Below are 57,671 nucleotides of genomic sequence, written 5' to 3' on the forward strand. Positions count from 1 at the left end.
TCTGTCTTCCATCCCCATTGACCGATTCGGCAAGTGCAGTGACCTCGTCGATGAAGTTACCGCTCACAGCGCCAGAGGCTTCGAGGACCTCCCTATCAACGGGCTCGCCACGACCAACCTTCCAAGCGTCGACGAACTCGCTCAGCGCCGCAGCGTTCTCCTCTACTATCGTTATCTGGTCGGAACCAACGGAGGAGAGGTCTCCGTTGCCCCACTGGAGAAGGTTATTCAGCTGCCCCCAGTGCTCGATTCCGAGCTCCAGGAGTTGATGGAGGGTTTCGACATCGTCGACCACGTACCACATGTGCGCTGTCCCGGTGCCTCGGTGCGGATTGAACGAGTCCACCTCGAGCTCATCCCCATACGAGGCGTGGTCGTGACCGTCCCGACTGGGAACCTTCGGAGTGAACGATTCGATAGAGGCCAGCTCAGGGATATGGACAGAGTCGTCGACGTCACGAACGGTTGCGAGGTCAATGATTTCGTGGTTGACGCCGTTCGTGCTCTCCAGTGCAGCAGTCCACTTCGCCACTTCGTCGCCCTGTGCGGTGAAATAGAAGATCTGCCGACCGTTCCGGGCCAGTTCGATCGTCGACTCGATGATGGTCCTCGCCCTGCGGTCGTCCGTGTTGGCGAGTGTCTCGTCGAGGAGAAGTGGAATCCGAACGCCCTGTTCCTGCTGTTCGACGAAAGCAATTCGGACGGCGAGCAGGACCTGAACCCGAGTACCGCTCGAAAGTTCGTCGAGCGCGAGTCCCTTCTGTTTGGATTCGTCGAACGCACGGAACTCGGCATCATTCTCGTCGAAGTCCAACCGATACCGGCCACGAGTGATCGTCGCCAGGATTTCACGAGCACGCTCGAAGACGTCCGGGCGACTAGTCTCCATGGTCGCCTCCTGAACGTGATCCACCAGAACGTCGCCGACCATCGCAGCACAGTCGTCCTCGAGTTGGTCTTGCAAGTCATCGAGCGCTCGGTCACGCTCTGCGAGCGCCGTTTCAACTTGATCGTCGGACTTCGCCTGCCTGATCTCCGCCTTGATATCGGCAATCCGTGACTGAAGGTCGTCGAAATCTTCGGCAGTTCGTTCCGCCTCACGGAGGTCCTCTCTGAGGTCAGCAATCTCCTGCTCCTTGAGGTCCGGTTCGAATTCTGGGTAGCTTTCGAGTTCTTCGGCCTCCGTTTTCGCCCTGATTTCGGCCTCTCGTACAGCCTCCGCAGCCGAGTCGTATGCTTCGACCTGCTCACAGAGTTCCTCCAACTGATCGTGGTCATCGGGGTCGAGATTCAGGTCCACAAAGATTTCGTCGCGGTCAGCCTCCAGCGCATCTATTTTCTCGGTCGCTTCCTGAATCGTCTCGGTAGCTTGGTCAAGGTCCCTCTGTGCAGCTTCGCGTTGCTGTTCGCGGTTCTCGAGGTCCCGGATAGTCTCGGTCACCTCACCAGAACTCTGGACGGCGTCGTAGCCGTAGGGATCGAGTTTCGATTGGAGCTCTTCGCGGGCCGTCTCGATCTGCTCGTCGACGGTTTCGATGCTCTCTCGAATCCCTTCAACCTCGTCGTGGGCTTCCTGCCAGTCGAGCACTCGCTTGGAGATCACGGCGAGTTCGACATCAGACGCATCTGGCGCGGCGCCCAACTGGTCTTGGAGTTTGGCACGCGTTTCCTCCAGATTCTGCTCTTTCTGTTCGAGCGTGTCTGAGTCCGTCGCCAGGCTATCGCGCCATTCGGACCGTCGCTCGGCCAGTTTGTGGGCTGCGATTGCGTCGTACAGTCCGATCAGACGGGACCGGACCTCGTCTTCGGTCCACGCAGCCGGCGGATTCAGACCGGTTTTCTCGAACGACTCGCGATGCGGTTCTCGTGAATCCCCTCCGTCTTTGGACTGTGAGCGAGCGCGCAGCCCATACCAGAAGATACCAGCGGCGACGACCAGGATGGAGAACAGCAGTGGATGCACCAGCAGACCGAGCGCGATGCCCGTCGAGGCGAGAGAAACGGCCGAGAACACAGCGATTCGGAATGCCTCTGAACCGTCGTTTGACTCCGTAGCAACGGACGCGGCCAGCCACTCCTCCAGCGACTGACTCGCGCGCTGGAGCGTGGGTAGATTGGGGTCAGGGTGCTCCCCGTCCTCCAGTAGTCGCTGGACGGCCTCCCTGGTTTCACGCTCGGACTGGAGTTCTTCGGCCTCTCGGGCGAACTTAGAGACGGTCTTCCACGTGACGGGCTCTAGGTCAACGAGGTCCTCGGTATCGACCTCCAGAGGAATGTCCTCTCGTGCAGTTTCTCGCTGCCGTTTAGCGTCAGCCAATTCTCCCTGGAGATCGCGTTTCCGGTCCTCCGCAGAATCGAGGTCATCGCGAAGCTCTTTCAGATGGTCGATACGGCCTGTCGGCAGGCCCTCTTCAGGAAGGTCGGCCTCATCGAGCCGTTCCTGAGCATCCGTTTTCGTTTCCTCGGCCTCGTCTTTTTTGTCGGTCCACTCGTCGATATCATCTTCGAGGGATCGAACACGCTCGATTTCGTCTCCGTCGATCTGGTCTACGATATCGGGGAACTCGTCGAGTCTCGATTCAGCCTGCTCCAGCTCGTTTCTCGCCTGTGCGTAGTCGATTGCCTGCTCAAGCAGCTCGGATCGCTGTTGCGCTTGACGGGCTGCCTCCAGTTCACTACGTAAGCGGGAGAGTTCGATCTGCTCTTGGCGTAGTTCGGAAACGTCGTTCCGCGCCTCACGTAACTCCTGAATCGCTCCCTTGGCGTTCTGGACGACGTTCCTGTTGGCCCGACTCGGGGAATCCGAATACCCGAGCTCGTCGTATGCTGCAGAGAGATCGTACCCACCAGCTGATTCTCGCTCGATTATCTCGGCGAACGACTCGTTGTTGTTGTCTCGCTGGAGGAGGTCGTGGAGGGAGAGACGGTAGCGGTCGCGTTGATCGGCCGGAGGCAGGCTCGGACCGTTCGCCTCCTGGCCGTCACGCTGGTAGCTCGTACGCCCCTTATCGACTTCGACTCGCCAATCCTCACCATTCAGTGAGAGCTGCCCCACGAGTGATGCACGTTCGTCGGCGGTCTCGGGCCAACAAAGCCATTCGAGCGACTCAGCGAGCGTCGTTTTTCCTGCCGCGTTCGGTCCATGAACGACATTGATTCCGGAACACAGGTCGTCGACCGAGAAGCCACCGGTCTCGAACCCAGGAGCCTGGACGATCTGGATTTCCTCGAAGCAGATCGGGTCCCTGGTCACGCCTTACCCTCCTTTTGGCTGAGTAGGGTATCGAGCAGCACCCGTGCTTGCTGTTCGAGATGGTCGATTGCGTCATCGTCGTCAGGATCCTCGAGTTCAGTCTCGCGTCTAAGCGGGTTGTACGCATTTGCACTATGAGCCTGCCGGACAGTGCCTAGCGAGTCATCGACCACGTCACCGTAGGCTTCGCGAGGATCACCGTCCTCGATTTCGAGCAGGAGACCCGCGAGGTATGCAGCTGCATTGTCTCCTTCCGCAAGGTCTTCGAGATCGATTGCGGGCCGTGTATCGACGTCAATCGATTCGATCCGGACGGAAACCGATCCCTCCCTAAATCCGAGGTCACGCTCCATCGACCGATGCTGATCGACGAGCGCCGAGTGCGCATCCGTCCGTCCAGTTAGATGAACACGAACGAGGCTGAGTTCCAGCGACCCCGTATCGAGTTCGGAGCGAACGTGTTCCTTGATTTCGTCCGAAATGACGGCAGTCGCCTCCTGTGGGTCGTCTACCCCGGAGACGTCGACCGAAACCCGGTCGTAGCGAACGGATGCCAGGGGAATCTGGTCAGCTTGTACGTCTCCGTTTTCGAGCATCGTAATCGTCCACGGGCCGTGGGCCCGCTGTTCTCCTGGGTCAAGGGGTTGTGGCGACCCCGAGTACAACGCCAGTGGACGCGAGTCGATCTGGATGCCTGGACTGTGAATATGACCGAGTAACCAGGCATCTGCCGCGGTGTCGCGGAGTTCGCTCGACAGAACCGGTGCGTACTGGCTGCCTCGCGAGTCGAGGTCGGCGTGAAGTACTCCGATCTGAGGAGCGTCATCGGTCGCCGGGAGGTCGTACTCATCGAGCGGGGACTCGTAGACGTGTTCGGCCGAAAACGACCAGCCATCGAAGTGGGCGATGGGCTCGCCGTCCCGGTCAAGCGTCCAGCGTTCCCACTGCCCGCCTCTCCCGAGGAATTGGAGCGTGTCAGCGTCGAGGTTATCGACCATATCAGGGAGCGCATCGAAGTCGTGGTTCCCGGCTACCACGACGACTGGAATCCCCGCTTCGTCGAGTTGTGCAACCCCGTCTTCGAACGCGCCATACGCCTCGAAGTAGCGATTCTCCTGATCGACGACGTCACCAGCAATCACGACCACGTCGACGTCACGGTCGATTGCTTCCTGGACCGTCGACAGCCAGACAGCTTTCGGCGACAGCTCCGGACCATCCAAATCATCCGGAATTCGACTCGGGTGACGGCCGAGGTGGAGATCTCCCGTGTACAGTAGTTCCAGGGCATCCTTCATGAGTGCGACTAGACAGTGAGATAGAAGCACAAGTCACTGATAAATAAAATCTACCCATTCTTGTACTGTAAGAGGGTGGGATGTATCCAATATGTAGGTACTGTCCGGGATCTCATTTTTGCCAAGACTCAAGAATCGGCTACATGGGGAGTGTCCACCATAGCGTCAATCTAAAAGAAAAATTTGTAAGACAAGGCATCCAACCGAGTCCATATGTCCGAAGCCTTCGTCGGTCAGGGAGAATACCTTTCTATTGAACTAGTAGGAGCAGAACACATAGACGAGACCGTCTCTGACTATGGAGAGACTCTTCATTATGATGGCTTGCTACTCAGCCTTGTGATTGAGAACATCAGCAATTCCACTTGTTACTGGGATCGTGATGAGTTTGAAATCGTTGATGCCAATGGGTTTGCATATTCGATAAAGGATAGTGAAGAGTACTACCATCTAGAACAACTGATACCCGGAGGATGGTACGTAGATCTTGATAAGCTACAGCCAAATCGGAAATATAGATATGTTGTATACATTGATGATTTCCACGGAGAGTTAGGACTCATATCTTACGAAGCTAAGCATACGTCATTATTGCATTCCTCAGACCCAGATGCGTTACAGAAGTCGGAACAAGTGGAGATTGACATTTCAAGTGCTCCTAGTCAAGATGTCAGTGGTGTACCTGAGCTACGCGATATCTTTATCGAATAATGACTGATCCGAAAGAGCATATTAAGCAGCTTCGTACTCGGCAGGAAAATACGGATCCAAGTCTGTTGAAAGCGCTTGCAGGTGCGATCAATCGGCTGGAGAAAGCATTTCCAGAGCAATGGCACTTTTTGATGGAGTTCCTGCAGAACGCCGATGACTGCCAAAGTTCTTCATTTTCCTTAGAATTGACAGAGGACCGCATCCAGATATATAATGACGGTCGTCCGTTCGATTATGACGATATCGAGAGCCTCTGTAATGTCGGACACTCTTCCAAAGCTCATTCTGAGAAAGGTGAAGAGTATATCGGGTATCTTGGAGTGGGATTCAAGTCAGTCTTTTTAATATCGGATAATCCCCGTGTCAATTCGGGTGGCTATCAGTTTAAATTCGACAAGGAGCACTGGGACGATCCGAGCCAAATTCCGTGGCAGATTACACCATTGTGGATGAACAACAGTATTCCGCAAATTCCCAAACAGTATTCCACCGCTTTCGACATCCCCATCTCCGATGCGATTACAAGCGAGACCTTCGACAAGCTTGTTCAAGAACTGAGTGCAGAGCACATATCAGATACCACTGTTCTCTTCCTAAAGAACTTAGAGACGGTCAATATACACGATCGAATCAATAACGTCTCAAAAACAATCGAAAAGGAACTCCTCGAATCGAATTCAGAATATGAGATAATTCGAATAACTGTAGAACAAGACGGGGAAAAGAAGACCAACAAATGGCTTGTCTTTGACAATATTGTTTCAGTCCCTGAGCAGGTCAAAGACGACCCTATGACACAGCGGTGGGAACGTGATAATCTAGACACTAGAGAAGTCCGAGTCGCATTCAAACTGGATGATAATGGCTTGTTGCAGAAACACGAGGGTACCGCCCATATGGGAGTGTTTAGTTTCTTGCCGTTGAAAGAAGTTCCCAGTGGTTTGAATTTCTTAGTACAAGCCGACTTCCTTACAGCACCTGGACGCGAAACAATACATCGAGACGCTCCATGGAACCGCTGGCTAGCACGAGAAGTTTCTCAGCTAATCCAAGACCATGTTGTCCCTACGTTCAAGCATGATGAGAAGTGGAAGCAGAATTTCACCAAAGTTCTCTATCCCAAGGAAGGCGGTCATAGTTTGTTTAACGAGGAGATACAGCAGCCCCTTCAAGAATACCTGAAAAATTCTCCAGTTATCCTTACTACGGATGGTGATTTTGTTAAGCCGTCAGACTGCGTGACGATACAGGACTCATTAGACGACCTGATTTCAGCCTCCGACTTTTCTGAGCTCTTCCCAGACAAAGCAAACATCCATTCAGACTGCGAGACTGTATTCCAGTTGAAAAATGAGATGAGTGACGGTCCTTCATTCTCCTCATCTAAAGGGCTCTCAAACAGCATGGAGGCTCTCTTAGAGTTGAAATCGTCAAATGAAAATATCTCCTTTTTCAAGAGTCTCTACCAGCTATTTGGAGAGTGGGCAGACAGTACCCTTGCTGGAACAAGAATCAGACGAGAGCCTGTTGTTCTCACCGAAGAGTGTGAATTAAAGCAGCCAAAAGAGGTCTCATGTCCTGCAAATGGCGTTACAATCCCAGAACAACTTCGGGGAAGTATATCTATACTTCATCCTGACCTCCGCACATCAGGCATTCTGAACACTCTAACGACCTTAGGAGTGGATGAGATAACACAGGAAGATATAGAACACAAACTGCAAGCTTCAAACTCGCTCAATTTAGGGCGCCAATGGCCCAAGCTGGATGAGCAATCGAAGATTGACAAAACGCGGGAGTGCTTCGAACTATATCTTCAACAGGAGATTGATGCTACAGATCTGGACGCCATAGAAGTCCTTACAAAAAATGGGGAATGGCTTTCACCTTCATCCGCTATCTTCTCACACGAATACAATCCAGAGCACCGAATTGAACAACTCCACGAAAGCGGATTGGTCCCTGGAAACCCAGATTTCCTCTCCTCAGAGTATCTTCGTTCATCTGACCAAGTTAGCCAATGGCGACGCTTCTTCGAAGATCTCGGAGTGGACTCAAATCTTGACAAGACTACCTTTGTAGAACAAATAGCAGTCGAAACAGCATTAAGGTTTGAAGAAACCCAAGGTCGAGAGGCAAAAGCACTACCTCGTCATGAGGAAGTAGAAGGCTACGATCTGGAGTCAGAGGGGCGAGTTATCGAAGTGAAAGGCAGTGATTCAAGCTCCCCATCAGTTCGACTAACAACTAAGCAATTCTCCCGTCTGAAATCGGATCGTGATAATTACTATCTATACATCGTACGCAATACATTGAGCAGACCACGTTTAGTCGAGATTAAAGGAGAGAACGTATTGGACGTGGACAGATCTATTCAAATCAACTTCGATGAGATACAAACAATCTCCGAAAACGAGTACGAAGTCATATAATCCGGAGTGATTCCCTTAGAAACCAGAGACAGAAATTTTCTTGTCCAAAAGTACATTCAGGACTTAATTACCTCGCACCAGGGTTGTTTTCGCCCCTGATGGCGACCGTTTAACAGATTCAGCAGTGCAGTGACTACGACATCTCAAGACAGTCGCCGCCGAAGGCGATCGAGTAATCCACTCGAGGATGGCTTCTCCTCATCTGATGTCCCACTGAGTTCTTCATGAGAGGGGAGTACATCATCAGTAGCCGTGTCCTCGCGATCGGGCTGGCCCTGTCCATTCGACTGTAGTTCGGCACCGTCTTGGGAGTCACTGTCGCCGTGTCGTCTAGTCCAGGACTGGCGGCTAGGGTGGCTTCGACTCCCGCTGCTGGTGACAGTGTCTGTGTCCCTCAGTTCTCTGAGGAGAGTCCTCTCGCTGGCAGGGTCAATCCCGAGAACTGTCCGATACTGACGAAGCCGACTCTCTAATTCTGCAATCCGCTCACGCTTCTCGTCAAGGTCACGCTGCTGACGTTGTACCTTTGCGGCTAAACGACGAGCGTCGTCAACGGCGTCAGTATCCACAGGATCAGAACCAGTGTTATGACCTGGCTCCTCCGAGAGTGCCGTCTCACCTAGGTTTTCGTCTCGGTCATCAGGTGTTGAACGCTCTCGGCCCGTTGGCGGTGTGTAGTAGTCGTCGATAGTCAGGAGAGTCCGAGCGATACACACGTCTCCATACGTCGCGCCGTTCGCGAAGTGGACCCGATCCCACTTTCCCCGGTAGAGGCCGGAATCCCGGAACAAGCGATCCATCCGTTCGGGATCGCCGCCGGTCCAAAACCCCAGGTAGAAACACAGCCCCATGTCTGCCTCCGACTGCGAGGGATATCGGCTCTCGGGTGACGCCCAGAGTTCCTTGTCTCCATCGTAGAGAGCCGCGATGGTGTCGCCACTTTTCGAGGCCATCGCCTGCTCTAGGAGTGCGTCATCGTTGAGGTCGACCCCGGGACCGGCGATTTCGTCGAGTGTAGTGGGGGGATCATCGGGAAGGACATCTACGCTGCAACTGTGCAGTGCGACCTCGAGCGCCGGATCTTCTATGTCCGGGAAATCGAGTCCGTATCGAGCATACAGACTCGACTTCGAACCGAGAGCTTGTGGTTTCCCGTCACCCTGCTCTCCATTGGGTCCATCGCCAGTAGATTCGTCATCCTGTGCCTCGTTTCCAGTCTCCGCTGCCGCGTCGACTGCCTGGTCGAGGTCAACTGCCTCAGTATCCGAATCGGGTGATGTCTGAACGTATTCGTAGTGAACACCGAGCAGTGCGTCTTGCCGGCGCGCAATCGTCTCAGGCGTCCCGTCGACATGGTTGGTCGTGACGGTGAAGAACCGAGCCTCGTCGTACATCTCGACGTCACCACGCCGATTCCGACCCGGCGGAAGTTCTCCTTCGAGGAGGACGTGAACACCGCGTCCAGATGGAGAGACCTCGGTGTATGAATCGAGGCGCTCGACGATGTCACGGGCCCAGTCAGTGAGGTCGCCAGTAGCAGGATCACGGCAGTCATCCAGGTCAACGCCGACGATAGATGTCTCGGGGGCGAAGACGAATCCAATCCCATCGGTATCGACACGGTCGCTCTGATGGAACTCGAGGGCATTCTGGAGATCACGCCACGTTGCGGGGTCTGTCGCACTGGCGTTCGATGTCCCGCTGGTGTGGTAGGGCTTGATCGGAACCTTTGTCGGCTTCCCATCACGTTCGACCTCCTGCCAACAGATCCATTGCTCACACTCGGCCAATCTGTCTGGAATCAGACGCTCGTCGATTTCACTGCTGGACATGGATAGAACGGGGAACTGCTTCTGTCGTATTCACGGCCGATTCGGTATCGCGATAAACCTCAGTGCAGCGCCGTGCGCTCCGTGCCCCCTCCGAAACGAACCCGTGCGCCCAAAACCGTATGACTGCGCGCTGCTCGTGCGGACCTGCGTTCCCTCCCCTTCCAAGACCTATTCTAGGTGTTTCGTCGATAGACGCAGGAAAGCAGGAGGTCGCTTTAGAGACTCTATAGAGCGCCCGGTGCGCCCAACTAGTGACGCAGATCATGGCCCTCTGAGTCCTCCTCAGCTTGGTCGACTGATTCGATGATATTGCGACCGCCGACGAATCGCCATTCGCGGGGATTGTCGAACGCCTCCTCGGAGAGACGTGCATAGTTCTTGGTAGTTTTGTGGGGTACGTTCTCAAGACGTCCAGCATCGGCCAGTGCTCTGATGATTTCGTGGGCGACGTCCGTATGCGGGACTACCCACATCTTCCTGACCCCCTCGAACGACGCGAGGTCGTCGTAGTGTTTAACCATCAATTCCGGACGGATATTCGTCACCACCTCAGCGATCACCGCAAGCGTTCGGCTTCCGTCGTCACGTGGAAGGAATGCGGCGACGTCGAAGACCATCCCGCCGGCCATCGGCTCGTAGTAAGTTTCGACGAGAAGTCCCCGATTTCGCAGGTGGCGAGCGATGTACTCAACGTAGACCTTGTGAGCCGTTTTCTCGAAGAGGTCACCGTTGTTGCGGCCCGCGTAGATCTTCCTGCTGACTGCGGTCTGCCCCGCTGGAGGCACGTAGTAGTACTTCCGACCGTACACACGCTGGATTTCAAGGAATCCGTCTTCCACCAACTGCTCTTCATCGACCTCCCCCTCTATCGCATCCCGTATGGCCGTCATCGACTGCGTCAGATCGTACCCATCCAGTTCGCCGTTGATCCCTGCGATCACGTCTCGAAGGAACTGCCGTTCTGTGTCTGTCAGACCACTCTCCTTGTCGGGGTTCTTAGCAGTCTCAGGTGTCGCTGGAATATCAGAGACGTGGTTTGTGGTATCAGCGGGAGGATTCTCCGTTCCCGAGGTTTCTCTCTCCTTCGGATCATCCAAGTGAGCCTGTGATGGCGAGCCGGTTCCGAGAACGGTTCCGAACTCGTTGGAAGCCCCACCAATAGCAGAGTCGGGATGGAGCTCCACCTGAGAGTCGTGTTCATCCGAGTTCCGAGGCTCGTCTATTTCTTCGGAGGCCGGCCTGTCGGGATTCTGGTCTCCGTCCGGAGGCCTCGGAGGTCGTTCAGTCGTCGCGCTGTTCATCGGCCCGGTTCCATAGCGGGCTGCACGCTGGGCGGCATCCGGCGGACTGTTGACGCCTGGGACGAGACAATACGTGAATCGAGTACGTGAACACTGGAGTTCGTCTGCCTCCTGGAAAGTCATCTCTGCCGTCGGGCTATACGTGCCCGCGTCGACCGACTCCTCTCCGTCGCTGTGTCCGTCCGGGACCGGTAGCGGCTTGAGTGTCACCAGTTCCGGCGTGTCAGTCATAAAGCCGGTGTCGGGTAGCTGTGCGAGCCACTCACCGCGAGGGAGTGACGCGATCCGATTCGAGAGGGCGACGGCGTCGAGTTCTTCGTGAAACAGCGTCGTCGCCAGCTCATCGTCGATTGCGAGCTTGCCGATGAGCTTGGTGTTGATGTTGCGGAGGATCTCCTTGTAGGCCCGCGTATCTAGTGCGTCACGTTTGACCTGCTCCGGGAAGTGAACGATCAGTTCGAACGCGAGAGCGAACTCACGAGCGTCAGGAATCATCTCGTCACGGACGAGACTGGACTGCATAATCGGTGCGGCCTCGTCGATGATCAGGTTCACACAGTAACCGTCGGCAGGGTCAAGGACAGTCCGGTTCCATCGCTTTCGGAGTCGCACCCACGACCAGAGGTAATCCAGCATCAGCACCGTGAAGACGTTACTCGACGCGGGTCGGAACTCGCCGGTATCGATCAGCACGACCGACTTCGAGTCGAGGAGCCCATCGAGATCGAGCAACATCTGCTCGTCAGCATACCGCTGTGCTTCGCCGTCCCATTCGGGAACGAAGTTTAGCATCCGCCAGATGAAGTCCCGCTCTTTCAGCTTCGTGATGCGGTTGAGAACGGCGTCGATCGACGTGGCGAACCGTCGTTCCTCGGCACTGAAGTGGCGCGTGAGCGTCGCGTGAAGCTCCGGATCGCTGACCTCTGGAATCGTCTGCTCGGTCTGCATCTTCGTGGCCGCATCGAGGAGATCGCTGATGGCGTACGCGTCTTGGCCGTACACCGGGTCGAACAACGCACCAATGAGGTTGCTGAGGATCTCCTGTGCGACGAACGCCTGGTTGTGCTGTTCGTCACCGAGGACGTACTCCAGTAGTTCGTTGTAGCGGTCGATCTTCTCCTGCACAGCTGCCTCACGGCTCATGCCAGCCGCGATTTGAGGTCGGATGTCGAAGAACGGGAACGCGGGAAGTTCGCCGTTCGGCCCAGGAACCGGGAGATGGACGATGTCGTCGAGGTCGCCGAACTGCAGGAAGTGCGCTCGTTTGTACTCTGTCGCCATACTGCCGCCCTTCTTGTCGAAGATGAAGATCGGCCCGTCGAGTTCGTCGTACGCGCTGAGACCGTCGTTGATCATCGCAGTCGTCTTCCCGCCACCCGTCGTCGACGCCCTGAGGACGTGATGGGTGAGTTGCTCCGCAGTGAGACTGATGGGGATGTTGTCGCGGTCGGGAGATGCAGTTTCAGCCTCGCCGATGCACATCCCAGAGTCGAATTCCGCGAGCAACTCTTCGTCGGTCGCGGTGAGCGGCGAGCGAGCGTCTGGAGCGCCACCAGACGCACCACGGCTCGCCTTCGGAAGCGCGCCCGTGCTGGGTACAGTTACGAAGTTCGCGAGCTCGTCTGGACTAGCGACGATGATCGGGTTCTTGCTCTGGAAACGCTCTCGAATACTCGTCGGGCTCAGTCGCGACCGGCAGAGCGCATCGAACTCATGGCCCACCCGACTGACGCTTGCCCCCTCGACGCCGTAGTACGGCCCGCTGAGAGCGGTGAATGCGCCAGTGACGCCGTTCACAACGCTCGCTTCGCCGGCTGCTCGGAGGGACACGTCGAATGTCACGGTCGGCTGCTTCAGGTCAATCTGCCCCATTCGGCTGTGTCGCGTCGATTGGCCGTCACCCCCGCCAGAGATGGTGCCCCCGATCTGTTCGGGTGTATCTGGCCGGTGACGCTGCCGACGCTCCTCTTCGGACGTGCCGAGAATCATCGCGGCAGCCTCCTGCTTGAACGAACTGAAGACGCCAGTCGTCCCCATTTTGAGGTTCCGTTTCTGGACCTCTGCTTCCTTCGTCCAGTCTCGACGAGGCGTGAAGACGACCTGGAAGACGAACGGTTCGTCCGTCTCGGTTGCCTGTTCGAGGAGGACGCTCAGGGGGGACCGGAACGAATCCTCGATGTCGACCGAGATCTCGCTGAACTGCGAGAGCAACGTCATCCAGTCGTTGTTCTTCGTCTCAACGCCCTCCCATCGAACCATCGCCGGCGGCGTCGGGTCGGCATTCGAGCCACGTCGAGATTCGTCGCCAGTATCGTCAGCTGTGTCGAGAAGGTCTGGTTCGAAGCCGTCCAGTTCAACGAGTTCGTCGATACCTTCGAACGCGGCCAGGTCCGCGAGCGTCGCACCAGCGGGCTCGACGTCGTCGACGAAGATATCGGTCGTGGCGAACGGGACGATTTCGAAGTGGAAGCTCTCGGGATACATCGCCCGGACGTTCGCTGCGAGGTGTTCGAGAGCCTCGACCTCGTAAGGCCGAACGCCGAGGTAGAAGTCGAATCGGCGGGTATCTGCTGGCTTGTGAATCAGGAACTCGAACGTCCGCTGCGTGCTCACGAACGAAAGCCGGCGTTCGAGATGGAACGGCATCTCTCGGCCACTCCCAGCCCGGTAGAGGCCATAGAGTCCCTTGACGACGTGGTCCGGCGTTACTTGCTCACGAGCCGGCGTGATTTTGATATACGGGCGGAATCCATCGTCGTCGTCGTCAGTAGAGTCGTCTGAAAGTCTATCAGAATCGTCTCCCCTCAAATCGTGGTCCGACTGGGATGGTGCATCACTCGGAGAGGAATCTGGGTGATCCCCTTCGGCTCTGTCAGCAGGTGTTGCGTCCTCCGAACTTGGGCCCGAGTCGTCACTCGTCCGACCGTGGATCCGTGTCGAAACCGCATTCTGGATTTCGGAGTCATCAATGTTCGGAAGTCGTGGCTCGCGTCCTCCAGAACCGGACCTACGAGACGGTCCCGACCCGTTCGTCATGGGGACCACCCCTTTAGAGTCCTCAGCGACCACTGATGTGAGCGGTCTCTTGCACGGAGTCGCTGTCCGAGGTGGCTATACAGTGGATTGTGGGTTAGCGTGTGCATGTTCGGAAAGAAGGTCACGTCGTAGGAGCGGTGACCGATGCCACGAGCGACCAGTCAGGACTACCGTCCACGAACCAAGTGGAGCGTCCACCCCGACGGGAAGGTGCCTCGCAATGGCGGTATGAAATCCGGTCACGAGTCAGTTCCAAAGGGGTCAATGGGCGGGGTACTCGTCGGGCTCACCCTGCGATGAACTCGAGCAGGGAGACGAGTGCGCCGAGCCCAAAGTACGCGATGACCATTGCACCGCCACCGAGCGTCAGTTTCATTCCCGTCTCGGACCGCTGGGAGTTCGTCCGGGCGGTGAGCCAGACGATCAGACCCAGAACCAGCACAGTGAGGCCGGCGTACTGGAGCGTCGTGTAGACGACGTCGTAGAGATTGGTGAGGATCGTCTCCCAGCCGGCGACAGAGCCACCGGACCCACCCGTAGGTCCGCTGGATTGTGCAGCTACTGGGTTGACGAAGAGCATCAGCGAGAAGAACGCGGTGACGAGGAGGCTCTCGAAGTTGAGGACTCGCCGGAAGCGGCGGAGGCTGTTCGTGTCGGGGTCGGTGTCTGTGGTGTGCTGGTTCGTCATTGCACACCAGCCGTAAGCTGGAAGGTATAATGTTTGTTTCAGGAATGCGGATTTCGCAATCTTACGGTGGCCGCAAGGTTGCGTCGGACGCACAGATGCGCGAATCTCGGCAATAAATGTGCTCTATGAGGGGATTGTGGGGAAACAGTTATGCTCGATACCAACCCACATAGAGCGAGCAAGTAGTTGCGGTCCCGATCTGTAGTCGAACCATAGTGACCACCATGTCGTATACTACCAGAAGGGGTAGGCTGAACAGCCAGAGGGGACGTCAGCGATGAGCCGATATTCGATTCCCGTGAAAGAGGGAACCCGTGACCGCCTTCGGGCGTACAGCAATCGGAATCTCCTCGACCGACAGTCCTACGACCAGGCAGTGAACGAACTTCTCGATCAAGTGGAGTTCGCCTCTGCCGAAGAACTCAACGCGCAGTACGGATCCATCGAACGAGGTCGCGTCTAGCTCCTATTCCGCTATCAACAGAATGGGGGACGGCCAACATCGGCCGAAGCGCGACTTACCTTTCAGTTTTTGGGGTTTCTCGGATACTCAGAGCCCATAGATACCCGCGATGGCAGAGAACAGGATTCCACCCATCGAGACACCGATCATCACGAGTCCCCATGTGACTCCGCGGTAGCCGCGAGTTGAGGTTCGACCGTATCTTGAGCCTCCCGCCCACAGCGCAGCCCCTAGCGAAAAACAAGCCAGACCCAGATAGGAGAGCATTCCAGACGCTGCTTGCGCTATGGGGAGAAGTCCCGAAGTCCCGCTCGCTCCGTACGGCCAGCCCGATGGGAGGAATCCTGTCCCGCCCATGATGAATGCGACGAGGTCGTAGAACGCATTCATACCGAGGATTGCAACGAGAGCGGCAGCAGCTCCAACCATCATCCCTCGGTAGCGAATCGATCGTCGCGAATTCGTCTTCGTTGTGAAGAAGCCGAGGATGCCGACGACGAGGAAAATCAGCGCGAGATATCTGGCTGTCACCTCCGCAACGGTGAACAGTCGAAATGCTGGATCGACGAGATCAGAAACAGACGGCATGGCTCTTACCTCACAGGGGTTGAGAAAGAAGAAATAGCCTTAGAAGGTGCGGAGTGCGCACAGTTGCGGCCAGCGAGTCTGAACAGTAGAAATGGCTTCGGCCAGTGCGGCGGTTTAGCAGTCAATAGGGATCGTACTGATCGCAAACTTCGTCAATGTTCTCTTCGACCAGGTGCAACGCGTAAACTCCCACAAAGGGGAGGATAGAAAAGCCTGGTGTCAGCCCTTGAGAGATTAAGAGGAGTGCAAAAGTTCTCGCGACGTTCTTTTGCTCTCTGGTTTTTTGGGTAACCGCCTGAACACTATTCTCCCCACAGATGATGGGGTAGTACTGTCTCACCAAAACCTCAAAGAAATCATCGCCGGGATACATGAGAAACTCATGGTCTAATTCTTCATTTGTGACATCAATCACATCCACATCTCCATTAGAAGCCCGGCGAGCGAATCCGCTTGGAAGATCAGTTTCCTGCAGCAGATCTAAAACCCATTCCGGTTGATTATCTAATACCTCAGAAACTGCCGAATCAAGCTGTGGGTAGTCACTTTGGAGGTCCACATTGGGGTCGTTTCTCAGGTCAAGTGCCATGACAAACAATGCTTCAGAAAGCCACCCTTGTTCGTAATCCTGACTCAGCAAATCCTCAAGCACTTCATCCAACATTCGCTCTATCTCAGGGTCTGTATTTGCCATACTCCACAGAGAAGAACAGTAATTGGATAATAGTATTCATATATCCAAGGGAAGAACGGAAACTACGGTCTCTTTATCAGCCAACGGGAGTGGCTACTCACCGTCATCTGTCACCTCGATCGAGACCTCGATATCGTCGAGAGTGAGATCGGGGTCATCGCTTGCAAAGAGAACACTTGCTTCTAACACACTCTCCAGCTTATCCACGTCACTCGACTCTGCACGTTCATAAACTCCCTTCAGAATGGAGAAAGAGGTGGTCGATTTCTTCCATCAGTCCGTCGAGGTCACGATCTGGCTGGTCGCGCACCCACGAGAACATGTTGTAGATCGTCTCTTTGAGGCCGTGTTCGAGCTGTGCTCGGAGCGACGAGGCTTTCGAGACGAGTCGCTCCGAGACGCTCGATTCGGGACCAAGACGAAGGAGACTGTAGGTAAGCATCTGAAGGTGCCAGTGGCGACTGGCACCGTCAGAATCACGCACCTCGCAGTCTCCAAGGCCGAGATCCTGCTTCGAGTCCTCGAAGAACGTCTCTATTCGCCACCGATAGGAGTAGCTCCGAATGATGTGAGCAGAAGGCGCGTCAATCTTGTTCGTTGCAAGGTACTTGACCGGATTCTCTTCGTCCTCGTCAGTGACCTTCTCGGCGATCACCAGCCGAACCTCGCCTAACTTCGACACAGACAGCGTCTTCGTCCAGATCTTGTACGTTTCCTCGTCAATCTCCCGTTCCTCCTTGTCGATGCGCTCTTCCAGCGCATCGACGCGCATCTCCTGGTTTGCGTAGGTCACTTTCCGGTTGCTCCGAAGCGGCCCGATCCAGTCCTTTCCGTATGATTCGACGTGTTCGATCAGCTCCGAGTCGTGGGCAAACCACGAATCGAAGAGGTAGGTGTCCGCAGGCACACCTACCTCTTCTTCGAGTTCCGTGATCATCTCCCGGGAGAGATCGTACTTCGTCTCGTCTTCGGTGTCTTGGTCTTCGTCGTCGGCTTTCTCGTACTGGCGAAACACGAGCGGATAGGATGTTTTGTCGTCGGTGTAGAACGAGTAAACGAGGTCTTGTCCCCAGACAGGTTCGCCTTCGGTGTGATCGTAGAACTCTCCAGCACCGGGAAGTTCCTTCCCGGTTCGCTGGAACACCGAATCGTCGATAACGATGTAGCCGTCCTGTGACCACCGCGTCTCGCCGTGTTTTTGCAGTTCTTCCAACCGCTCGTGGTTGAGTTGGTCTTCGTCCCAGTCGTACTCGGTGAGGAACTTGTTGAGTGCTCGCTCACCTTGGGCAGGAAGAACCTCTCGGGCGATTCCAGTCACGGTCTTGCTGCGGCCCGCAGCAAGACCTGTCACGTACGTTTTGGCGTGATGGGTCTGGTGATACGACAGCGAGTTGAACTCGTCCAGCGGATCGGTACACGACAGGAAGTTCGTTATCGGCAGCATCTGCCGTCGCTGCCCTCTACATCGCCTCCCGACTTAAACGTGCAGAGCCGAGCACGTCAGTTGCATTGATCATAAACTGAAACGGGCAGGTCAATCGAACCAGCTTTTCCAGCTCACCAATGTCGTCAGTCGTAATCTCTTCATCTTGAATGTCTCCATAGAGAGCTTCGTGGTTGTCGAATTCCTCCCATCGGTCCAGAAGACAGAAATCCGCCAGTGCATGCCGAACAGTTTCATGTAGTCGAGTATGGTAACCGTCGGGCAGTGTCTCGTTCCCGTCAATCGCCTCCTGAATATGTCCTCGATCGACGAGGGAGAGAAATCCATCTGACCAGTCTTTCCGCGTTGGGTTGAGTTCTGACCCACACTCCGGGCAGTAGTTTGCTGTGGGCATCACGGAATTATTGCAGCTGTCACAGATGACCATACTCCTAGCTTCGCCACGGACACTATTCAACTCCCTCTGGAGCGGGACAGATCACTGCAATATTTCTGCGGAATATATGGGTTTCAGGCTATCTTACGCCAGAATTGATTAGATACACCTCTACGTATTCGATTCTATCAGCACACATTCCGGATCTGGTGGCTGAGTCGATAACCCATGTACAAGGACGGACACCGAGGCGTTGCATTACTGCTGATGGTTCCACTAACAGGTCTGTTCGGGATTGTCGGGTTTGGGATGACGATTCTCGCGGTGGCCGTCTGTCGGTTTCCCGATCTCGACCACGATTACGGGTGGCTCCCACACAGAGGTCTGACCCACACGTTTTGGTTCGCAGCGGGTGCCGGAGCGGTAACGACAGCTGGACTCTATGTCGGCCTCATCGGACTCCCTGTCGAGATTCCAGCCTGGCCGCTCGCTCTACTCGCAGGAACTACCGTCTTCTTGGGAATCGTCTCACACCTAATCGCAGATGCACTAACGGTCGGTCGCGGAGATCGCGCAATTCGCCCGTTCCAACCACTGTCTCCTGAACAACTCAGGTTCGGTCTCATTCGGTCGAATTCCCGCATCTGGAATGGAGCGTTACTAATTGGTGGTATCGGGGCACAGATACTCGCCCTGGGACTGTTCTATCGACCCTTCTGACGAAGGTGAATCTCCCGATTCTATAGAATGGATCTTAGGATAGATTCTCGATTTTCTCCTTGTCGGCGTCGGTGAGCAACTGAACGTCGTGTTCCTCCTCAAGCTCAGATATACTCTGTAAAAGCTGGAGCGCTGTCTCTTCATCTCCTTCTTTCAAATGGTACTTCGCCTGTTTGCGCTCCACTTTGGCGACCCCTTTCTTGCCGTCGTACCAGGGTACGATTTCGTAGTAGTACTGTTTCGCCTGGTTGAGGTGAGCCCACCATGCGTCGGTGTCTCCCTCCTCTTTGTGGATTTCCTTCGATAGCTTCCAATGAGCGTCTGCTAATTTATTTGCGATCGATTTCTTCCTGTTCTCGTCGTCGGTGAGTTCGTACGCCTCTTCGAGAAGTTCGATAGACTCCTGCATATCAGCTCGCTCGCTGCTGTCCAGAAGTTCGTCGATACGGTCTTGACTCTCGAGTTTCTGGCTCTTCCAGACTGTATTACCGTCGAGGTCGATAGCCCGATACCGTTCGTCACCATCGAAGAGGTACAGAACGAGTTCGCCATCGATCTCTCCGAATTCTTGTGGAGGACCGTTGAGGTTCGACGTCTCGAACTCCGTGATGAGTTCTTGAGACTCGACATCAAAGATGTACACCGAACGGTCGGGATTGTGGGTTGCTGTGGAAGCGTACCGACCGTCCTCAGTGATTGAACACTCCCAGATGTTCGCATCGAACTCGTGCTCAATGCTTGGCTGGCCGTCAGGAGCCACAACATGGAGTGTCCCAGCGAGATCTTGATTATCAGCTTCGCCGATGTCGGTAACAACGACGTGCCCGGTGTTTGCGACGGCAACGTTTTCTGCACGAGTTACAGCGAATGCGTGTTGAACTTCCCCGTCCCCTCTGACTAAGACGATTGGAGTGCCGCAGTTCATTCCAGTTCGTCCGTACAAGCACCGCCACTCCCCATTTGGCGATGGCACTGACGAGAAGGTGACCCGCTCGCCACGAAACTCTCCCTGGATGAACTCCTTGTCTAATGGGCTGTCAATCACGATATCTGGTTCCGGCCCAGAGACGTCCTTCGATCCCGAATCGGTGTCGTTGCCCGAACCGAATAACCGACTAAGCAATCCCATAACACTAGTCAGTGACGAATATGTGATAAAGACCCACAATGGTTCTGACAACAACAAACGCCCCCTGCTTTTCGATTAAGACAGCACGATTAAGCGCCTCTATGGCGCGGAGGAGGTCGTGTTTCCGAAAAATAATGAAAGGGAGGTTGTATTGGTGAAGTAAATGGATCCCGTTGAAGAGGCCCTCGATAATGCTAATACATCCGCTAGCGATGATTTCGGTTTCCAGTCAGCCTTGCATACATTAAAGCGACAAATCGATGGGGAAGTCCGGAACGAACTTCTCTACAATATTGCTCTTCTCGAATCCACCGACGCCGAACATCCGCTACTGGAAGCACTTCGAGGCTACCAACGTTGGGAGAACGAGCAAGACTACGAGAACGGAGCAGAGCACGCCCTGAAGAACTACGAAGAGGGAATCGACCAAGCCCTTGATGACTGCTGGTTTCACGTAGCGAGCTGGTCCCTCGCCGCGTACATCGATCTCGCCGACTCATTGAACCACGAAGACCGGTTACAGCAGGCCGTCGACGACGCTATCGAGTTGCTCGAAGAGCAGTATTCAGAGTTCGATACAGACGAGGGGAGTGCGGGACGCATCTTGGATGCGATCTCGGAAGCGGACCTTCGATCGATTGATTCAGCAACGCTTGATCGACTTGTCGAGTTCTCTTGGACTCGTGCGGAGTACACCAACAAGCAACACAACTACCATGCGCAGCGGAATTACCTCCATCGTATCCGTCAAATCCAGGAGCAGAGGGACGGATCCATCGAAGATGTCCAAGAGGGACTGATTGAGTCCTATGAGGACGAGATTGAGTTCCAGAAGACGAGAGGTCACTTAGTGACTGCAACGACGATAGAGGAAGCACTGAAAGAGTGTGAGTCGTTTGCCGATGAGGAGACGCTCAATCGATGGCGGCTTGAAAAACGCAGGGAGAACCGAAAGGGAATCGAGCAGGAGATGAAGCCTGTTGGTGGTGAGGTCCCTGATGAAGTTACCGAGAACTTCACTTCTATTGCGAACACTCTAGTTGAAAATTTCGAGAATGCTGCCAACGAGTTCTCACCCGAACAAGCGTTCTTGGGTCTCGTGAAGGTCCCTGTCTTTCTTCCACACATTGATGACGAACCCTCCGACTCTGGGCCGCAGCCCGGAGAGGAGGAAGAAGGGGAGAATTGGTTTCCGACAGCTTCGCTCACCGATATCTTCCCACGACGGCATACGACTCATGAGGGAGACTCAGTCTCCAGCGAAACGTCAGAAATTGATGTTCCTGAGTGGTATTCCGCTGAGGCACGATTATCTGTCGGGCTGACTGCCCGGGTTGTGTATAAACTCATCAATCAAAGGTTGATCAAGGAGCATCACTTCTTCACGTTGCTTGAATCGATCGACGGGGCGACTGTCGATGACAAAGCCTTCCTGACGGACTTCATCATCGCTTTCTTCGAGGACCGACATGCAGAGGCGATCCATCTCGGGATGCCCCGTCTCGAGGGAGTAATAAAACACCAGTTGGAGGCCTCGGGCACTGCGATTACTGCGTCCATTCGCGGTGAGGATCTCCCGAAGACGTTTGGTGGATTGATGAATCGGTTGGACGGGTTGCTGGACGAGGACTATGTGACTTTTCTACGGTTCAGATACCACGACGCTACTGGGGCAGCGCTGCGGAATCGTACTGCGCACGGCGAGCTCCGGTACAAAGAGGCTCACTACGATTTCTCGGCGTCCCTGCTTGTTGAAATCTTCCGGAGTGCGGTGTATATCAGCGAATTAGATCAAGAGTAGTCGGTGTAGGGGAATACGGCTCTCTTGAACCCTCCGACCATGACAGAAGTCGCGTTCTGAATAGTGAAGACAAGTCGGGCGTATGTGTCAGAGGTAATTCGTGAGACCCTTATCTAGCAGCATTCATTATCACGCGGGCTTCTCGCGCATGAATCGCATCCAGAACAGCGCGAAGATTCCGAGCGCGAGCCATTCAATGAAGATGATTGTATTCGATATTGCGACGTTGAGGTAGCCGAAGAGGTCGGTAGCCCCCGAAAGGAACGAGGTGGGCGAGACGCCATAGGAGTGGGTCTCCAGGTAGTACTGGGACCGAGACTCGCGCCAATCATCGCCGGCGAAGTGAGCACGGACGAGCGTCCCTGAGAGAGGAACTGTCGCTCGTCCGTTCGCATCTGTCGTCACGTTTTGTACGCTGGCTCCATCGAGACTGACCAGTCGGTTCGGGATCGGATTCCCGGCAGTATCAGAGAGGAACACTTCGGCTGTCCCAGCGCTGTGGTTCATCGTCACCGTGAGTCGTGACTCCTGATAGCGGACGACGCTCACAGAGGTATCGACGGGAAGTCCCCAGACATCGCCTGCCTGAACACTCACCGTCTCGCCCATCGTGCGATCCAGGCTTTTCAGGATGCCCGCGTACTGATCGTAGAGATAGGTCGGCTTCGCGTTCTCCGGAGCGACGATGGTACTCGGCAGCGACGCCGCTGGAACAGATCTGTTCTGATCGACGTACGTCGTCTCCCACCAGATACGTTGGTCTGCGGTTTGTTCCGCGAGGACACTCACGTTCCCGGGACTCATCCGATACCGGAGCATCGCTGGATAGGCCCCGTTGTACGAGTGGGAGGCTTCTACCTGAGTCGTTCCACCCTGGGTCCGCTCTTCAACGTGCGTATTCCGAGAGACAGAGTAGAATCGCCACGGCGCCGTGACGTACATCGTCTTTTCGCCGATCTGTATTTCGACGTCTTCCCATGCAGCTGCGCCGGCTGCGAGTCCCTGCTCGCCACTCCAATTGACGGCGACGATGTCTCGACCCGGTCGGTCGTACACCTGGACGTCGATGGAGAGATCGTCGCTGCTGACCGTCTCGATGGGAACCGAATACTGGAGTTCGACCGTCCGATTGACCGTTCGTCGGTTGTTCCACTCCGAACACTGTGCGCTAGAGACGCCGTAGTGAGTCTCCATCTCGACCTCTATTCGAAGTGTCGCGGAGAGGTCGTAGTTCCCCGGTGGGAGCCGACGTGGTCGAGAGGTCGTGTAGTTCATCGTCGTCCACATTCCCGGTCGCGTTCGGTCGAGGCTGATGTTCCCCGCTGTGACGTTCACAATCGAGGCGTTCGAATCGATGAGTTGGTAGTTGGCCCAGCGGGTCAGGGGATAGGTGTGGTTGTGAGTGACCGTCGTGTTGCCCTGCTTGTGGTGGTGGGTGATGGTGCAGGTTCCGCTCTCGCTGTAATCGGCTGGCTCCTCAATCCGGTAATCCCACGGGACGTAGGTGGTGAGCTGCCAGCTCGGGGTGACGTACCGACCGTCGTGCCAGACACCGGGAATGACGTCGATGTTTCCAACGTACGCATCGCGGACGAGCGCATGAGTGCCCGGTTGCCACTGGAGGTTGACGTTCGCGCCGTCAGTGGTTGGGAATACCTCAATGCCGTTCTCTGTGGGGACGACGGACGTGCTTCGCGCTGCGGACTCACTGGGGGCCATCTCGGAGTGCTGAAGGAGCGATTCGATGATCTGGATCTTCCGCTCGATCACAGTGCTATAGTACGAGGAGAGGACGAGCGCCTCATCTGGATTCGTGACGGTGAGGTTTCCGTCGACGCGCTCGACGTCTGCATTGTAGACCGGGTTCCACCAGCCATTGGGGTGTCGGACTTCAACGGTGTACTGGCCGTCGTTGCTCGTGGCTCGACTCGGGTCGCCGGTATAGATCGGAAGAATGCGGAACTCGCCGTCCCACCAGTCCCGGAGGGTCGTCCACTGGTCACGGTACGGGACCTGAACGAACCCGTGGAGTCCGGATTGGTACATATCGGACTCGTTCGCGATGAGCAGTGCGTCGCGTGATTGGATGTTCGAGTCCCAGAGCTGGACCGGCTGGGTAACGACGGTCCGGTTCACTTCGGTGATCGTTCCGTTCTCGCCGTACTCGTAGACCTGAACGACACTGGATCCCCGCCCTGGGTCGGGATCGTTACTCGCCAACACCCGAAAGGTGTCGTCGTAGTCCTTCTCGACACCCGGCTCTGGACTGGGGATGATTAGATCGCCTGCCGCTGCCCCGATGACCGCACTGGAGACGAGAAGGAAGACGACGCCGGCGACGACGAGCCGTGTCTTCACGAGTGTCACAGGGAGACGAACGGGAGTTCGAGGTAGTCGTTTCGTGAATCGAGCTACTCGGCGTGGTTTTGAGAGGGACGAGCGGCCCTCACGAGACTTATCCGAGGACATACTGCAGGAGGTCCACGAACGTCCCGAAAGCGGTCCCAACAACGAACAGCCCGCCGCCTGACATCGCGAGTCTTCGACCCCAGGCACGGCGATAGAGGCTGTGGCTCCCGAGCCAGGCCATCACGCCCAGGACCAACAGGACGAGACCAGCGTAGACGAATACTGTCGCCGTCCACGGTGGGAAGTCAAGCATCGAACTGAAATCCACGACTGCGAGGATTGTCTCCGGACGCAACCGCTGGAATACGAAGAGAGACAGCCATCCGAGGTCGGTGAACGAGCCCAAGACATCACCAGCGACGTGGAATCGTTCGATTGGAATCGTCAGTGGCCCTGTAACGGGGAGCAGCAGGTCAGGCAGGCGCTCAAGGAAGCCACCAGCGAACGGCAGCAAGAGGTGGAACTGGTGAGGTGTCAGCATGGTCGTCGCTATCGAGGAGGCTGTACCGCGAGAAAAGTCCTCTAAGAATGCGGAAGCCGCACGCTTGCGCCTGCCGCAACAGTGCGCTGTACGCAGGAATGATTAGCTCCGTAGATAGGATCTCCACCCTGCCCTGAGATTGATTTCACCACAGAACATTTTCTCTCGGACCTCCGCATCAAGCTCCTCGAACAGTTCCTCGAAAGCGTCCGGGGCCAGGTCGGGACAACTTGCCCCTTTTCGATACAATCGGAGATTCGGATGCTCATGATAATACTCTCCATCATCGTCCCTAGTCCATCGAAACTGTAGGTGACGAGTACTCTCACCCGGCAGGTTCTTGAAGATATCCGCTCCCCGTTCAGGAACGTACACGTGCTGAGCTTCCTTCGCTTCTAATTCAGGATACTCCTCATACACCCACTCGATTAGTGGTTCATAATTGACTTCTTCTCCTGAAAACGTCATCTCTCGAATGCTCTCCGGGATGGCTCCGAGTAGTGACGAAAAATACTCAGCACTTATCCAGCCAAAATTTGAGGTCTTATTACTATTTTCGTCAGTCCATCGAATTCGAAGTCCCAATTTCCCGTCCTCAAATACGCTGGAGTCACCGTTCAGTCTTTTGAGTTGCAGTAGTTTACGGTGCCCAGAGTCGGGATTGTAGTCAGAGATATCCATCTCTAGCTGCTCATATTCCAGATACCGTGCATATTCAGCTAGAAGATATCGATCTAATTTGGATAACGAGGCATCAGTAAAGAGTGAGAGACAGAAATCGTAGATACGTCTCCACTTGATTTCCAATCTTTCTGTGTCGTCCGTATCAAGGGAATGGGCATATCGATTCAGCTCGTCCTCAGTGAGTTTATCGGCTCCTGTTTTCACCTCCAGAACAATGATTGAAGAGCCATTACGGTGTGGGACATCAATGATTCCGTCAGGAATGTTGAAGTCCTTAACCTTATCCTCGTTATCTATCGTTCCCCCCATTCGAGAGATGCCAAGAACGTACCCCTTTTCTGAAGCTGTATCAACCGAATCGATACCCCGCTGTGTATGAAATGTAACAGGGTCTCCTGCGGGTTGAGTCCTAAGTGTCCTCTCATCAGGGACTTGTTCTGCATCCTCATATACATCAAATACTGAAGGAGACATCTGAAAATCGCCAACGAATAGAGACAGAAAGTCAGCCAACACTCTTGGGTTGGTATCTTGCAGCAGTTTCAGAAGACCTTTTGTCGTGTTGTTTTCAAGTTGCTCCGCCTTGGTCTGTCCACTGTGTTGAAAAGTAAATATAGGGTCCCACTTTTCTCGCATAGGTTTCAAGATTGATTGCGTGATTATCAATCCACCAGGTTCTCTGTCATCTATACTAGAGCAGTATTGGAGATACCCTTCTTACCCCATCATGATTAGAGCCCATCAGGGCAATCGGATTATTGCAGAAACCGAACGCTTGCGCCTGCCGCAACAGTGCGCTGTACGCAGTATTACGTCATACGCATTCCTGAAATAAACAAATGGGTTCCTCGCCGAGGAGTGGTGTGATGCACTACCAAACAGTACCCACAACTGGGGCAGTCCTGTCGCTCCCCACCGGCACGATGCTACCAGTCGTGACTGCATTCGAACTCTCGTTCCTGAGTGACGGCTCGCTCGCCGAGTGTGCCAGCTGAGGGTGGTGAGTTGAGAATGCCTGAAATCGAGATCCGGTTCAGAAACGAGACAGAGTACCACCGACTCAGAACGATCCGAGACAAGTACGGCGTGCAGTGGCGGGGCATGCTGATTCAAGGAGCCAAGCGACTCGAAGGTCGGGAGATCTGGTTCACCGATCAGAAGAGGGGTGAAGCTTCGACAGAACCCTTCCAGGGCCACGGGTCGGTACGGTCACACGGGCGTGAGAAGCGAAGGCGAGAGGAACTCACGGAGTCCAGCAGGCATGATGGTCCAGGTAGCTCTGCTGAGGACCACAACCCGGTTTCTTCGCTGTTCGATTCTCGAGGGTCACTGCGAACGCTCGACACCGGAGCACGTCACGAACGCCCATCGGTCGACGAGTTCAGTCCAGTTGAGGTCGAGCGATGAAGTCGACACGGATCATCATCAAGGACGACGAGCAGTTCGAACAGTTAGACGCGGTTCGTGAGCGCCACGGGGTCAACTGGCGCGGGATGCTGATCAAAGGAGCTGAACGGCTGGAAGCGGGCGGTGTGCTTCCGACCGAAGCAGAACTCTGTGACGGCGAGGAGGTCGAGTAGATGCCCGATCCTGTGCCCGTCGCGAGCAACCTCCTGGAGTCGAAGTTCCTCGGCTTCTCGGTGAAGCGACTCGCCGAATCCTTGGCAATCCCGTTAGCGCCGTGTGCCGTTCTCTATACGGTTGGCTTCCCACTGCTGTTCACGTTCCCGCTGTTCGTCGTCGGCATCGGAATCGGCGGGTTGATCTTCATGAAGACACCGCCCGGACAGCGTCCCCTACGATACGCTCATGCGGTGTTTCACTTCAAGACGGGGTCGAACGTCTACGTCTGGCGTCATCCCGACCCGGAACACGGCGATCTCGGTATCGGCGTGACGCAAGACGAGTGGCTCACCCAACCGCGACCTCCAGGTTGGGGAGAGTACCCTGCGAAGACTAGCGGAGCGGACCTCGCCTATCAGGGCGTCCTCGACGCAACGCGACCCAATCTGGATGGTTCGTCGACGGAGGAGGAGCAATGAATCTCCAGAGTAGCGTGGGCAGTGGCGAGCAGTCGACGCTTGACCTACTGAACTTCGAGAACGTCCGAGATGGCGGCGTTATCGAGACGCCCACGGCGTACACGATGCTCATCGAGATCGAGCCCCGCGAGTGGCTGACGCTCTCCGAAGAGCGACGGACCAGCCTGTACATCTCGTACATGACGTTCCTCCGTGGGCTGCAGTTTCCGACACAGTTCCTGACGCTGACGACCCGGTTCGACGGCGACCGCTACCTCGAACGCTTCATCGGCCCGAATGCACTGGGCGCGCCAACCGGACAACCGACAGCCATCCCAGCAGAGGATGATGATGAGGCCCCGGACGAGGTCGTCGAGGGCCCCGCCACTGACGGTGGCGTCGCTACGGCGGACGTGGCTCCGCAGACACACATTGATCACGTCGCTGACTCTGCGCTCCTCGAGTACGGACGCGTTGCTCACGCGGAGTGGCTCGACCGAACGATTGCGCTCGCGAACGTCAGAGATCGTCGATTCTTCGTTGCCGTCGCGGTTATGAAGGGAGAAGACGACGAGGGCGGTCGCTTCGACGCGATTGCGGATGCCCTCCCGTTCGGAGGCGGTGCGAAGAACGTCGATGACGAAGAGCCGTATCTCGACGAGGTCTGGGCTCGCGTTCAGCGAGTCGCCTCACAGCTCCCCCGGACTCGCGTCGAAACCACGATCCTCGATGACAGAGCGAAGGTTCTAGACGTCCTCTACCAGGTCTATCGAGGACAGGAGGCACCAATCTCCTTCGAGCATAGCGTCTTCACCCAACCCGATGAGAAGACGCTGACCGATCCAGCGACTGGTGAGCGGTTAGATCTGGAAGCGGCGTTTGACAGCGCCGATCAAGAAGAGGCACTGCTCGAACCAGACGAGGACGCCGATCCGCGTCCGGAGACGACGGGCGACCTCCCGTATGGTGGTCGGGTCCAAGAGGAGTACGTCGAACAGGTCGACAACTCACGGATACTCGCGTGGTACGCCAGAGCCGTCGGTCCCATCGGTCAAGGGAAAAACTACCGCTCCCCGCTGTCGGTGTACGCTGGCGTAGGGTTGTTCGCTGCGAGCCTCCTGTTCGCAGTGATCGCGCTCGGGACGTTCCTCGGGAGCGGTCAACCTGGAAGTGAGTCCTACTGGTTCGTCCGCGAGGCCTCGTTCGGCCTTGCAGCGGGAAGCCTCCCGACCTTCCTTCTGAGTCTTGCCGTCCTGCTTCCATCGAGCCAGCGTGCGACCATCGTGGGCTTCGCTGGCGTCGGCGTGACCGCTGTGGCAGTCTACCTGTTCAGCCAGGCGTATCCCTTCCAGTGGGATAGTACGCCGACGGCGTCGACGGCGTTCGTCGTCGAGGTGTATGCAGTCGGGTTGCTGCTCCTCGTCGTCGGTGTCGGCCTCGCCGTTCGCGGTCGCAGAAACGTTCTCGAACACTTCGAGGAGATGAGTGAGCCGACGGACGAGAGTCGAGGCAACGATTCTCCGACGGAAGGGGCAGATGTCTGAGCGACCCGGGCTTCACCGGGCGGCGGTTACTCTGGCTCGACCGGGGCTGGAGGTCCAGAGATGATCAATCGAATCACGCAAGCGTTCAGTAACGATTCACCGGAAGACGGCGACGAACGGCTCCCGATAGATGGGCTGTCGGGCGAAGAAACACAGCACGCTCTCGACTACCTGAATCTCCTCGGTAAGGAGACGACGACCGAGAACATCGAGTGGGCGGCCTACCAGCTCCAGGCGGACGACGTCGACCTCGCGACGCCGATGGAGACGATGAAAGAGCGCGGGGAACTCGACAAGCGACTCATCGCACCGAGAGTCGTCCATGACTATCCGGAGTTCCAAATCCGCGACGACCGGATCTCACAGATTCTGACGGTCACCTCGTTCCCGCGGAAGGTGGGGCTGGGCTGGCTCGTTCCCCTCACGCTCGCTGATGTCGACCTCCGACTCTCGTTGCACGTTCGACCACGAGCCGCGAAGGATGTTCGTCGACAGCTCCAGAAGCGGTACACGCAGGCCGTCACTTCGGTCGCGGTGAAGCAGAAGCGCGGTCGGACGGACACCTATCAGGACGAACTCGAACGGCAAGACCTCGAACGCCTTCTCCAGAACACCATTCGAGGAACGACCAAGCTCTACGACGTCTCAATCTATCTCGAACTCGTCGCGGACACCCAGGACGAACTGGACGAGATGCTCGACCGCGTCGAAGCCATCCTCGCCGAGCAGGACGTCGACCTCAGTCCAGTCAAGCACCAACAACTGGACGCGATGGGCTCCGTCGCGCCGCTCGCGACCGACACGATCAACAACACCCATCCGATCCAGCTCGAAGCGCTGGGGACGTTCTTCAACCTGGTCGAGCCGTCCATCTACGACCCGGAGGGCGTCCTGTTCGGGTTCGACGATACGAAGCGCCCGGTCATCCTCGACCGCTACGCGCTATCGGGACACTCCATGGCGATCTCGGGGAAGACGGGGTCCGGGAAGTCCTACTTCAGGAAGATGGAGATCTACCGTCGCTTGCTCGGCGACCCGAACGTCCAGTGTATCCTGTTCGACCCTGCTGGCGACGACTATCCACGCTTCGCTCAGTCGCTGGGCGGCGAGGTAATCCGTTTCGGTGGGAACTACACGGTGAACCCGCTGGACATTTCGCCGCCTGCTGAGGCCGAATACGAGGGCGGAGAAGATACGTACGCGCTCACGATTCGGTCTGTCATCGAGATGCTGAACACGCACCTCGAACAGCGTGACGGGATGTCCGCCGGCGAGGAGGGCATCCTCATTCAGGCAGCCCACTACGCGTATCTCTCGAAGGGGATCATCCTCGGAGAGTTCGACACCTACGGCAACGAGTCGCCAGTCATCGACGACCTGATCCGAGGGGTGAACGTCATCGCAGCCGGCGGTATCGAAGCCGCGACCGACGCCGGCGTTATCGACGACGAAGAGGTGGAACACTTCCGAGCGCTCGGTGTGTTCGGTGACGAACTTGATGATGAATCCGACAGCAGTGCAGCTGCGAAGGGTGTCCCGTTCTCGGACACAATCGTCTCCCCGACCGAGCATCACGTCGCGCTTGCGACCTCGCTCCAACCGAAGTTCGAGTCGTTCAAGCCCGGCGGTATCAACCACAATTTGAACGGTCAGACGAACCTCGACCTCTCCTCTCGACTGGTCGTGATGGACATGAGTTCGTTCGCAGACACGGGCGAGATGCCGCTCATCCTCCACGCGATGCTCTCATGGGCGTACCTCGAGGCCAAGCGCTCGCCGTACAAGGTGGACGTGACCTTCGACGAGGCGCACTACCTTCTGGGACGGCCCGCTGCACGCGACCTGATCAACCTCTACATCCGGCACGCCCGCCACTACGAGGCGGGTCTAACGCTGATGAGCCAGACAGCCCACGAGTTCGTTCGGACGCCTGAACGCCGTGAGGTGTACGAGAACTGTGACGTGAAGTGCCTGTTCTACGCCGAGTCCGTCTCCGAGGAGACCGCCGAGTACTACGGGCTGTCCGCCGACGAAATCCGATTCATCCAGACGGCGGCGCGTGGACAGGACTCCGACTACTCGGAGTGTCTGCTCGCGACGAGTGTCCACGGTCGACGCCGTCTCGAAATTCGGAGCGGGCCGTTCGAACACACGGTTCTCGACGACGCGCTAGACCCGTGGGACTGGCTCGCCGGCGTCGAAGGCGTCGATCTCGTCGAAGGAGAGGGCCACGCTCGAAACGTCGAACTCCACGAGGACCTCGACATGACCGACCTGCCCCACGTGATGAATCGAGACATGGACCTCCAGATGGCGATGGAAGCTGATTTCGACGACGGTCTCTCTGTCGAGATCGACGAACCATCGATAGACGCCAGCGACGTAGACCCGGACGCTCCAGCCGGGTCGAGCGAGAACGGAAACACCCCGGAGGAGGCATGAACTCGTCACTCCATACACTGGCGACCGCTTACGGGATTCAGACGAGCGGACGCGTCGACGACATCGAGGATCTGGCCGATGGGTGACCTCCTAGACCTCGGCTGGATTCCCGACGCTATTGCTCGGGCACTCTTCGAGTTCATCCGCTCGATGCTCGTGAGCGCGATCAACTTCATGTTCAACTTCGGGCTGAAGCCACTGCTGAACATCGATCCAGCAATCATGACCAGTACCCAGGTCACGACCGCCTGGGACGACGTCTTCCGTCTCTCGATCGCACTTCTCCCGATTCTGATCGCCGCCGGACTGATCGCGATGCCGTTCAGTCAGGACCGCGAAGCCTCGCTCTGGAACATGGTGGCCCGCGTGGTCGCCGTCATCTTCTTCATCGCTATCTCGCAGCCGCTGTTCGGGTTCCTCATCGAAGCCTCGAACGCGGTCACGAATGCGCTTGCACCAGCGACGTTCGTCCTCACGTTCAACGCCGACCTCGGCGGGAGCTGGGGATCCACGCTCGGACTTGGCGTCGAGGTGGTCGCGCTTCTCGTGGCAGTGCCGCTGATGCTCATCGCGACGATCCTTGCGTCTGTTCTGCTGGTCCTCCGGCAGTTCATCGTCGTTACGGTCGCCGTGGGTGCGCCTTTCTTCGCCGTCCTGTGGTACGCGAACTGGGGGCCGATGAAGGCGATCAGCAACTTCGCTGCGACGTGGCTCCGAATGGGCGTCTACGCCCTGCTCGTCGGTCCGATCATCGCCCTGGTGATGCGTGTTTTCAACGTCATCGCGACCGGTGGTATCTCCGCGACCGGCGACGTCGCCGACTTCTACGTTTCGGCAGCATTGGCGTTGATCTTCCCGATCATCCTGTTCGTCGTGATCTGGAAGACCATCGGTTGGGCAGGCCAGCCGCTCGGCGTCGACGCCGCATTCACCATGACTGTGGCCGCCGCAATCGCAGCCACCGGCGTCGGTGCAGTCGCTGTCGGCGCGGGAGCCGGGTCGGCGGCTGTCAGCAGTGCCTCCAGCTCTGGATCTGGAGCAGCGAGTGGTGGGAGTGCCGGCGGGGCAAGTAGTGGCGGAGCCGGTGCCGCTGGAAGCGGAGGGACCGCGTCGGATCCATCTGCTTCCACCGGGAACTCGACCGTCGGCGGCACGATGCGGAGTAGTATCTCAGATGCGCTGGGTGCTCGAGAATCGGCCGTTGAGGACAGTGTCGATTCAGCACCAGGGTTGTTCTCAAGAGGAAAAGACTCTGCAGCTGGATTTGTTGCTGGTGCCCCAGGAGTAAACACCGCGCGTTCACACGCAAATCGGGCTAGCTCTGCCGCAAAGAGACTGGGTTCAAAAGCGAAGAGCGGTGGATTAGGTAGCGCTCGTAAGGCAATTGGGTCGGAGAGCATCGACAGTCATCGAAGAGCGATCAGTCAGAATCTTGCTGCCGCCGATGAGGCCGATGCGAACCGCGACTTCCTGACTGAGGCCTACCAAAATGGCGAATTCGATGTCACAGAGGCTTCCAGTCGGGGGATTCTGACTGGTGCTGAAGAGCCAGCGACTGGAGTCTCCACTGTGACTCCCGATGCTGAGGGCAAGGTGACCTACGAGACCACATCTGGCGGGAGTACAACCATCGACATTAACGATAGAGCCCAAAACTTCGGTCAGCAGGCTGCGGCGCTCAGAGATGACGCCTCCAAGTCGGCTAGGAGTGTGAAACGACTTCGGACTGCACAGAGCGCGGCGAAAGCTCCAGGACGAGCTGCGATCACGACCGGTCGAGCCAGCAAGCAAGTTGGGAAGACAGGAGTTAAGGCCGGAAAGGCAAGCGGAATCGTCTTCGCAGGGGCAATGACGCGAAGCCCATACGCAGCGTACAATATGGGAAATCGGGGTGGAAAACACCTCATCGGCCCTGGAAACGACGAGTTGGCTGATTCAGCAAGTGAGGCAGACATCGACTGGGCAGCCCAAAGAGAGGGGCCGAATCAAGCCTCCGACCCTCCGTGGGAGAATGATAGTGGAGGTGAGCAATCAGAGACGCTGTGAAATTGCGCCTGGGACTACGACCCGACCACCTCCCTACGGAGCGAGATGTTATAGCGTAGTAACGGCATAGAGTGTGTGTAGAAGCCTATGAGTACGTCTTCGGTGACGTACTCAGTTTACAGAGGGACCCCTCGTGAGCCGATGAAACTCCTCAACACCGTACTCTCCGTAATCATCTTCCTCGGTATATTCGCCACTATCGAGTACGTGACCTACCGAGTCATGGAGCGAGATCACAAGAAGCGGAGCATATACAGGCTATTCTTTATTTTCGCCTGGTCTGCGTTGGCGCTTATCCACATGTGGATAGTGGCCCCTTGGCTCGATCTGCCACCGAATGCTATAGTGGCTCTCGGGCTCGGGATCCTGATTGTCTATGTCGCAGGTGGATTCGGCCTTCCCCTATTCAAATCAGTAGGTGTCATCGGACTCTTCCCATTCGCACTCGTGTATGAGATATTCGTCGTCCTGTTGCTTTCTGCAGAGGCTGTGTCGTTGGCTGCTTCTTCTCTTCCAGTTCCCCAGTTTGGATTCTTCTCGGCAGTCGTTCCAGCTGACGTTCGGATACAGGCGGCTCTCGTATTGGTTGTTTCTGCCTCTATCGTCTCGGCGATGTACTACAATCCCCGAGGAGAAAACGGGTACCACTACGCTACTGGCCGTCATGTAACGCCGAACGTCGATTACGACAAGTTCAGACAGATCCAGCGAGAGGGTGAGACAGCTCGGGATGGGCCGGACTCGTCGAATGTTACCAGCTCAGACAAGACTCAACGTCACTCCCAGACCTCCAGGGCACCAGCGAAAGCAGCTACCGACGAATTCGAGTACGACTGGATGAACTCAGAGATTGGCTTCAACGACGTTGGGGGCTACTACGAAGTCAAGCAGCGGCTCACAGACGAGGTTCTACAACCAATTCATGCAGCGACCCAGGGTGACGAACGCTTCGACCGTTTCGGAATCGAGCCATCACGAGGGATTCTCCTCCACGGACCACCAGGAACTGGGAAGACTCTGTTTGCTCGAGCGCTAGCAGGAGAACTCGCTGTCCCGTTCGTCGAGTTAGGTCCTGCTGACATCACGAGTAAATGGATCAACGAGGGTCCGCAACGAGTTCGCCAGTTGTTCGAAGAAGCTGAGTCGCTTGGCCCATGTGTGATCTTCCTCGACGAGGCTGAACATCTCCTCGGTGGTCGCGATGTCGGCGCCGGCGGAGCTCACGCTGAAGACCGGAAGATTACGAGCGAACTTCTGGTCCACCTCACTGCAGACGATCGGACAGCCATCGTTGTCGGAGCAACGAATCGCCCCGAAGACATCGACCCAGCGATTCTTCGACCAGGACGATTAGCCACGCATATCGAGATTGATCTTCCCGAAGAGGAGAGTCGTCACGCGATTTTCCAGTCGAAACTACAGGGGGTTCCGCACGACCTCTCGGGCGATGATTTTGCAGATCTCGCAAGGCGGAGTCGCGGTCTCAGTGGTGCAGATATCGAAGAAATCGTCACGAAAGCGAAGCGGAGTGCGGCGACGCGAGATGCCGACGGGGTTTCTCTAGAAGACTTCCCGAGCGTCGAGGACCTCGATGTGACCAGTAGGTCATCCTCCACTAACCGAACTCCACAAGTCGGTTCTGGCGATGTCGACTGGACCGATTCTGCATCAGACGACGATTCTGCCGTCGGGTTCCAGTGAGATTTAGTCGAGGAAAACAGAGATTCCATTGCGGTTAGTTACCCCACAAAACCAAACAAGTTCTGATTCGTGGGGTAACTCTTGTGAGAGCGAATATGCCCTCATTCCCTGAAGAGATATTCTAGCCAACGAGACCCTGTTCGGGAGATTATGAGTAGCGAAACTGATATTTGAGTAGGGTATCATCTCATCCGTAGATGTCGAGCTTTCTCAAAATTCAGGGGTTCGTGTTCGATACGCAGGCACTGAAGGATGCGTATCTAGCGGTTCCACCTGCGGCGCGTTCGTCCAACAAGGGGTACGATGAGACAGCGCTCGAAGCGCTGATCCGGTATTTTGCTGACTGGTGGCCTGCCCGTGAAGAGTCATTAATGGCACAACCAGAAGAGACGTTGGAGTCCTTGTCCGGCGATGAAAAGAGAGAGCTCTACAACGAATTTACCAAGCGGTTAGCCAGAAATCTCGAAGAGCAGTACAGCAGAGATATTGATCAAGAGAAATTTGAGGGGTTTCTCCACCGAATCACACAACAACCTGTACCGAAGCCACTTGGAACGTTCTTCTTACGCTGGTTGTGGCGGTTTTCGAAGCAGTTGCATGAGTACGACCAGACGCTGTTTTCTGGCTCAGAGCAGCTCGAAAGCTCTGCTGATTCAGATATCGACAATCCTGACGAGGTCGGACTAATACCAGCAATCCATCGCCTTCCTGGAGAATACCTGGAGACGAAGCACGCTCAGTACGAGGGTGATATCAAAGTCAATCAGATCCGGTTCAGCGCACTGGAAAGGATCCGGCAACAGGGTTCGTTGTCAGAAGAAGATCTGCAGACGTTCGTGGATGAAGAGAATACAAAGTATGACACTGACATCATGCGGGCGTTCGATTCATTCAGCGTTCTCGGTCAACTGTACTTCGACTATTTCCGCCCGCGTGTCAGTGCATATTTAGACGATATTACGAGCGCTCTGATTGAGGAGGTGGGAATTGACGAAAGTATGGCTCACGTCGTCGATTTCCTCGCCCCTCGAAATATCCTTAGTGACGACGCCTGGTTTGCGATCTATCCCGAAAGCCGTGGGAGCAAGGGCAACGCGTACCAGTTGTTCATGGGGATTCAGTGGGACGGTGTGCGGTACGGGTTGTACGTTGGAGACGAACTACGTGAAGATGGATGGCAAGACCGAGTCGATATTGAGACCATCACCGAAACCGACGCGCTGACGCTGGATCTCTTGATCGACAAATTCGACGAAGTGCTGCCGGAGTACTATCGGTTGAATGAGATTCAGAGTGTTGACCCACCAGAACGGCCGCCAGAAGACGTGGTTGAGACGGTAACGCGACAGTTGGAGTCTGCAAAGCAGGTCGTGTTCTATGGACCACCGGGAACGGGTAAGACGTTCGAGGCGAAGCGTTTTGCCGATTGGTGGGTGTTCAACCAGAGCGACGGGAAGCCGCGCGATGAGCAGGTTGCGTCCGTAACGTTCCATCCCTCGTTCTCGTATGAAGACTTCATTGAGGGGCTGACTGCTGAGGCCACAGAAGGAGGCGACGTCCAGTACCAGATCGAAGACGGGGTGTTGAAGCGTGTCGCGGAACGGGCTCAAAAAGCGTACGACCAAGCACAGGAGTCCGCCTCGGCCTCGGACGGATTTAGTGAGTCTGGATCCGCACCCCCGTATGTTCTCATCATCGACGAGATCAATCGCGGGAATCTCGCCCAAGTGTTCGGAGAGGTCATCACGTTACTTGAGGCAGACAAACGCGGGAGCTTTGAGGTTTCATTGGCTCACTCTGGTAAACAGTTCTCGCTGCCGCCTAATCTATACGTGATTGGAACCATGAACACAGCCGATCAGTCGATTGCGCTGGTAGATACAGCACTTCGCCGGCGCTTCCGGTTCGTGGATTTCCCTCCGGATCTCAATGTGGTCTGGCAGGAATACAACATGGAGACGAACTCACCGACCGTTGCAGTGACGCAGCCAGGCGCTGCAGGCTCTCGCAGAGAACAATTGTTGGGCGCAAGTGTAGAGGCGATATCGGAGCTGAATAAGCGGATTCTGCATGCACCTGAGCTTGGGAAAGGCAAGCAGCTCGGTCACACCTACTTGCTTGGACATGATTCAGCAATAGACGTCGTCGACGCATGGCGGTACGATATCCTTCCGCAACTGGAGGAGTACTATTTCGGCCAATTCGACCGGCTTCAGAACGACCTTCTCACCGAAACCGGCGAACGCCTCATCGATTGGGAGACAGAACAGATTCGGTCATTCGATGCCGAGTCGTTGTATATCGCGCTATGCCAGATTGCGCGAATCAGCGACCCGATCCCGCTTATTGATACATCAGAGGTAGTCGTTTCCGACGGAGACGGTACATCGGTCGAGGCTCAGGATTCCTGGGCTGCCGGCGAGAAGACACAGGAAGCATTTCGAGAGCGTATACGAAGCAATTTGAATTCGGAAGCCGCAGAACGGGTCGAACGGCTGTTGGCCATCGGTGAGGACCTTGGATGGGTTGATACTGGCCGGGGAGATCAATTCCCAACAGCCCAGCTCAAAACCGACGACATTGATCCTGGTGTCGGCGTGATTCAACTCAATCAGGACGGGGAAATCGATTTCCGATGGGATTGGCTTTCGGGTCGCGAAGAGAATTCGCTCACTCCAGAATTCATAGATGATGCTGCATCCGTATTTGATGAAATCGACGGATATGCACACTCATGGAATCCTGATGAGGAAGAGTTCGAATCACCGACGCTCGATGTCACCACGTTAACCGACGAAGAGATGGACGCATTGGTTGAGGGGCTCCAGTCCTTCGCTCAACAGGCGGCAAACCAAGATGAGTGAGTTTGCTGTCAGCCACTTCGGACCCGTAGTTGACTCTACATCGAAGGATGAAACGGTTCCACCGTCAGACCCGATCTCGCTAGAGGAACACGACCAAACAATTCCATTTGAGATTGGTGAAGAAGATATTGCCTTTCTAGAACAACTTGAGGAGGAGTGTACGCCAGCACCGCTCTCCATATCATATACAAGCGAGGGACAAGCGGTACTTTCTACGGGCTCGCATGTTGGTGTGTTGACCCTCCCAAGCGGAACGCAGGTGGAGGTAACACCGAAACGGTCCGTCACTAACCTACTCTGGGCACTGCAATATGCCTTCGATACCCCTGTCGAGTCAATTGATGTCGAGACAGAGTTTAGTGCTGCATCGACCTTTTTCGATGCAATCGCTGTATTGTTCCTCAGTGAGCTACGGACTGTTCTCGACCGAGGACTGCATCGGGAATACGTTAGGACGAGCTCGGTTCGAGAGCACGTCACCGGTCGAATTGACGTCCAACGACAGCTCCGGCGATCGATAAGTGCACCAACGGACTTTGCGATCGAGCACGATGAGTTCACGGCGGATTCTGAATTGAATCGTGCTGTACTCACAGCGACTCGAGTCCTCACACGGTTGGTTCGAGATACAGACCTCGGCAGCAGTCTCCGTGTTCAGGAGCAGCGGCTCCGGCAGTTTGTAACCCCTTCGTCAGTCTCAGTGGAGGCAGTAGAACGAATCGAGCTGTCGCGACTGAATGACCATTACGAGACTCTGGTAGACCTGACTCGGACTGTTTTGACACGTGATTTCTTCGAGGATGTTAGTGCTGGATCACAGCGGTCACTCGCTCTCTTCGTGAATATGAATTATATTTTTGAACGGATCGTAGAACGGGCATTTCGGGCGGCAGCGAAGGAACACGGTGATTTGGTCGTGGAAGGGCAAGCGTCAATTCAAAACATCGTAGATGGACCACATGCCGTCTCGATGCGTCCTGATGTCGTCGTCAGAGATCGCGAAGGAGCCCCGATTACGGTTATAGACGCGAAATGGAAGACAGGTTCTGTTTCATCTGGAGACGTGTACCAGTTGACCTCCTATATTCTTGCGATGGAGACTGACGGAGCGCTGGTTTTCCCAGGACATCGAGATCGAGGATCAGAACAATCGAGGGTGTTAGACGAATTCAGACTCCGCTCGAGAACCATCTCCACAAATGCGCCTGTTTTTTCGTACGACGATTATGTCGACGCGCTCGAATCAAGTGCATCTGATTATCTCGTCGAAGTACTGTAGTTACAGGTCCTGCGTCACCGGGGAGAGCTTCTTCGTTTGGACCTGAGAGAGCGACTTTGAGTTACCCCACAGATTGATATCTATCGCCCACTGTGGGGTAACTATGGGAGAAGATGAGTCAACGAAACCACCAGCGCCCGATCTTCCGAAGTATCTTCGCGAGCCACTGGAGAAGCAATCGTCGGAGCGACTCGAAGAGGTTGCGTCGTACGCGACCGAGTTGGGGAAATGGAAACGGCAGCAACGCCAAGATGAACTCGAACGTCGACGGGCTGAAGAAGAAGTCGACGAGGAGGACCTCGAGGACCTGGAAGAACGTGAAATCTCGACAAATCCGAAGGACTACGATGATGTTCCTGCTAGCGGGGCCTACATCACGGTGAAGACAACGAAGCAGACCGGAGAGAGAAGTTACCGGTACTACTACTGGCAGTGGCGAGTGGGCGATTCGTGGAAGAACGAGTACATTGCACCGGTTAACCCAAGGTGAGAACGAGCTCGACGAGGCCAGAAACCGGGACCCTCTCCCCCCGTCATCGATGTGTAAAACCGTGAGAAGGGGGCGGGGGGAGAAGACGAGATTATGCGAAAATGGACGGAACAGCCGCAGACACGGACGAGAGGTCGTGAGACTCCTAAAGTAACTTCTCTAGAAGTTATGACTCTAGTCTGACGAAGTTTTATGTAACCTCCGGATTAACCAGAACCGCAATGGACCTAGAGTGAGTGTCAGGTGGAGTGATGCTCCAGCTGACCGAGCGAGGTCAATCGTTCTGAATGATCGGTATTCTACACCCCCTTCCCTTGCTATCACTAGCGTTAGGCCTTCTTACCCTGAATGAGACCGTTCGCTCTATCGCTTCTACCCGCCCTTCATCGGTGATTTACACATCGATGACGGGGGGAAGGGGTTGCGTTATGGACTCGAGGCCATTCGTGGGGGACTTCCTCCCTGTCGTTTGCCGGACGAGATCTTCCAATACCGATAGAGTCTGACAAGAGTGATCTGCACTATTCGCGACCTGGACTCTGCGTTCACTAATATCGAACGCCCTTGATCGGTTTCGTGGAACTAGTCACTGCATCGAAATCAGTTACACTTCGATGACGGGGGGAGGGGTTAGGAACTTACACATCGACGACGGGGGGTGTGTCTACACTCCATCCATCTTCGGTTAAGCGGTCAAACCGCCAGATAGCGCGTTACTCACTTCCCCGATCAGTGTCTGGCGTGATGCCGGTTGATTGAGTGCTTCCTGAGTGAGAAACGCCTCTAGGTCAGGCGGTGGATAGCTGTAGACCGCAGCCAGTTCGTGGAGGATGAGCTGGGCGGCCGACCGAAAGGTCGCCGCCCAGCGTTCCTTCGGTACACCTGCCACGGGGTGATCGGCGTGGTCACAGATCGTTCGAAGGATGGCTCTGCTGACCACCAGCGTCAGCAGAGCCGCAAGGATCTGAATCCGTACGATGTGAGCCTTCCCTGTCTCAAAACTCGTCAACTCGTACTGTGACTTGAGTTCCCTGAACAGCAGCTCAACTTCCCACCGAGCACGGTACAGGAAGCCAATTTCGTCAGGACGGAACTGCTCTCGCGGGAGGTTCGTGATGTAGAGATGGTAGTCGTCGGCGTCCTCGTTGCGGACGCCGACGACGCGGAACGCCTTCGTATCCAGTGACCGCGTTCCGTTGTACGGCCCGCGTTTGAACTCTGCTTCCACCTCAACGTCGATATACTGCCGAGAGAGGTCACCAACCACATCGTGGATCTGCTTGCCTTCCAAGGGAATGGCGCGGCCGCGCCATTCCCGTAGTTCCGCCGTTATGACCGGGTTTGCGTCAGGCTTGAGCCGACTCACGAAGAAGCCGTCGTTCTCGTCGATCAGGGCGAAGCGTCGATACTTGAAGAAGCCCTGATCAAACAGAAACAGCCGTCCTCGGAGCCACGACCCGGTCTTGAACAACGTGCTTTCGTGGACACGCTCGTCGGTGATCTCTGTCGAGATCACCGACTGATCCGTGATGTTGTGAACGAGGTATAGCATCGCGCCGGACTGGTCGTCGTGAGTGGCTTCGAACTCCGAGAGAAGCCGATGCAACCGGAAGACGGTTGCATCGGCGACCATCACGTCTCGAAACCGCTGGAAGGCAGGGGCGACGTGATGGGGAACAGCGACCTCCTCGACGGCGTGGTCGAGGAGGTCGCGGAGGAGATCAGCCAACTGGTCGCTGAAGCGGTCGTAGAAGCTCGATGGAGCGACCGACTGATTCGTCGCTAACTCGTAGGATCGACGATATCCGGCGATAGAGCGAGCTTCGCCGTTGGCGGCGAAGCCCAAGACGAGCGTCCAGACGAGCATCCGAACGTCGATCTTCCGGTCACGTTGGACGACCTCGCGCTCGTGCGCGAGGTCTTCGATCAGTCCCGATGGAAACAGCGAAGTCAGCAGAGATCGTACTGCATCTGAGGAGGGTTCCATTCCACTTCCTCCTCATCGCTGCATGTTCAGATAGCCGTCGGCTTGCGGTTCCACTCCTTAACCGAAGATGGATGGTCTACACTCATACTCCGCGAAAAGCGCCCGCTTCAGTCCTGGTGGAAGTCCTTCAGCTGTGCGTTGACCACCGTTCGGAGGAGTTCCTCTTGTTCGGCAATACTCTCTAATCGGGTGTCTTCCGTAATCCGTTTCATGATTCCCGTGGGGTCACCCGTGAAGGTGAACTCCATGTACATCCCACCACCGCGACCGCGGCTTTTCCTCGACGTCGAAATCAAGCCGTACGTGGAAAGCTCTTTGACGTACTTGACGTACGTCTCCCGAGTCATCTGGTCCGCGTCGAGCTCATCCGTCACCCACTGATACACTTTGAATCCGACGGGGCTCGGAACAGAACTTCCAGAGCGCTTCGAGTAATGCGCGACGGCAGCAGTGGCGTACAGCGAGATCTTTTTCTGCGTCGTGAGTCCCTCGACGAGCTTCAGCGAACGGTCCTTGTCGATCTCTTCCTGTGATTCGCGGACGTGATGTTCCTCGACGCTGTCGTCACTACGCTCGTCGGCGAGGTCGCCGGCGCCACGGAACAGGTCGATTGCCTTCCGAGCATCCCCGTGACTTTGTGCTGCGAAGGCAGCGACGAGTGGAATCACGTCATCGGAGAGCGCATCCGGTCGGAAGGCGTCGCGACGATTCTGGAGTATCTCACGCAACTGGTTGGCATCGTAGTCCGGGAAGTACACGTCCCGTGGGTTGAACGAACTCTCGGCTCGCCCGTCGATGTCCTCCATGAACTTCGGATCGTTCGTCAGCGCCGCGACGGAGACTCTACCCTCGATCTCATTCGTGTTGCTGGCTCGTGAGAGCTGGTAGAGCAGCTTCGAGTAGGCGGGTTCGTCGTTAGCGCGGCGTCCGACCAGGAGGTCGATCTCGTCGAGGATGAAGATGACCGAGTCGTAGTGGGTGTTGATGAGTTCGTAGAGGCGTCGGTACTTGCGTTTAGTCGAGACGCCAGTTTCGGGCACGCCCACTTCTGCACCGACGTCTTTCGCGACTGTCTGGACGAGTTCGTAGACCGCCTGATCGAGGGTATTGATCGGCTGGCAGTTGATGTCGACGACACCGAAGCTCTCACCCTTCGATTTGCAAAGCTCGACGATTTGCTGCGTCACGGCACCGATGATGAGTGACTTCCCAGTACCGGCAGGACCGTAGAGCAGCATATTCGGCGGACGATTCCCTTGCAGTGTCGGCTTCAGGAACGATACGACGGACTCGAGTTGGTCGTCGCGACCGACGATCCGCTCTTCGTCGATGATGGTGTCGGGCTCGACGAGGTCGCGGTTGACGAAGACTGACCCGCCACCGTCCTCGTTGAGCATATCCCGGATCGACTGCTGTGTACTTCCGTCAGCGTCGTCTTCGGAAAGATCGAGAGACGCGTTGTCGGCAGCAGTATTGTCCTGAGTGGCGTCGGACGTGTCCTCTGTCTGTGATTGCGTTGCTTCATCTTCCAACGTAGATTGATCAGTGCCACCCTGATTGCTGCCGGCCATACTTCTGCTGTGTGACGGAGGTATTAAAAAGATTACCTCCGTCGATGTATATCTCTCCGCGTCATTTGGGCTACTCCTCATATTCGGCATTCTGGGCTATCTCGGCTCAATACCGGTGACGAAGTACATTGCTGTGGTTCTCCCCCCGTGTTCGAAGTGTAACAGCGAGCGGTTCGGCTGGATTTGGATACTGCTGTGATATTGTCGTCCAAATAATCTGTCAGCCACACCCCCCCCGTCATCGATGTGTAACTCGCACATCCTCCGCAGTCCTCGACTGAAATCTTCCCCACACGTGCCGCACCCCCCGTCATCGAAGTGTAAAAGTCGACTCCTGCATATAGATCTACGGCTCAACCGGTGCTGGAAGATAGTACGTTGCGACCGATTGCGGGTGATACCATCGCGGCGCATGTCGCAGAAACTGTCTTTACGTCTGCCAAGTAACCTATTCCCTAAAACGAGTCTGATGCCCTACTTAGCCCTCCTCGACGACACTCGAGTCATTCCTCCACAAGTAGACGATGGAGAGACCGTCTCCTGCCCTGTCTGCGAACAACCGATGGCCGTAGTGAAATCACACGAACGGGGGAACGCCTTCATTTCTCGGCATTTTCGTCACCACGAACAGGAACAGAGGTCTGAGATCTCTACAAAATCAGGGCAGGTCACGTTCGATGATCTCGCCACGACCGGCGAGTGCCCTGGTGAGTCAGATGAGCATCTGAAGATGAAGTCAATCGCCTATGCTCGTCTCGAACACGATTTCCCCGACGCCACAGTAGAATTGGAATCGGGCGTCGGTGACCGAATTGCTGACGTATTGGTGACCTTCGACGAGCCCTGTCATCCGTATGGGAAGGGAATTGCTGTGGAGGCTCAGTATCGAAATCACGGAAAGGATATCGAGGCGGTCACGGAGCATTATCTCGACCGGGAGTACAGTGTCGCATGGCTCGATGAAGCCGACTTCACCGAGTATGACGTGGATCTCTCCGGTATGCTGACCGTCTGGCCCTACGTGCTTCCGAGTAGGACTGGAACCGAAGGCTATCCCGACGTGACGAGATGGCTCTGGCAGGAGAAGTCAGTCTCTGTGTCCATGGAAGTCCCGATCCCTGGTGAGTTCTGGGCTTCATTCGACAAGTCCGGAGAGTGGGTAACCGTCGCACAGCGCCGGATTCGTCAGAAGGGACGGGCGTGGGTGACGATTTCTCGCTCACCAACAGAGAATCTCACTTTCCAACTCGGAAAGAAGGACTGGGGATGGAACGCAGATACGCATCGAGTCACGGTCCAGCTCGAACAGAGCGATTGTGCGGAATTACGGTCCTTTGTAGAGACACTCCAGCCGAAAGCGTTCGGTCAAGAACGTCCATCGGAGGCGGAGCGCGAACACCCCTGGCACGACCTCACCACCGCCTGGCTAGCGGGCTCCCCCAGAGTAACGGCGTGGCTTTCAGCATCCCTCTCTCCAGATGGGGACGTCGTCCTCTCTCTGGGGAAGAAACATCCCAAGGAAACCGATCGGGTCACGGTTCAAGTCGATGAATCCGTCGTCCCTGCGCTCCGAGAATTAACCGACCTGCTCGAAACAGCCTTCGAAATAGAATCGGGATGACCTCCAGATTTCACCACAGCGTTCCATACGACAACTTCCATATGTATATCCGGCTCACAAGGACTCTCGCACGATGTTGTCGAACTCGATCAGGATGGACTCGGGAACGAATTGCTCGAAAGTCACGCTTCCTTCGCTGAACCTGACCGTCACTCGAGGATGTAATGGCTCGCCATCTTCTGGGGACTGGACTACAGTCGGTACCGATACGAGTCCCGTCGCTGCGGCGAGTTCTGTGTCACCACGGCGGACCAGATCCTCGACGATCGGGTCGTGACGGACGTCGGAGATGCGTTTTCCATCCGGCTCCTTCGAGCGAATTTCGATTTCTCTTGTGTTATCCTGTGAATTGAGGTTCCGGAGTTGGAGCGTCGAGTATCCATCTACGCACGCGTCTTCGAATCGGCCTCGGGTTCCGGCATCGAGAAACGAAATTCGTTCTGTTCCATCCATCTCGTAGTACTTCGACACAGCGCTGGCTGTGGCATCTGCAGTCTCTGTATCGCTGGCGCGTACTGCGAGAAGTTGCGACCTGGGTTTGAACGTCGCGACGGTCGTCTCCCGGTCGTCAGGGGCGAGTGTGAGCTGTGTTTGTGATCCAGTTTCCGGCACCTGGCAGATGACGTAGATACGGTCGTGGTCCCTGATTGCTGTCTCGACATCAGGGCCGTACGCTCCAGAGGAACTCTCGTTATTGCTTCGTCCGAGGGCGTCATCGGAGGAGAGTCGGTGCAGGCCGTCGACCCGATAGTAATAGACGGTGGGTTCGCCGGCGAATCTGAGCTCGGAAGCGGCTCGCCGGAGTTCGACCTCGGATAGCTCGTCGAGGAAACTCTCGAAATTCTTGTCGTCGACGTCGATGGAGATCTCGGCTGCCTGGAGGACACGCCGGCGGGCCGCTCGTGTCGGAAGAGCCTGTATGAGTTCCTGCGGTGAGGCTTCGTTCTGAGTAGGGTCAACAGGGAGGTCCATATCTGAATCAGACACGTTACTACCAGTCGTAGTGTGGCCGTTGGAAGTTATATGTTAAGAACATCTGATTTACCAGCAATAGATGGATGCCAGCAATCCAGACGAATTAGTCCGGAACATACGAGAACAATATTTGGCTGATTCACCTGATCTGGTGAGGACGAGTCTTCACGGTCACTCGAATGTCGTCCAGATGAACTTCGCCTCGACTTATTTCCCGCTCGAATTCATCCAGAACGCAGACGATGAGGGTGCCAGTGCTGTTCGTTTCCAAATCCGCAAGATCGACGGAGACTGGTGCTTAGAAATTCTCAACAACGGGCGTGAGTTCACCGATAGTGCACTCGTGGGCCAGAATGGAGATGCCGATGACGTCAAGGACGACGTAACTGGACTGTGTGCCGCTGGCGTCTCACCGAAGCATCCCCGTGATCACATCGGTTTCATCGGTGTGGGATTCAAATCGATCTTCGAGATCAGTCAGTGTGTCGAGGTTCATTCCGGTCAATTCCATTTCTCGTTCGATAGAGAACGTGCGGAAGAGCACGGTGATGAGATTCCTTGGAGAGTCGTCCCCTGGAGTTGTAAGCCTACGGAGGAGACAGAGGTTCCTACGAAGATCGACGGAACCGAGTATACTACACGGTTTGTCGTCAGGCTGGATGAACGGGGCCAGCAACTGCTTTCCGACGACGAACTCTTTGAACCACTCCGGAGCGAAAACATCGACCGACGTGTGTTTCTCTTCTTGAAGGACGTACGTGAGCTATCCATCGATGATGACTACTCGGACAGCTCACGGCGTATTAGTCGGACAGATGAAATCCGTGATGATGGATTAGCCTCCTCCGTTGAGGAAGCAAGACAGTGGTTTCCCAGTTCAAAGCAGGAAACAATTAGAGACGAGGCAGACGCGCAGTTCGATCCTATCGAAGTTGTAGAACTCGAGGAGTCGTTATCGGATGGAACGACGGAGGCGGATACGTGGGTACTGTTCAAACATCTCTGGGAGGTGCCGGAGAGGTACGTGTTTACCCCGAGGACTCAACGGCCGGCACAGCCTGATCTCGTGAAATCATCTCGTTGTTCCGGGAGACTCGCTTGAGCTCGTCGTATGGATTGCGTCCCTGCTGGCGCCATGTCGCCAGCAGGGACAGCACCGTCTCATGAACGAACATCCCGCGGTCATTGCGGAGCGTTCCGATCAGTTTCCGGAGAACCACCGGCTCACGAAGCGCGTTTTCGGCGGCATTGTTCGTCGGAGAGACCGCTGGCTCACCGACGAAGGTGAGCCAGTGGTCGAGGCCACCTTCGATCTTTCCGAGTAGTGTTGCCACTGGTCCGTCGGGAACTGACCGTTCAATCAGTGATTCAAGCTCTCTCCGCGCCACACGCTGGAGCTCTGCTCGCTCACGAATGGTCAAGTCGCTCTCCAGCCGGGTCTGGAGAGCGACGTACAACTGTTTGAGAGAGTCGTAGATCGGTTCGCCTTCCGGTTGCTTCTCAGCGGCATCTTCAGCCTCTCGCAAAATATGAGCCCAACACCGCTGGAGATTGTCGCTGAAGGCTGGATAGGCTGTCCACCCATCACAAATGACCGTTCCCGCGAAGTCCTCGCCGAGGACTTCCGCGGGAACATCGCTTCCACGACTCTCTCTAACCGCGTAGAGCGTGTGGTTCTCGGTGGTGAACGTCCAGATCCATGCTTGCTCACCATCTCGCTTGATGCCTGTTTCATCGATGTGGACAACGTCGGCTTGCTGGATCTGGCGACGGATCTGTTCGTATTCACAGCGACCGGCGCGCGCAGCGCGCTCGGTCGCGTGCCACGCAGTCGCACCTGACAACTCCAGTCCGTGTAGCTGCTCGAAACGGTCTGCAATCTTCCGATAGGGAAGGCGGTAATCGTACCGCGATAGTGCTGATTGGGCGATAACGTTCACCCCGAACTGCCCCTCATCGGGGCAGTCGGGGTGTGTAGCGACTGTCTCGGTTCCACAGGAGTCGCATCGGTAGCAGTGGCGGTTGTACTGCGTGAGTTCTGGTGGTTGTGGATCTGGTATCTTCTCGACGAGTCGGGGGCTGACGCCCACCGACTCGTCGAAGTGTTGGCCACACTCTGGACAGCAGTCACGGGTGACCTCAACTTCTTCGTCCAGATCAGCGGTAGAGCGCCACTCTGGCTCGTGACCGTCTTTTCGTCCGGGAGTGCCGCCGTCAGTTCTGACATCGTCGTCTTCGTCATCTTGCGAGGTCGGGGACTCGTCAGTCCCCGACCGTCGCTTACTCGGTGGTGTATGTGGATTCTCGTATTTGCGAAGCCGTGTTTCGAGTTCTTCGATCCGTTCGTCTTTCTCCTGAAGCTTCTCCTCAAGATCGTTGATTCGTTCTTCCATCTGGAGAAACCGCGAGAGAAGTTCGTCTTTGCTGAGGTCATCTCGATCCACTATGACCACCTCAGCGGTCCCTCAGCAGGGTCACCGGGATGGTCTCCGAGCGGAGACCATCCCTGGAGAAGTTCAATTAGCCCTTGCTGAGGGTTCATATACCCCCGGTTGGTCGCCTGCTACGAGACAGTGGCGAAATTCATTGGGGCTAAACACGTACCCGGAGAGTATCCAGGATGATCCGAAGACTGAGCAGTATATGCGAGGGGGGGTGGACTATCGTGAGGTGTTCATCGCCTGTATCGTAGACGAAGATAGTGGGTTCGCCCGGCCAGAGAGCGGCACACTGCATACCGGCGTATTCAGCTATCTTCCTCTCAAAGAACTTGAGACTGACTTCGACTTTCTCGTTCACGCAGATTTCCTCACGCCCGCTGACCGACAGACGATCAAGCAAGAGCTTCCCTGGAACCGCGAGATCGCGCAGGGCGTAGTCGAGTGTGCGAAGGATGTCCTCGATGTCGTTGCCGGCCACAACGATTGGTGGACAGACCTTGGCGTATTCGTTCCAGAAGGACGGGGAGACACATTCGTAACGACTGAGATCGTCGACAAAATCCACGAGCACGTCGAGAACTCGAAACTGGTTCGGGATCAGGCGGGTCAGCGAATCAAACTTGACGACTGCCAGGTGGTTGACGAACACATTCGCGAAGCGTTCGACGCTGATCAAGTTGAGGAAGCGGGTGCTTCCCGCCCCATCCACGTGGAACACGAAGATATCTACCGGACGGTCAAGGGACGGAACTCACTGGGACTTCATGACTTCCTGCAGAGCCACGAGGTAACGTCTCCTCTCGAAGAACTCACCGACAACACTCGAAAAGATACCTTCGAGAAAATCTATAACGGCCTCTCAACCAAGAGTTCGTGGAAGCAATCCAAGACCCTCAGCTCAACTGGTATTCCTCTTGAAGATGGAAGAGTCGTGGGCACTGATGATGTGGAACAGGTCTATCTTCCGCCTGCTGAGCTTGACCTGGGTGAGTTCGAAACTGAGAACCCGCTACAAGAGGTCCGGTCCTCTCTCAATATCGTAGATAGTGACCTTGCCGAGCAAGAGGAGATTCGGTCGGTGCTGGGTGGAAACGATGTGGATGAATTGACCGAAGGAGCATTGATCGAAGAGTGGCTCCAGACCGTCAACTGGGGATCACTCTCGACGAACGATCGACACCTCGCAGCGGCGATTCTCTGTCGAGCATTCACTGACGGCGAGTGGGAAGTCGGTGAAGATCCGCTGGCCCTTCGACTACAATCTGAAGATGGCTCCTGGCTCTCGCCATCCGGAATTCTACTCGGTGAAGCCTACGCTCCGACTGTGACAGACGATTCAGATGCTTCGAGTCAAGATCTCCAGGCTGCACCTTGGTTTACCACAGACACGGTGACCGAAAACCGCGGTATCTTCGCTGAAGCGGGAGCTGACGCTCTTAGAACCGGTCCTCGATACGTGAGTGAAGCGTATCTCGAAACATTCGACGAACTCGATGTCGACGACTGGAGGCCATTCCTTCGGAAACTTGGAGTCGACTCGATGCTAGATGAAAAACACACGATTGGAGCGCTGGGAGAGCTCTTCGTGAAACTGCAGCTGGAAGCGAAGCAAGGCGTCGACGTGAGGCAGGCGAAGATCGGTCGGGATTTGGACGTCGGCTCAATTGGTGACCCCGATGGGCAAATTATCGAAGTCAAGTCAACGGCAGAGTCGAAACAGGACTTCAATCTGAATACTACGCAAACGCAACTGCTCGAGAAGGAGGCAGACCGATATCGTGTGTACAGGGTGACTGAGGCCCTGTCGACAGACCCGATTGTTCGCTTTGCAGATGCGGAGACGGCCCGTAGTGCAGGGACGTTCAAACTGGAGTTCTCGAGTAACGATTGGCAACGACACTCTTCACCAATGGAGACGAGGTCCTCCTACTGATAGCAACATTACTTTTGCTGGACTTCAACTTCGTGTGAGACCGGCGAGCGTAGTACCAGTTTTATATGTCTCTCGTGAAAATGGAGGGACATCAGATGTCTGAGCAGCAACAACGAGAGGAAGGCCGTCCTGAACTCCCTATTGAAAACGGCTTCCCGATTGAACGTGTAAATGAAATTGCAGCGAAAGAAGGCCGCGCTCGACAACATTACCGACCGATTTATACTATGCATAAATGGTGGGCACGCAGGCCTGGATGTCTATTTCGTGCCATCTCTCTCTACTCCTTGTTAGACGAAACCACGTCTATAGATGATCTCGATCTCTATGAGCCGGGAGAGAACCAAACTCTGGGCGATCGTGGTTTGACTGAAGATGATTTGCTGTCGGCGATTGGAGAAGTCGACATGGAGAATCCAGAGCCACTCTGGGACTTCTATCCTAAAGACGTTCGTATAAAAGGAAAAAAAGTCCTTGACCCGTTCATGGGCGGGGGGACTTCTCTTGTCGAGGCTTCACGGTTTGGTGCGGATACTGTTGGTGTCGATCTTAATCCCGTAGCTTGGTTCATTACGAAGAAAGAACTCGACGCAGGGAACACAAGCGTTGAAGAACTAGAAAGGGCCTTTGACGAGGTCAAGAGTGAGGTTGCTGATGAGATTTTGCACTACTACCAGACACCATGTCCGAATGGTGATCACGATGCCGACGTGATGTACAATTTCTGGGTGAAAGAGTTAGACTGTGTGTCCTGCGGGCACACGGTTCCCCTGTTCAGAGATTACCGAGTTGCGGCAGGAAGATATGAGAACGACGACAAGTATAACGTACTCTGTCCGGACTGCGGTGATGTTACATTAGTAGATAGTTGGCAAGATGAAAGTGAGTGTAATGGATGTGGATTTGAATTTATACCCAAGGAGGGGAACGTCACGCGTGGTGGGTATTACAACTGTCCTGAATGTGGTCAGAAAGAGTCTATTACAGACGGTATTCAGGAACAAGGCGGATATGATCTCCGCCACTATGCTGTAGAATATTATTGTGGTGATTGTGATCACAAAGGTAATCAGAAGAGCTCTTACAAAGGCTACAAAAGCGTAGATCCAGCCGATAAGCAGCTCTTTGAGGAGGCAAAAAGAGATTGGGAAACACGCACTGATCTTCATCAATATGTACCTGATGGAGAAATTCCACCGGGACATATGACTTCTGAGCGGAACCCCGTCTTCGACCATGGATACAGTGAATGGACAGATATGTTTAACCCTCGGCAACTACTCTGCCTTTCTACTCTGTTGAAAGCTATCGAAGGTGTTAGTGACACCAATCTCCGTGAACATTTACTCCTGGCTTTCAGCGATTCGCTGAATTTCAACAACTCCTATACAGGGTATCAAGCAAGTATGAACAAGATACAACATCTCTTCAAGACGAACTCCTTTGATCCCCCTCAAAAACCGTGTGAGGCTAACCCGTGGGGTACGAAGTACGGCATGGGTAGCTTCCAGAAGACGTTTGAGATGGTGAAAAAAGGAGTCAAATATGCCAACTCTCCGACTGAGAGATATGTGGAAGATGGGGACACTGTAGAAACGCCTGAGTTCTCCCAGCCGATTGGTAGAAATTCGGAAGTTTACCAAGATGATATGCGAAACATCACTGCTGAGAATTCCTTTGACGCAGTAATTACTGACCCACCATACTATGACAATATCATATACTCAGAAGTTGCTGACTTCTACTATGTCTGGCAGAAAATTCTGCTGGAAGACGTCTACCCTGGATTCGATAAACAAAAAACTCCTCGAACAGAATCCATTGTAACTAATCCCTATCTGGACAAAACTGCAGAGGACTTTGAGCATGAAATGGGCGAGGCTCTCAACGTAATCAACCGTGCTCTAAAAGAGGACGGGACTCTGGCCTTCACGTATCATCATAGCGATGAGGAATCTTGGGGTGAGCTCCTTGAATCTCTCTGTAACAATGAATTTGAGGTTACAGCCACGTATCCCATCAATTCGGATCTTCACAAATTTATTGGAGGTGAGTCAGTATCGTTCGATATCACCATCGTAGCACGGCCAGCTAAGTCGTTAGAACCGATCTCATGGAATTCACTTCGGCGTCAGATAGTTAGGACTGCACAGATTACTCGAGAAACTTTAGAAGAAAATCGCGAATTGACAGGTGGTGATATCGGAGTTATTGAGATGGGGAAATGTTTCCAAGAGTATTCTAAGCATCACGGCGAGGTTCGACGCGCTGGCGAAGTTATGTCTGCTAAAGAGGTTGTGGAGGAAATCTACGGGATTATCCAAGAGGGTGATCGTGGTGAAGAAGACGTCTATCTCGATTTACTTGAGGCACCCAAACCGACCTATGACGACCTCAACAAACTCCTCCGGCGTTCGGATGCTTCGGAAGATCAAATGGAAGACATGAGACTGATCTCAGAAGGCGGTGACTTCGTCATCTACGACTGGAGTGATGAAAAACGCCAAGCCTACGTGCGCGACAAGGTCGAGTCTGGCAATGGCGATCTGACAAATCTTGATAAAGCGCATTATCTTCGCTATTGCTATGAACACGATGTTCCGCACGATGAATATTTAGATCAATGGCACGACGATGCTCTGCAGGAACTTTGTGAGGGGTTAGCGGAGGCAACGTTAGATGAAACGTATCTCAAGATGCTACGAGTAGATACTGACATTCTCTCTTTCGGAGAGTAGCTGACTCCCTTTTAGACGAGAGTTCCTCTCTCAGGCTTGGTTCTCGGATTGAGATGGTGGTATAACCATCCCAGAAGCAATAATAGACATAACTATGTTGCTAATTTTGCTATAATGAGGTCCAACTTCTCTAATCCCAATTCAATAAAATCTAATAGTGATTTCTACGAGTACATTCATAATAGTGCCCGTCATCGTGTCAGGCATACATGAGCGCCGAAGGAACTCTCGACACGAGCATCGATGACGTACTGACGCTCAGTCAGGAACTCACCGAGGGTGATGGTCTGATCAAGGGCCAGATCCGTCTCTACGACGTTGACAGCGATGCGGACACGCTGGAATCCGACGCACGACGGTTCTTCGACCGCACGCTCCTGACCGGTGGACTCGAAGACTCCCTGAAGCGTCTCCGAGATACCCTCCAAGGCGAGGACAACAACCGCCTCCACGAGATGTACGGTCCCTACGGGACCGGGAAGACCCACCAGATGGTGGCGCTCTATCACTGCTTCAAGTCTCCTGACGTCGTCAATGATTGGTCCGATGGCCGGGTCGAAGGTCTCGGTGACGCCCTCCCTGACGACGCTCTCCCGATTGTTCTCTCATTCCAGAAGAAACAGTATGAATACCTCTGGGAGCCCCTGTTCGAGAAACTCGATTACGAACCCGACGAAGACGATTACGACGACGAAGGTGGCTACCCGACGATCGACGTCATCCAGGACGCCGTCGGTGACCAAACGGTCGCGTTCTTCATGGACGAGCTGGAGGACTTCTTCCAGTCGCTGAAGGGGGAGCGCAAAGGCGCGAACAAAGGCTTCCTCCAGGCGCTCTTCGAAACGACGACCCAGCCGAATACGGAACTCTTCGCGTTCGTTTCCGTCCTCCGCGAAGGCTCGGACGTCCACGATATTCTCTCCCGTGAGCCCGAGCGCGTCCAGGTCAATATGTCGAACCAGGTCGAGATCGAGGACGTCCTCCGCCACCGTCTCATCGACTCCATCGACGACCGTTCCGCGATGCGGTCGCTCGTCGACCAGTACATCGAAGCCTACGCTGACACCGACTACGTCGACCTCCCCGATGGGCTTCGCGAGGACATGTACGACACCTACCCTTTCCACCCGATTCTCATCGACTCCCTGAAGACGCGGTACTTTGCGGAGACTCAATCGGGTGCAACCCGCGGCATGCTCTATCTCTTCGCGAAGGTCCTCGTCGACCGCTACCAGGAGACGGATCTCATCACTCACGGCGTGGTCGACGCCGTCGATTACAACGACGAGCTGGGGCGTATCAACGTCGAACACTCCCGGGCTGACCGCTGTTACGACGACATCGATGAACGCCTCGCCGACGCCGACATCACCTATGGTCGCCCAATCCTCAGCACGGTCCTCATCTATTCGCTCACACCTGGGCTCGCAGAGGGCGCAACCACCTCTGACATCGTCATCGGGACCTACCACGCCGGCGACCGCATCAACGACATCATCGTCGATCTCGAACGTCTGCAAGGGGAGGTCTATCACCTCTGGCGTTCCGACGACCGCTACGTCATTCGCGAGGACGAGAACCCACGCTCGCTCGTGCGCAACGCGGCTCGCGACGTCGACGACGAAGATGCAATGGAGCTGATCGGCGATACGGTCGAGAAGACCTTCGGCGCCGGCGCACACGCCGTCGGCTTCAACGTCGACGACGAACTCGAGAGCGTCCCGGACAGCCAGAACATCAAGACCGTCGTCAAGAACGGCCCGTGGGACGAGGACAGCGTCGCGGAAGTCATCATGAACCAGCCCGCTGGCAGGCAGTGGCGGAATACGCTGGTGTTCGTCCAGCCCAAGAACGGAAAGTCGATCTCGACCACGTCTCAGCAGGAGAAGTTCCTCGGGAAAGCGAAGGAGGTCATCGGCGCAGAGATTCGGGCCGCCGATGAGAGTCTGGCAGAGGAGATCCGCGAGGAAATAGAAAAGCTCGGAGACGACTACGAGGAGGACCTCGCCGAGCGCTTGGAGAGCGCATACGGTGAGATCATCGACGGTGACGACCTGCTCAACGAGTTCGATTACGCGGCCGAGATGTCGCTGGATAACTTCGTCGCAACGGAACCCGTCCTCGACGCTGGCAACATCGCCGCAGCTGTCGAAGCGGACCCCTTCGACCTCCAGCGTCACGTCTGGGATATCGTTCGGGACCGACTCGACAGCCGATCCGAGACGACCATCGACGAGGTCTACGAGCAGTTCCTGATGGATCCGACGTACCCAATCCCCGGGAGCGTCGACAAGGTCAAGGACGCCGTCGAAGATGGACTCGACGACAAACCAGTCCTCGCTCACGACGGAAGCGGATTCAAAGACGAACTCCGCGGCCTGAGCCCCGATACGGTTCTCGTTCTGGAGAGCGAGGTCGAGAAATGGTCTACCGAAGAAGTCGAATCCGAGCTTCGGGGCCGGTTCGGTGCCGGAACGAAAGAGGTCGATCTGGGGACGTTCGAGCTCGATCTCCGCCAGCGCACGGATATCTGGATTCACGACCAGGACCCCGAGGACGCTGTCAAGATGGCTGCTGGACGGCTCGCGAACGCAGATCACTACGTCCTCATCAGCGGCAGTGAGATCCTCGACAAAGTTCGGTCGGACGCAACGCTTCGCGACGTCTCTGACGCCGAGACAATCGGGGCCAACGACGTCCGAACACGTATCGAGGAGACGATCGCGTCCGCCGGCGAGGCCGACACGAGCCAGGTGCTCACGGCGATCCGCAACGATACAGAGGTCTACCTCCCGCAGGACGACACGGATTCCGCGTTCCGAAGTGCCGTGAGTACGCTTCTCTCCGATGACTACCGCATCAAGACCGGGGGAGACTACGTGAGCACGCTCGGAGACAGAAAAGCGACCTCGGTCGTCGTCGCTCCGATGGTTCCCGACGACATCGGCGACCAGATCCTGGAGTATATCGGCGACCTCGACGAGGAGGCCACGTTCCAAGTCCAGGATATCCAGCGCGAATGTGCCTCGGGGCAGGCAGAAGCAGCAGTCAAACACTTCCTGCTCGCAAATCTCGGCCAGGAAGACCCCCATTACGTCGTCGGAGCGACTGGCTCTGAAGATCCTGCAGACTGGTTCCCCGGTGCTGGTTTCCGCATCCCACCGGAAGAGGGCTGGACCTTCGAGTATCAGGGTGACAGCCCCAGCGAGATGCGTCAGGAGTGGGACGAATCGCACGAGTCTGGCTCTGTCTCCTATGGCTCGCTCTCGTTCAACACGAATGGCGAAGATGCCGCACCAGGAGCGCTCCAAGGTGTCGCGACGTTCCAGCAGGCACATACTGATCTCCAGCTCGGGCTCGGTCAGTCCCACGAGGTAGTTGCGGATATTCTGGAGAACATTCCTGAATCTGCCACGGGCATCGACATCACCATCCAGTTCGAGTGACGCGCATGTTGAAATACGAAAACGGAGCCACCACTACCCATGCCTAATCCGGACTCGGACTCGCGGAACACGCTCCCCATCGAGCGTGGCTTCCCCATCGAGCAGGTAAACGATCTCGCGGACCGTGAGGGACGGGCCAAGCTCTACTACCGGCCACTCTCCACGATGCACAAGTGGTGGGCAAGGAGGCTGGGGAGCGTGTTCAGGGCAATTACGCTCTACTCTCTCGTTGACGACCCGGACTCTGTCGAGGTCCACGACCCCGACCAGACTGATCTGAACCTCACTGACTTCGGTGAAGAGACTGGAGATGGAAGCGAGACAGATATCGAGCAACTCATCGACGCTGTAAGCCTACGCGACCCAGACGCACTCTGGGACCTCTATCCGAAGGATGTCCGCGTGGACGGCAAGAAGGTTCTCGACCCGTTCATGGGTGGCGGAACCAGCTTAATGGAGGCAATTCGGTTCGACGCGGAGGTCACGGGTGTCGATTTGAATCCTGTGGCCTGGTTCATCTCGAAGAAAGAGCTGGAGGCCCACGAAGTGGACATCGAAGCTCTGCAGGAGGCCTTCGACGACGTTCGGGAATCAGTAGCTGGTGACCTCCAATCTCTCTACGAGACTGCCTGTCCCCATGACGCAGATCACGTTGCAGATAGCGTCTACGCGATGTGGGTGCGGGAGCTAGACTGCACCTCCTGTGGAGAGACGATACCGCTGTTCAAGGACTACCGTGTCGCGAACGGCCGATACGAGGACGATGACAAATACAATGTCTACTGTCCTGATTGTGGGTCAGTTTTCCTAACTGACGACTACAAGTCTGAGTCGGTCTGTCCGGAATGCAGTCACGAGTATATTCCCGCCGACGGCCCTGTCACCCGGGGCGGAAATTACGGGTGTCCCTCGTGCGGGCTGAAGTATCCCATCGTCGACGCAATTGCCGACGGACAGTCCTACTCCGAGAAGCTCTACGCGATCGAATACTACTGTCCAGACTGCGAGGACGAAGGGAAGGAGCGATCGACGTTCAAAGGCTACAAGCCAGCTACCGAGGACGACTTCACTCAGTTCGAACGCGCACGTGATGGCTGGGAATCAGACGAAGACCTGGGAGAGTACGCGCCAAGCGGCGAGATCCCAAAAGGGGCTATCACAGCAGCCTCTCGAATCAACGGGAACGACGTATTTCGCCACGGGTACGAAACCTGGCAGGATATGTTCAACGA

At 55.7% G+C, this 57,671-nt stretch carries 40 protein-coding genes and 1 pseudogene (2 of these 41 cut by a window edge); 22 read left to right on the top strand and 19 right to left on the bottom strand.

Annotated features, from left to right (window positions below):
• Positions 1-3,253, bottom strand: partial view of an AAA family ATPase gene (locus PSC72_RS24005; RefSeq protein ID WP_274326340.1) — the 5' portion only. It extends 224 nt beyond the left edge of the window; 3,253 of the gene's 3,477 nt are visible here — the first part of the coding sequence; its start codon is at positions 3,251-3,253; its stop codon lies beyond the left edge, outside the window.
• Positions 3,250-4,551, bottom strand: coding sequence for a metallophosphoesterase family protein (locus PSC72_RS24010; protein ID WP_274326341.1), 1,302 nt, complete (start codon positions 4,549-4,551; stop codon positions 3,250-3,252). Before PSC72_RS24010 ends, PSC72_RS24005 begins: the two co-directional genes overlap by 4 nt.
• A 213-nt stretch (positions 4,552-4,764) precedes the next feature.
• On the opposite strand from PSC72_RS24010, the gene PSC72_RS24015 reads away from it, so the two are divergent.
• Together PSC72_RS24015 and PSC72_RS24020 are read left to right on the top strand one after the other, a co-directional pair.
• Positions 4,765-5,262: a hypothetical protein gene (locus PSC72_RS24015; RefSeq protein ID WP_274326342.1), complete on the top strand. Its 498-nt coding sequence runs from the start codon at positions 4,765-4,767 to the stop codon at positions 5,260-5,262.
• The gene (locus PSC72_RS24020) at positions 5,262-7,694 is read left to right on the top strand and encodes a sacsin N-terminal ATP-binding-like domain-containing protein (protein ID WP_274326343.1); all 2,433 of its coding nucleotides are present in this window, start codon (positions 5,262-5,264) and stop codon (positions 7,692-7,694) included. The genes PSC72_RS24015 and PSC72_RS24020 overlap by 1 nt, the downstream gene beginning before the upstream one ends.
• Before the next feature lie 143 nt (positions 7,695-7,837).
• On the opposite strand, the gene PSC72_RS25750 is transcribed toward PSC72_RS24020, so the two are convergent.
• The 4 genes and pseudogenes from PSC72_RS25750 to PSC72_RS24035 all read right to left on the bottom strand — a co-directional run bounded on the left by PSC72_RS25750 (position 7,838) and on the right by PSC72_RS24035 (position 14,551).
• A complete protein-coding gene (locus tag PSC72_RS25750; protein WP_456071274.1) occupies positions 7,838-8,647 on the bottom strand; it encodes a phage NrS-1 polymerase family protein in 810 nt (269 codons plus the stop codon).
• Positions 8,648-8,974: 327 nt separating this feature from the next.
• Positions 8,975-9,526 (bottom strand): annotated as a pseudogene (locus tag PSC72_RS25755) (hypothetical protein); the annotation flags it as partial.
• 248 nt (positions 9,527-9,774) lie between these two features.
• Positions 9,775-13,635: a hypothetical protein gene (locus PSC72_RS24030; RefSeq protein ID WP_274326344.1), complete on the bottom strand. Its 3,861-nt coding sequence runs from the start codon at positions 13,633-13,635 to the stop codon at positions 9,775-9,777.
• 514 nt (positions 13,636-14,149) lie between these two features.
• Entirely contained in the window at positions 14,150-14,551 is a 402-nt protein-coding gene (locus tag PSC72_RS24035) for a hypothetical protein (RefSeq protein WP_274326345.1), read from the bottom strand.
• A 277-nt stretch (positions 14,552-14,828) separates the two neighbouring features.
• Between PSC72_RS24035 and PSC72_RS24040 the strand changes: the two genes are divergently transcribed.
• The gene (locus tag PSC72_RS24040; protein WP_007538796.1) at positions 14,829-15,014 is read left to right on the top strand and encodes a hypothetical protein; all 186 of its coding nucleotides are present in this window, start codon (positions 14,829-14,831) and stop codon (positions 15,012-15,014) included.
• 87 nt (positions 15,015-15,101) lie between these two features.
• Here PSC72_RS24040 and PSC72_RS24045 read toward each other — a convergent pair whose 3' ends face one another.
• The 4 genes from PSC72_RS24045 to PSC72_RS24060 all read right to left on the bottom strand — a co-directional run bounded on the left by PSC72_RS24045 (position 15,102) and on the right by PSC72_RS24060 (position 18,134).
• Positions 15,102-15,602 (bottom strand): hypothetical protein, encoded by a 501-nt coding sequence (locus PSC72_RS24045; RefSeq protein WP_274326346.1) that lies wholly within the window; start codon positions 15,600-15,602, stop codon positions 15,102-15,104.
• A 121-nt stretch (positions 15,603-15,723) separates the two neighbouring features.
• Complete coding sequence (locus tag PSC72_RS24050; protein ID WP_274326347.1) at positions 15,724-16,296, bottom strand: hypothetical protein; 573 nt, start codon at positions 16,294-16,296, stop codon at positions 15,724-15,726.
• A 226-nt stretch (positions 16,297-16,522) separates the two neighbouring features.
• A complete protein-coding gene (locus tag PSC72_RS24055; RefSeq protein ID WP_274326348.1) occupies positions 16,523-17,740 on the bottom strand; it encodes an IS701 family transposase in 1,218 nt (405 codons plus the stop codon).
• 16 nt (positions 17,741-17,756) lie between these two features.
• Positions 17,757-18,134, bottom strand: a complete 378-nt coding sequence (locus tag PSC72_RS24060; protein WP_274326349.1) for a hypothetical protein — start codon at positions 18,132-18,134, stop codon at positions 17,757-17,759.
• Positions 18,135-18,344: 210 nt separating this feature from the next.
• Between PSC72_RS24060 and PSC72_RS25685 the strand changes: the two genes are divergently transcribed.
• Positions 18,345-18,836, top strand: a complete 492-nt coding sequence (locus PSC72_RS25685; protein WP_382261881.1) for a metal-dependent hydrolase — start codon at positions 18,345-18,347, stop codon at positions 18,834-18,836.
• Positions 18,837-18,870: 34 nt separating this feature from the next.
• Here PSC72_RS25685 and PSC72_RS24065 read toward each other — a convergent pair whose 3' ends face one another.
• Complete coding sequence (locus PSC72_RS24065) at positions 18,871-19,761, bottom strand: hypothetical protein (protein WP_274326350.1); 891 nt, start codon at positions 19,759-19,761, stop codon at positions 18,871-18,873.
• Between the two features lie 367 nt (positions 19,762-20,128).
• On the opposite strand from PSC72_RS24065, the gene PSC72_RS24070 reads away from it, so the two are divergent.
• Positions 20,129-21,766, top strand: a complete 1,638-nt coding sequence (locus PSC72_RS24070) for a hypothetical protein (protein WP_274326351.1) — start codon at positions 20,129-20,131, stop codon at positions 21,764-21,766.
• Between the two features lie 129 nt (positions 21,767-21,895).
• Here the strand turns inward: PSC72_RS24070 and PSC72_RS24075 are convergent, their stop codons facing one another.
• From PSC72_RS24075 to PSC72_RS24085, 3 genes are all read right to left on the bottom strand, one after another.
• A complete protein-coding gene (locus PSC72_RS24075) occupies positions 21,896-24,133 on the bottom strand; it encodes an Ig-like domain-containing protein (protein ID WP_274326352.1) in 2,238 nt (745 codons plus the stop codon).
• An 88-nt stretch (positions 24,134-24,221) separates the two neighbouring features.
• The gene (locus PSC72_RS24080) at positions 24,222-24,656 is read right to left on the bottom strand and encodes a hypothetical protein (RefSeq protein ID WP_274326353.1); all 435 of its coding nucleotides are present in this window, start codon (positions 24,654-24,656) and stop codon (positions 24,222-24,224) included.
• Between the two features lie 102 nt (positions 24,657-24,758).
• Positions 24,759-25,976 carry a hypothetical protein gene (locus PSC72_RS24085; protein WP_274326354.1) on the bottom strand — a complete coding sequence of 406 codons (1,218 nt, stop codon included), beginning with the start codon at positions 25,974-25,976 and terminating at the stop codon, positions 24,759-24,761.
• Between the two features lie 230 nt (positions 25,977-26,206).
• Here PSC72_RS24085 and PSC72_RS24090 point away from each other — a divergent pair, with 230 nt between their 5' ends.
• The 11 genes from PSC72_RS24090 to PSC72_RS24140 all read left to right on the top strand — a co-directional run bounded on the left by PSC72_RS24090 (position 26,207) and on the right by PSC72_RS24140 (position 39,727).
• On the top strand, positions 26,207-26,335 hold the full coding sequence (locus PSC72_RS24090; RefSeq protein ID WP_255355561.1) for a hypothetical protein: 129 nt from the start codon (positions 26,207-26,209) through the stop codon (positions 26,333-26,335).
• Positions 26,336-26,351: 16 nt separating this feature from the next.
• Positions 26,352-26,747: a hypothetical protein gene (locus PSC72_RS24095; RefSeq protein WP_274326355.1), complete on the top strand. Its 396-nt coding sequence runs from the start codon at positions 26,352-26,354 to the stop codon at positions 26,745-26,747.
• A complete protein-coding gene (locus tag PSC72_RS24100; protein ID WP_158598786.1) occupies positions 26,744-26,920 on the top strand; it encodes a hypothetical protein in 177 nt (58 codons plus the stop codon). Before PSC72_RS24095 ends, PSC72_RS24100 begins: the two co-directional genes overlap by 4 nt.
• Complete coding sequence (locus PSC72_RS24105) at positions 26,921-27,382, top strand: hypothetical protein (protein WP_274326356.1); 462 nt, start codon at positions 26,921-26,923, stop codon at positions 27,380-27,382.
• A 104-nt stretch (positions 27,383-27,486) separates the two neighbouring features.
• Complete coding sequence (locus tag PSC72_RS24110) at positions 27,487-28,905, top strand: DUF7139 domain-containing protein (RefSeq protein ID WP_274326357.1); 1,419 nt, start codon at positions 27,487-27,489, stop codon at positions 28,903-28,905.
• A gap of 60 nt (positions 28,906-28,965) precedes the next feature.
• On the top strand, positions 28,966-31,347 hold the full coding sequence (locus PSC72_RS24115; protein ID WP_274326358.1) for a VirB4 family type IV secretion system protein: 2,382 nt from the start codon (positions 28,966-28,968) through the stop codon (positions 31,345-31,347).
• A gap of 78 nt (positions 31,348-31,425) precedes the next feature.
• Positions 31,426-33,393, top strand: coding sequence for a hypothetical protein (locus tag PSC72_RS24120; RefSeq protein ID WP_274326359.1), 1,968 nt, complete (start codon positions 31,426-31,428; stop codon positions 33,391-33,393).
• Between the two features lie 141 nt (positions 33,394-33,534).
• Entirely contained in the window at positions 33,535-35,094 is a 1,560-nt protein-coding gene (locus tag PSC72_RS24125) for an ATP-binding protein (RefSeq protein ID WP_274326244.1), read from the top strand.
• 197 nt (positions 35,095-35,291) lie between these two features.
• Complete coding sequence (locus tag PSC72_RS24130) at positions 35,292-37,958, top strand: McrB family protein (protein WP_274326245.1); 2,667 nt, start codon at positions 35,292-35,294, stop codon at positions 37,956-37,958.
• A complete protein-coding gene (locus PSC72_RS24135) occupies positions 37,951-39,237 on the top strand; it encodes an McrC family protein (protein WP_274326246.1) in 1,287 nt (428 codons plus the stop codon). The genes PSC72_RS24130 and PSC72_RS24135 overlap by 8 nt, the downstream gene beginning before the upstream one ends.
• A 103-nt stretch (positions 39,238-39,340) precedes the next feature.
• Positions 39,341-39,727, top strand: a complete 387-nt coding sequence (locus PSC72_RS24140) for a hypothetical protein (RefSeq protein ID WP_274326247.1) — start codon at positions 39,341-39,343, stop codon at positions 39,725-39,727.
• 685 nt (positions 39,728-40,412) lie between these two features.
• Here the strand turns inward: PSC72_RS24140 and PSC72_RS24145 are convergent.
• Together PSC72_RS24145 and PSC72_RS24150 are read right to left on the bottom strand one after the other, a co-directional pair.
• Entirely contained in the window at positions 40,413-41,714 is a 1,302-nt protein-coding gene (locus PSC72_RS24145; RefSeq protein WP_328518201.1) for an IS4 family transposase, read from the bottom strand.
• A gap of 107 nt (positions 41,715-41,821) precedes the next feature.
• Positions 41,822-43,111: an orc1/cdc6 family replication initiation protein gene (locus PSC72_RS24150; RefSeq protein ID WP_079980877.1), complete on the bottom strand. Its 1,290-nt coding sequence runs from the start codon at positions 43,109-43,111 to the stop codon at positions 41,822-41,824.
• Positions 43,112-43,754: 643 nt separating this feature from the next.
• Here PSC72_RS24150 and PSC72_RS24155 point away from each other — a divergent pair.
• A complete protein-coding gene (locus PSC72_RS24155; protein WP_274326248.1) occupies positions 43,755-44,906 on the top strand; it encodes a competence protein CoiA family protein in 1,152 nt (383 codons plus the stop codon).
• A 54-nt stretch (positions 44,907-44,960) separates the two neighbouring features.
• On the opposite strand, the gene PSC72_RS24160 is transcribed toward PSC72_RS24155, so the two are convergent.
• Positions 44,961-45,893 carry a hypothetical protein gene (locus PSC72_RS24160; RefSeq protein WP_274326249.1) on the bottom strand — a complete coding sequence of 311 codons (933 nt, stop codon included), beginning with the start codon at positions 45,891-45,893 and terminating at the stop codon, positions 44,961-44,963.
• A gap of 67 nt (positions 45,894-45,960) precedes the next feature.
• On the opposite strand from PSC72_RS24160, the gene PSC72_RS24165 reads away from it, so the two are divergent.
• Positions 45,961-46,983: a sacsin N-terminal ATP-binding-like domain-containing protein gene (locus PSC72_RS24165; RefSeq protein ID WP_274326250.1), complete on the top strand. Its 1,023-nt coding sequence runs from the start codon at positions 45,961-45,963 to the stop codon at positions 46,981-46,983.
• On the opposite strand, the gene tnpC is transcribed toward PSC72_RS24165, so the two are convergent.
• Positions 46,910-48,274 (bottom strand): IS66 family transposase, encoded by a 1,365-nt coding sequence (gene tnpC / locus PSC72_RS24170; RefSeq protein ID WP_382261839.1) that lies wholly within the window; start codon positions 48,272-48,274, stop codon positions 46,910-46,912. The two genes, PSC72_RS24165 and tnpC, sit on opposite strands and share 74 nt — an antisense overlap.
• 52 nt (positions 48,275-48,326) lie before the next feature.
• On the opposite strand from tnpC, the gene PSC72_RS24175 reads away from it, so the two are divergent.
• Entirely contained in the window at positions 48,327-50,255 is a 1,929-nt protein-coding gene (locus PSC72_RS24175) for a protein NO VEIN domain-containing protein (protein ID WP_274326251.1), read from the top strand.
• A gap of 95 nt (positions 50,256-50,350) precedes the next feature.
• Positions 50,351-52,993, top strand: a complete 2,643-nt coding sequence (locus tag PSC72_RS24180) for a DUF1156 domain-containing protein (RefSeq protein ID WP_274326252.1) — start codon at positions 50,351-50,353, stop codon at positions 52,991-52,993.
• Between the two features lie 191 nt (positions 52,994-53,184).
• Here the strand turns inward: PSC72_RS24180 and PSC72_RS24185 are convergent, their stop codons facing one another.
• The gene (locus PSC72_RS24185; protein ID WP_274326253.1) at positions 53,185-53,502 is read right to left on the bottom strand and encodes a hypothetical protein; all 318 of its coding nucleotides are present in this window, start codon (positions 53,500-53,502) and stop codon (positions 53,185-53,187) included.
• On the opposite strand from PSC72_RS24185, the gene PSC72_RS24190 reads away from it, so the two are divergent.
• Both PSC72_RS24190 and PSC72_RS24195 read left to right on the top strand, forming a co-directional pair.
• Positions 53,485-56,439, top strand: coding sequence for a DUF499 domain-containing protein (locus PSC72_RS24190; RefSeq protein ID WP_274326254.1), 2,955 nt, complete (start codon positions 53,485-53,487; stop codon positions 56,437-56,439). The genes PSC72_RS24185 and PSC72_RS24190 overlap by 18 nt on opposite strands.
• Positions 56,440-56,478: 39 nt before the next feature.
• A protein-coding gene (locus PSC72_RS24195) for a DUF1156 domain-containing protein (protein ID WP_274326255.1) crosses the window boundary here: on the top strand, positions 56,479-57,671 show its 5' end (the start). 1,432 nt of this gene lie beyond the right edge of the window; only the first 1,193 of its 2,625 coding nucleotides appear in the window; its start codon is at positions 56,479-56,481; its stop codon lies beyond the right edge, outside the window.

Source organism: Halosimplex aquaticum (assembly GCF_028747785.1).
GTDB classification, from domain to species: Archaea; Halobacteriota; Halobacteria; order Halobacteriales; family Haloarculaceae; genus Halosimplex; species Halosimplex aquaticum.

Excerpts from the sequence above, each read along its gene's own strand:
- PSC72_RS24010 (WP_274326341.1), bottom strand. The coding sequence starts at position 4,551 with ATGAAGGATGCCCTGGAACTACTGTACACGGGAGATCTCCACCTCGGC.
- PSC72_RS24015 (WP_274326342.1), top strand. The coding sequence starts at position 4,765 with ATGTCCGAAGCCTTCGTCGGTCAGGGAGAATACCTTTCTATTGAACTA.
- PSC72_RS24020 (WP_274326343.1), top strand. The coding sequence starts at position 5,262 with ATGACTGATCCGAAAGAGCATATTAAGCAGCTTCGTACTCGGCAGGAA.
- PSC72_RS25750 (WP_456071274.1), bottom strand. The coding sequence starts at position 8,647 with ATGGCCTCGAAAAGTGGCGACACCATCGCGGCTCTCTACGATGGAGAC.
- PSC72_RS24035 (WP_274326345.1), bottom strand. The coding sequence starts at position 14,551 with ATGACGAACCAGCACACCACAGACACCGACCCCGACACGAACAGCCTC.
- PSC72_RS24040 (WP_007538796.1), top strand. The coding sequence starts at position 14,829 with ATGAGCCGATATTCGATTCCCGTGAAAGAGGGAACCCGTGACCGCCTT.
- PSC72_RS24045 (WP_274326346.1), bottom strand. The coding sequence starts at position 15,602 with ATGCCGTCTGTTTCTGATCTCGTCGATCCAGCATTTCGACTGTTCACC.
- PSC72_RS24050 (WP_274326347.1), bottom strand. The coding sequence starts at position 16,296 with ATGGCAAATACAGACCCTGAGATAGAGCGAATGTTGGATGAAGTGCTT.
- PSC72_RS24055 (WP_274326348.1), bottom strand. The coding sequence starts at position 17,740 with ATGCTGCCGATAACGAACTTCCTGTCGTGTACCGATCCGCTGGACGAG.
- PSC72_RS24060 (WP_274326349.1), bottom strand. The coding sequence starts at position 18,134 with ATGCCCACAGCAAACTACTGCCCGGAGTGTGGGTCAGAACTCAACCCA.
- PSC72_RS25685 (WP_382261881.1), top strand. The coding sequence starts at position 18,345 with ATGTACAAGGACGGACACCGAGGCGTTGCATTACTGCTGATGGTTCCA.
- PSC72_RS24065 (WP_274326350.1), bottom strand. The coding sequence starts at position 19,761 with ATGAACTGCGGCACTCCAATCGTCTTAGTCAGAGGGGACGGGGAAGTT.
- PSC72_RS24070 (WP_274326351.1), top strand. The coding sequence starts at position 20,129 with ATGGATCCCGTTGAAGAGGCCCTCGATAATGCTAATACATCCGCTAGC.
- PSC72_RS24080 (WP_274326353.1), bottom strand. The coding sequence starts at position 24,656 with ATGCTGACACCTCACCAGTTCCACCTCTTGCTGCCGTTCGCTGGTGGC.
- PSC72_RS24085 (WP_274326354.1), bottom strand. The coding sequence starts at position 25,976 with ATGCGAGAAAAGTGGGACCCTATATTTACTTTTCAACACAGTGGACAG.
- PSC72_RS24090 (WP_255355561.1), top strand. The coding sequence starts at position 26,207 with ATGCACTACCAAACAGTACCCACAACTGGGGCAGTCCTGTCGCTCCCC.
- PSC72_RS24095 (WP_274326355.1), top strand. The coding sequence starts at position 26,352 with ATGCCTGAAATCGAGATCCGGTTCAGAAACGAGACAGAGTACCACCGA.
- PSC72_RS24100 (WP_158598786.1), top strand. The coding sequence starts at position 26,744 with ATGAAGTCGACACGGATCATCATCAAGGACGACGAGCAGTTCGAACAG.
- PSC72_RS24105 (WP_274326356.1), top strand. The coding sequence starts at position 26,921 with ATGCCCGATCCTGTGCCCGTCGCGAGCAACCTCCTGGAGTCGAAGTTC.
- PSC72_RS24110 (WP_274326357.1), top strand. The coding sequence starts at position 27,487 with ATGCTCATCGAGATCGAGCCCCGCGAGTGGCTGACGCTCTCCGAAGAG.
- PSC72_RS24115 (WP_274326358.1), top strand. The coding sequence starts at position 28,966 with ATGATCAATCGAATCACGCAAGCGTTCAGTAACGATTCACCGGAAGAC.
- PSC72_RS24120 (WP_274326359.1), top strand. The coding sequence starts at position 31,426 with ATGGGTGACCTCCTAGACCTCGGCTGGATTCCCGACGCTATTGCTCGG.
- PSC72_RS24125 (WP_274326244.1), top strand. The coding sequence starts at position 33,535 with ATGAAACTCCTCAACACCGTACTCTCCGTAATCATCTTCCTCGGTATA.
- PSC72_RS24130 (WP_274326245.1), top strand. The coding sequence starts at position 35,292 with ATGTCGAGCTTTCTCAAAATTCAGGGGTTCGTGTTCGATACGCAGGCA.
- PSC72_RS24135 (WP_274326246.1), top strand. The coding sequence starts at position 37,951 with ATGAGTGAGTTTGCTGTCAGCCACTTCGGACCCGTAGTTGACTCTACA.
- PSC72_RS24140 (WP_274326247.1), top strand. The coding sequence starts at position 39,341 with ATGGGAGAAGATGAGTCAACGAAACCACCAGCGCCCGATCTTCCGAAG.
- PSC72_RS24145 (WP_328518201.1), bottom strand. The coding sequence starts at position 41,714 with ATGGAACCCTCCTCAGATGCAGTACGATCTCTGCTGACTTCGCTGTTT.
- PSC72_RS24150 (WP_079980877.1), bottom strand. The coding sequence starts at position 43,111 with ATGCTCAACGAGGACGGTGGCGGGTCAGTCTTCGTCAACCGCGACCTC.
- PSC72_RS24155 (WP_274326248.1), top strand. The coding sequence starts at position 43,755 with ATGCCCTACTTAGCCCTCCTCGACGACACTCGAGTCATTCCTCCACAA.
- PSC72_RS24165 (WP_274326250.1), top strand. The coding sequence starts at position 45,961 with ATGGATGCCAGCAATCCAGACGAATTAGTCCGGAACATACGAGAACAA.
- tnpC (WP_382261839.1), bottom strand. The coding sequence starts at position 48,274 with ATGGAAGAACGAATCAACGATCTTGAGGAGAAGCTTCAGGAGAAAGAC.
- PSC72_RS24175 (WP_274326251.1), top strand. The coding sequence starts at position 48,327 with ATGACCACCTCAGCGGTCCCTCAGCAGGGTCACCGGGATGGTCTCCGA.
- PSC72_RS24180 (WP_274326252.1), top strand. The coding sequence starts at position 50,351 with ATGTCTGAGCAGCAACAACGAGAGGAAGGCCGTCCTGAACTCCCTATT.
- PSC72_RS24190 (WP_274326254.1), top strand. The coding sequence starts at position 53,485 with ATGGTGGCGCTCTATCACTGCTTCAAGTCTCCTGACGTCGTCAATGAT.